The organism is Fibrobacter sp. UBA4297 (assembly GCF_002394865.1).
Taxonomy (GTDB): domain Bacteria; phylum Fibrobacterota; class Fibrobacteria; order Fibrobacterales; family Fibrobacteraceae; genus Fibrobacter.
This window is the reverse complement of sequence record NZ_DGUZ01000010.1, coordinates 1-53,793: the sequence shown is the minus strand read 5'-3', so window position 1 is coordinate 53,793 and position 53,793 is coordinate 1. Positions and strand designations below refer to the sequence as shown.

48 protein-coding genes and 1 tRNA gene are annotated in these 53,793 nt (G+C 46.2%); 22 read left to right on the top strand and 27 right to left on the bottom strand.

The window, feature by feature from the left end; all coding sequences use genetic code 11:
• The coding region (locus tag B3A20_RS05075; protein ID WP_290762565.1) for a GTP-binding protein at positions 1-305 on the bottom strand (305 nt) is incomplete at its 3' end.
• Positions 306-992: 687 nt separating this feature from the next.
• Between B3A20_RS05075 and B3A20_RS05070 the strand changes: the two genes are divergently transcribed.
• The 3 genes from B3A20_RS05070 (at position 993) to B3A20_RS05060 (ending at position 4,848) form a co-directional block, all read left to right on the top strand.
• On the top strand, positions 993-2,462 hold the full coding sequence (locus B3A20_RS05070; RefSeq protein ID WP_290762563.1) for a glycosyl hydrolase family 5: 1,470 nt from the start codon (positions 993-995) through the stop codon (positions 2,460-2,462).
• Between the two features lie 214 nt (positions 2,463-2,676).
• Entirely contained in the window at positions 2,677-4,335 is a 1,659-nt protein-coding gene (locus B3A20_RS05065) for a glycosyl hydrolase family 5 (RefSeq protein ID WP_290762561.1), read from the top strand.
• Positions 4,336-4,500: 165 nt separating this feature from the next.
• Positions 4,501-4,848, top strand: a complete 348-nt coding sequence (locus B3A20_RS05060; protein ID WP_290762559.1) for a helix-turn-helix domain-containing protein — start codon at positions 4,501-4,503, stop codon at positions 4,846-4,848.
• Between the two features lie 12 nt (positions 4,849-4,860).
• Here the strand turns inward: B3A20_RS05060 and B3A20_RS05055 are convergent, their stop codons facing one another.
• From B3A20_RS05055 to B3A20_RS05035, 5 genes are all read right to left on the bottom strand, one after another.
• Complete coding sequence (locus B3A20_RS05055) at positions 4,861-5,913, bottom strand: M48 family metallopeptidase (protein WP_290762557.1); 1,053 nt, start codon at positions 5,911-5,913, stop codon at positions 4,861-4,863.
• A 105-nt stretch (positions 5,914-6,018) separates the two neighbouring features.
• Entirely contained in the window at positions 6,019-6,576 is a 558-nt protein-coding gene (locus B3A20_RS05050) for a LemA family protein (protein ID WP_290762555.1), read from the bottom strand.
• 353 nt (positions 6,577-6,929) lie between these two features.
• The gene (locus tag B3A20_RS05045; RefSeq protein ID WP_290762553.1) at positions 6,930-7,898 is read right to left on the bottom strand and encodes a hypothetical protein; all 969 of its coding nucleotides are present in this window, start codon (positions 7,896-7,898) and stop codon (positions 6,930-6,932) included.
• Between the two features lie 127 nt (positions 7,899-8,025).
• Positions 8,026-8,589 carry a M48 family metalloprotease gene (locus B3A20_RS05040; protein WP_290762551.1) on the bottom strand — a complete coding sequence of 188 codons (564 nt, stop codon included), beginning with the start codon at positions 8,587-8,589 and terminating at the stop codon, positions 8,026-8,028.
• 30 nt (positions 8,590-8,619) lie between these two features.
• Positions 8,620-10,443, bottom strand: a complete 1,824-nt coding sequence (locus tag B3A20_RS05035; protein ID WP_290762549.1) for a DUF4954 family protein — start codon at positions 10,441-10,443, stop codon at positions 8,620-8,622.
• Between the two features lie 73 nt (positions 10,444-10,516).
• Between B3A20_RS05035 and B3A20_RS05030 the strand changes: the two genes are divergently transcribed.
• Both B3A20_RS05030 and B3A20_RS05025 read left to right on the top strand, forming a co-directional pair.
• The gene (locus tag B3A20_RS05030) at positions 10,517-10,981 is read left to right on the top strand and encodes a hypothetical protein (RefSeq protein WP_290762547.1); all 465 of its coding nucleotides are present in this window, start codon (positions 10,517-10,519) and stop codon (positions 10,979-10,981) included.
• Positions 10,978-12,354 (top strand): glycosyltransferase, encoded by a 1,377-nt coding sequence (locus tag B3A20_RS05025; protein ID WP_290762544.1) that lies wholly within the window; start codon positions 10,978-10,980, stop codon positions 12,352-12,354. The genes B3A20_RS05030 and B3A20_RS05025 overlap by 4 nt, the downstream gene beginning before the upstream one ends.
• A gap of 104 nt (positions 12,355-12,458) precedes the next feature.
• Here the strand turns inward: B3A20_RS05025 and B3A20_RS05020 are convergent, their stop codons facing one another.
• The 11 genes from B3A20_RS05020 to B3A20_RS04970 form a co-directional block, all read right to left on the bottom strand.
• Positions 12,459-12,884, bottom strand: coding sequence for a hypothetical protein (locus B3A20_RS05020; protein ID WP_290762542.1), 426 nt, complete (start codon positions 12,882-12,884; stop codon positions 12,459-12,461).
• 21 nt (positions 12,885-12,905) lie between these two features.
• A tRNA-Met gene (locus tag B3A20_RS05015) sits at positions 12,906-12,977 on the bottom strand.
• A gap of 35 nt (positions 12,978-13,012) precedes the next feature.
• On the bottom strand, positions 13,013-13,762 hold the full coding sequence (locus tag B3A20_RS05010) for a metallophosphoesterase family protein (RefSeq protein WP_290762539.1): 750 nt from the start codon (positions 13,760-13,762) through the stop codon (positions 13,013-13,015).
• A 352-nt stretch (positions 13,763-14,114) separates the two neighbouring features.
• On the bottom strand, positions 14,115-14,471 hold the full coding sequence (locus B3A20_RS05005) for a bactofilin family protein (protein ID WP_290762537.1): 357 nt from the start codon (positions 14,469-14,471) through the stop codon (positions 14,115-14,117).
• Positions 14,472-14,493: 22 nt separating this feature from the next.
• Positions 14,494-15,294, bottom strand: a complete 801-nt coding sequence (locus B3A20_RS05000) for a M23 family metallopeptidase (RefSeq protein WP_290762536.1) — start codon at positions 15,292-15,294, stop codon at positions 14,494-14,496.
• Positions 15,295-15,306: 12 nt separating this feature from the next.
• The gene (locus B3A20_RS04995) at positions 15,307-16,308 is read right to left on the bottom strand and encodes a ParB/RepB/Spo0J family partition protein (protein WP_290762534.1); all 1,002 of its coding nucleotides are present in this window, start codon (positions 16,306-16,308) and stop codon (positions 15,307-15,309) included.
• A gap of 94 nt (positions 16,309-16,402) precedes the next feature.
• Positions 16,403-17,188: a ParA family protein gene (locus B3A20_RS04990; RefSeq protein ID WP_290762533.1), complete on the bottom strand. Its 786-nt coding sequence runs from the start codon at positions 17,186-17,188 to the stop codon at positions 16,403-16,405.
• A complete protein-coding gene (locus tag B3A20_RS04985; protein ID WP_290762532.1) occupies positions 17,181-17,834 on the bottom strand; it encodes a 16S rRNA (guanine(527)-N(7))-methyltransferase RsmG in 654 nt (217 codons plus the stop codon). Before B3A20_RS04985 ends, B3A20_RS04990 begins: the two co-directional genes overlap by 8 nt.
• A gap of 549 nt (positions 17,835-18,383) precedes the next feature.
• Positions 18,384-19,037, bottom strand: coding sequence for a hypothetical protein (locus B3A20_RS04980; protein ID WP_290762531.1), 654 nt, complete (start codon positions 19,035-19,037; stop codon positions 18,384-18,386).
• Between the two features lie 230 nt (positions 19,038-19,267).
• Positions 19,268-19,993 (bottom strand): hypothetical protein, encoded by a 726-nt coding sequence (locus tag B3A20_RS04975; RefSeq protein ID WP_290762530.1) that lies wholly within the window; start codon positions 19,991-19,993, stop codon positions 19,268-19,270.
• A complete protein-coding gene (locus B3A20_RS04970) occupies positions 19,990-20,400 on the bottom strand; it encodes a VOC family protein (RefSeq protein ID WP_290762529.1) in 411 nt (136 codons plus the stop codon). Before B3A20_RS04970 ends, B3A20_RS04975 begins: the two co-directional genes overlap by 4 nt.
• Positions 20,401-20,657: 257 nt before the next feature.
• On the opposite strand from B3A20_RS04970, the gene B3A20_RS04965 reads away from it, so the two are divergent.
• The 4 genes from B3A20_RS04965 (at position 20,658) to B3A20_RS04950 (ending at position 23,410) form a co-directional block, all read left to right on the top strand.
• A complete protein-coding gene (locus B3A20_RS04965; protein WP_290762528.1) occupies positions 20,658-21,149 on the top strand; it encodes a hypothetical protein in 492 nt (163 codons plus the stop codon).
• A gap of 14 nt (positions 21,150-21,163) precedes the next feature.
• Positions 21,164-21,667, top strand: coding sequence for an O-acetyl-ADP-ribose deacetylase (locus tag B3A20_RS04960; RefSeq protein WP_290762527.1), 504 nt, complete (start codon positions 21,164-21,166; stop codon positions 21,665-21,667).
• Positions 21,668-21,772: 105 nt separating this feature from the next.
• Positions 21,773-22,171 (top strand): pyridoxamine 5'-phosphate oxidase family protein, encoded by a 399-nt coding sequence (locus tag B3A20_RS04955; RefSeq protein ID WP_290762526.1) that lies wholly within the window; start codon positions 21,773-21,775, stop codon positions 22,169-22,171.
• A gap of 555 nt (positions 22,172-22,726) precedes the next feature.
• The gene (locus B3A20_RS04950; RefSeq protein WP_290762525.1) at positions 22,727-23,410 is read left to right on the top strand and encodes a hypothetical protein; all 684 of its coding nucleotides are present in this window, start codon (positions 22,727-22,729) and stop codon (positions 23,408-23,410) included.
• Between the two features lie 64 nt (positions 23,411-23,474).
• Here the strand turns inward: B3A20_RS04950 and B3A20_RS04945 are convergent, their stop codons facing one another.
• The gene (locus B3A20_RS04945) at positions 23,475-24,530 is read right to left on the bottom strand and encodes a hypothetical protein (RefSeq protein ID WP_290762524.1); all 1,056 of its coding nucleotides are present in this window, start codon (positions 24,528-24,530) and stop codon (positions 23,475-23,477) included.
• Between the two features lie 437 nt (positions 24,531-24,967).
• Between B3A20_RS04945 and B3A20_RS04940 the strand changes: the two genes are divergently transcribed.
• Positions 24,968-26,440, top strand: a complete 1,473-nt coding sequence (locus tag B3A20_RS04940; protein ID WP_290762523.1) for an AAA family ATPase — start codon at positions 24,968-24,970, stop codon at positions 26,438-26,440.
• A gap of 125 nt (positions 26,441-26,565) precedes the next feature.
• Here the strand turns inward: B3A20_RS04940 and B3A20_RS04935 are convergent, their stop codons facing one another.
• The 7 genes from B3A20_RS04935 to B3A20_RS04905 all read right to left on the bottom strand — a co-directional run bounded on the left by B3A20_RS04935 (position 26,566) and on the right by B3A20_RS04905 (position 37,308).
• Entirely contained in the window at positions 26,566-29,313 is a 2,748-nt protein-coding gene (locus B3A20_RS04935; RefSeq protein ID WP_290762522.1) for a hypothetical protein, read from the bottom strand.
• Positions 29,306-31,816, bottom strand: coding sequence for a reverse transcriptase domain-containing protein (locus B3A20_RS04930; protein WP_290762521.1), 2,511 nt, complete (start codon positions 31,814-31,816; stop codon positions 29,306-29,308). The genes B3A20_RS04935 and B3A20_RS04930 overlap by 8 nt, the downstream gene beginning before the upstream one ends.
• 82 nt (positions 31,817-31,898) lie before the next feature.
• On the bottom strand, positions 31,899-32,693 hold the full coding sequence (locus B3A20_RS04925; RefSeq protein ID WP_290762520.1) for a nuclease-related domain-containing protein: 795 nt from the start codon (positions 32,691-32,693) through the stop codon (positions 31,899-31,901).
• 228 nt (positions 32,694-32,921) lie between these two features.
• Positions 32,922-33,527: a LemA family protein gene (locus tag B3A20_RS04920; RefSeq protein ID WP_290762519.1), complete on the bottom strand. Its 606-nt coding sequence runs from the start codon at positions 33,525-33,527 to the stop codon at positions 32,922-32,924.
• 139 nt (positions 33,528-33,666) lie between these two features.
• Positions 33,667-34,818, bottom strand: coding sequence for an iron-containing alcohol dehydrogenase family protein (locus B3A20_RS04915; protein WP_290762518.1), 1,152 nt, complete (start codon positions 34,816-34,818; stop codon positions 33,667-33,669).
• Positions 34,819-34,827: 9 nt separating this feature from the next.
• Positions 34,828-35,904, bottom strand: a complete 1,077-nt coding sequence (locus B3A20_RS04910; RefSeq protein ID WP_290762517.1) for a tetratricopeptide repeat protein — start codon at positions 35,902-35,904, stop codon at positions 34,828-34,830.
• Between the two features lie 6 nt (positions 35,905-35,910).
• Positions 35,911-37,308, bottom strand: a complete 1,398-nt coding sequence (locus B3A20_RS04905) for a histidine-type phosphatase (protein ID WP_290762516.1) — start codon at positions 37,306-37,308, stop codon at positions 35,911-35,913.
• Positions 37,309-37,475: 167 nt separating this feature from the next.
• Between B3A20_RS04905 and secA the strand changes: the two genes are divergently transcribed.
• The 5 genes from secA to B3A20_RS04880 all read left to right on the top strand — a co-directional run bounded on the left by secA (position 37,476) and on the right by B3A20_RS04880 (position 44,791).
• A complete protein-coding gene (secA, locus tag B3A20_RS04900) occupies positions 37,476-40,454 on the top strand; it encodes a preprotein translocase subunit SecA (RefSeq protein WP_290762515.1) in 2,979 nt (992 codons plus the stop codon).
• 383 nt (positions 40,455-40,837) lie between these two features.
• Positions 40,838-41,470 (top strand): dTMP kinase, encoded by a 633-nt coding sequence (gene tmk, locus B3A20_RS04895; protein ID WP_085491853.1) that lies wholly within the window; start codon positions 40,838-40,840, stop codon positions 41,468-41,470.
• A complete protein-coding gene (locus B3A20_RS04890; RefSeq protein WP_290762513.1) occupies positions 41,467-42,567 on the top strand; it encodes a metallophosphoesterase in 1,101 nt (366 codons plus the stop codon). The genes tmk and B3A20_RS04890 overlap by 4 nt, the downstream gene beginning before the upstream one ends.
• A 43-nt stretch (positions 42,568-42,610) precedes the next feature.
• Entirely contained in the window at positions 42,611-42,931 is a 321-nt protein-coding gene (locus tag B3A20_RS04885) for a nucleotidyltransferase domain-containing protein (protein WP_290762512.1), read from the top strand.
• Between the two features lie 18 nt (positions 42,932-42,949).
• Positions 42,950-44,791, top strand: a complete 1,842-nt coding sequence (locus tag B3A20_RS04880; RefSeq protein WP_290762510.1) for an ABC transporter substrate-binding protein — start codon at positions 42,950-42,952, stop codon at positions 44,789-44,791.
• 151 nt (positions 44,792-44,942) lie between these two features.
• On the opposite strand, the gene B3A20_RS04875 is transcribed toward B3A20_RS04880, so the two are convergent.
• Positions 44,943-45,152, bottom strand: a complete 210-nt coding sequence (locus tag B3A20_RS04875; RefSeq protein ID WP_290762509.1) for a hypothetical protein — start codon at positions 45,150-45,152, stop codon at positions 44,943-44,945.
• Between the two features lie 216 nt (positions 45,153-45,368).
• On the opposite strand from B3A20_RS04875, the gene B3A20_RS04870 reads away from it, so the two are divergent.
• A complete protein-coding gene (locus B3A20_RS04870) occupies positions 45,369-46,304 on the top strand; it encodes a tetratricopeptide repeat protein (RefSeq protein ID WP_290762507.1) in 936 nt (311 codons plus the stop codon).
• Positions 46,305-46,434: 130 nt separating this feature from the next.
• Positions 46,435-47,214, top strand: a complete 780-nt coding sequence (locus tag B3A20_RS04865; RefSeq protein ID WP_290762505.1) for an NYN domain-containing protein — start codon at positions 46,435-46,437, stop codon at positions 47,212-47,214.
• A gap of 14 nt (positions 47,215-47,228) precedes the next feature.
• On the opposite strand, the gene B3A20_RS04860 is transcribed toward B3A20_RS04865, so the two are convergent.
• On the bottom strand, positions 47,229-48,101 hold the full coding sequence (locus B3A20_RS04860) for a hypothetical protein (RefSeq protein WP_290762503.1): 873 nt from the start codon (positions 48,099-48,101) through the stop codon (positions 47,229-47,231).
• 78 nt (positions 48,102-48,179) lie between these two features.
• Here B3A20_RS04860 and B3A20_RS04855 point away from each other — a divergent pair, with 78 nt between their 5' ends.
• The 5 genes from B3A20_RS04855 to B3A20_RS04835 form a co-directional block, all read left to right on the top strand.
• The gene (locus tag B3A20_RS04855; RefSeq protein WP_290762502.1) at positions 48,180-49,634 is read left to right on the top strand and encodes an ABC transporter substrate-binding protein; all 1,455 of its coding nucleotides are present in this window, start codon (positions 48,180-48,182) and stop codon (positions 49,632-49,634) included.
• 3 nt (positions 49,635-49,637) lie between these two features.
• Positions 49,638-50,438 (top strand): cyclic nucleotide-binding domain-containing protein, encoded by an 801-nt coding sequence (locus tag B3A20_RS04850; protein WP_290762501.1) that lies wholly within the window; start codon positions 49,638-49,640, stop codon positions 50,436-50,438.
• 39 nt (positions 50,439-50,477) lie between these two features.
• Positions 50,478-51,503, top strand: a complete 1,026-nt coding sequence (purM, locus tag B3A20_RS04845; protein WP_088660298.1) for a phosphoribosylformylglycinamidine cyclo-ligase — start codon at positions 50,478-50,480, stop codon at positions 51,501-51,503.
• Between the two features lie 210 nt (positions 51,504-51,713).
• Positions 51,714-53,294, top strand: a complete 1,581-nt coding sequence (locus B3A20_RS04840) for a glycosyl hydrolase family 5 (RefSeq protein ID WP_290762500.1) — start codon at positions 51,714-51,716, stop codon at positions 53,292-53,294.
• A gap of 251 nt (positions 53,295-53,545) precedes the next feature.
• Positions 53,546-53,793: hypothetical protein (locus B3A20_RS04835; protein WP_290762499.1), on the top strand; the 248-nt coding region annotated here is incomplete at its 3' end.

Genomic DNA, 53,793 nt, shown 5'->3' with positions numbered 1-53,793 from the left:
GCACCGTCCATCTGGGCAGCACCAGTCACCATGTTCTTCACATAGTCAGCATGCCCCGGGCAGTCGACGTGTGCGTAGTGACGATTTGCAGTGGTGTATTCCACGTGGGAGGTGTTGATCGTGATACCACGAGCCTTTTCTTCCGGAGCGTTGTCGATTTCATCGAAACGCTTTGCAGCGGCAAGACCCTTAGCAGCAAGGGTGGTGCAGATTGCAGCGGTCAAAGTGGTTTTACCGTGGTCAACGTGGCCGATGGTGCCGATGTTGCAGTGCGGCTTGCTTCTGTCAAAATGTTCTTTTGCCATTTTTTCCTCTTCTTCAGCAGAAGGTTTATCGCTTCAAGTTCAAGAGAACTACACGAGTTCCCTGTATTTTCGCAAAGCATAGGAAGCGGTACTCTGCGAAATTGGAACACAAATTTAATAATTTCTAGATTATTTGCAAGATTTTTTCTTTTGAAATTTCGCCAAAAATGCGGATTTTTGGACTTATCCACAGTTTTTTCGGCGTTTTCAGGGTGTTGAAAACCTGCCTTTTTCGGTGGACAGAAATGCCCTTTTTTACTCAAATTTTAAAGGTTCAATATTTTATTTCAACCATAAAACCAAGATTCTAACATTTTATCAACACCTTCAATAAGGTACAGTTTTCAGCAATCCACATTCCGCGTCTCAGTTTGTAAAAAGATTTTTACATTTTCAAATTTTACAAAGTTTTACCTTTTTTCCGGCTTCCCAACCCATTGTCTTTCAATATTTTGAGTTTTTTCTGCTTCCCCAAAATAATACAAAGTACAACCCAAATTCGCATCCGCAGACTTCGGACAAACTACCAATAATCTCCAATTGGCAATTATTTACAAATGGCCATCACCCCTTTTCCAAAATTGCTTTAATCCCCCACTACAACATGAAAAGTTTTTTTACAAGACATTATATACAGAATTGCTATCTTTAACAAAAGGTGTTTGGGGATAATTTCGAGGAGCTTCTATGAAATACCCCCTTTTAAAGTCCCTGCTATCGCTTGGGACCATTGTGTTAGCGTGTTCTTGTTCTGACGACAAGTCTTCTCCTGTTGGAGATGACGCTTCCCTCCCCTGCAGCGGATGCAACGCCAGCTTGGCGCTGAACCCATCGATGCCGTCCTGCGAAACAGCATGGGTCCTGTCCGCAGACAAAATTTACGTCATCTATAAAGACTTGACCGTAACCAACGAGGCCGGCGTCCAGATCGGCACCGTTACCCCTGTTCCAAATTCTCCGAACATTAATATCGTAGACTTGTCCGGCATTCCGCTCGTCAACAACATCGACCTTTTCAAAGCGGATTCCATCGTCGGCGACGGCATCCGCTACAAGATTACCGAAAACGCCTACCACCTGAAAGACGCTACCGGCAACTACCTCATCTATTCCAACGCAATTGTCACAGACCCAAGCGGTAACCCCGTCGGAGCAATCGACTTTACGACAGGCGCTGTCATTTCGCTCGGCGGATCCTTGCTGACCGTCGCCAACGTCTTATCGCTCCCGATCCTGACTCCAGGTGCAAAATGCGTGGACTACGTTTCACCAATCGCATCGTCATCGAGCGTATATAACCCGCCTGTTTTCAGCAGTTCCTCGATGTATGTCCCGCCGACTCCGAACAGCAGCTCCGCAAAGCCGCCAAAGAGCAGTTCCTCTACGCCGAAGAGCAGCAGTTCCGTTCCACCCAAGAGCAGCAGCTCGGCCGTTGTAGCAAACAAGTGCCCGACCATCAAGAAGACTGGCGGCAAGAGCGGATCCGGCTGGGCAACCCGTTACTGGGATTGCTGTAAACCTCACTGCTCCTGGCCAGAACATGCCCACGGCAATTATTCCAAGCAGTGCACCAACAAGGGACAGAACGAAAGCACCGACTGGAGTGGCGGAAGCATCTGCTCCGGCGGTGGCCTCATGACCTGCACAAGCCAGATTCCGTTCACCATCGACGGCTGTACCGAAATGGGCTTTGCATTTGCAGCCGTGCCTGCAAGCGATGGCGGTTCCTGTGGCAAGTGCTACCAGCTCACATTCACGGGCAAGGGCAAGTACTCGACCGATGCAAACCACAAGGCCATCCAAGGCAAAAAGCTCATCATCATGACGACTAATATTGGCGGCGACGTTCAGCAGGGCCAGTTCGACATCATGATCCCGGGCGGTGGCGTCGGCATGTTCAACGGCTGCTCGTCCATGGGCTGGGGCGGACAGGGCCAGCAGTACGGCGGTCTCCTCTCCGACTGCGAAGTGGAATCGAAGTACAATGCCAAGAAGACTCTTACCTGCCTCGAAAACAAGTGCAACAGCGTGTTCAGCAACGATGCGAAGGCAAAGCAGGGATGCCTCTTCCTCGCCGGTTTCATGCACGCCGCAGGCAACCCGCTCCACGACTATGTTGAAGTGGAATGCCCGCAAGTTCTCAAGGATAGATATTAATATAAATGTCTAAAACGGAACTTAACGCCCCGCGCAGGGGCGTTTTTCTTTTTTGTAAGTCTTTGATAATAAATAAGTTGTGCATAATCTCACAAAAACCATTGTATAGTTCTTTTTACTCTTATTTACGAGCATTTTGGAGAAGAAGATTTTATCTTTTACCGCGGATGATTGGAATACAGGGTGTGAATTAATTACAAGGGCTTACTGTATCATGAAGACAAAATTATTCAAAACCCTCGCCATTTTTGGTCTTTCGTTCATTGCATGGAACTGCTCCGAAGACCCTGCCTCCACAGCAGCAAATAACGCTGAACTTCCGCCGGTATTGGCTAAGCCGGCTCTTGAAGTCGATCAGAACTGCTGGATGATTACTACTGGCTCACAGATTTTCCTTATCGTACCTAACGGTACTGGCGCCTATCTCGTCACTAACGAAGCCAGCATCCCTGTTGGCACCTACAATGTGGCAAGCGGCGCGATTACTGATTTAAGCGGAGCCACAATCATTACGAATGTAAAACTCGAGACTCTCCCTGTCGTAAATCCGGACAAGACCATCAGCTATCCTGATGGCTCCAAGGCAACTATCGACGGAAAGACGCTCCTCCTTCCGGGCGGAATCGATCCGAACGCCATCACCCCGGGCACAAATCCAGGCACAGTCGCAAGCAGCTCTTCTGCTTTTGTCCCTGGCATCCCCGCAGTGAGTTCGAGCTCTGCAAAGAACGTTACCCCGAACCCGGCCGTATCTTCCTCTTCGCAAAAAACTCAACAGCCTGTTGCAAGTTCCTCTTCGAAGCAGCAGGAACAGCCGAAGTCTTCTTCGGCCACATCGAACAACAAGCAGTGTAACGGTCAGTGCTATGACAGCGCCTCGGGCAAGTGCGTTAACTATTACGACCAGATGACCGGTTCCAAGGGCGAAAAATACGCCTACGACAATGATTGCAAGGTAAACTGCTACTACGATCCTGAAAATAAGAATTGCCAGAACATGACCGGCTCTACACCTTCTCAGCAGCCGAAGTCCAGCTCTAGCGTGAAGTCTTCTTCTTCACAGCAACAGCAGCAGCCAAAGTCCTCCTCTTCCAAGCAGCAGGAACAGCCAAAGTCTTCTTCTAGCCAGCAGCAACAGCAGAACAACCCCAACGCTTCCGCCGAAGAAGCCAAGTACCTCAATGCAGGCGCCGGTGGACAGCAGGGCTTTGCCACCCGTTACTGGGACTGCTGCATGCCTCACTGCTCCTGGCCGGAACACGGCGGCGCTGCCAAAACCTGCGATGCCAAGGGCAAGACCCCGATCGGCAACACGAACGGCAGTATCTGCTCCGGCGGTCAAGGCACCACTTGCACAAGCCAGATTCCTATAATCGTGAGTGACAAGCTTGCTTACGCATTCGCAGCAACTCCGGGTAACGACGCCACATGCGGCAAGTGCTTCGCCCTCACCTTTACTGGTACCGGCAAGTACGAAACCAAGGCAAACCACCAGGCTCTCAAGGGCAAGACTCTCGTCGTGATGGCATCCAACATCGGTTATGACGTGCAAGGCGGTCAGTTCGACATCATGATCCCGGGTGGCGGATTCGGTGCATTTAATGGTTGCAGCCAGATGGGCTGGAACATCCCGAGCAACTCCACGACTTACGGCGGCCTCCTCTCCGACTGTGAAAAGGAAGTCGGATACAGCGGCGACCTCTTGACCAAGCGTAAGCAGTGCCTCACCGAAAAATGCAACAAGTCCTTCGGAAGTGACACCCAGGCCAAGGAAGGCTGTCTCTTCCTCGCTACATGGATGGAAGCAGCAGGCAACCCGAACCACACTTATAAAGAAGTTGAATGCCCGGCTGCTTTGAAGGCCCAATTCTAATCAAAAACAGCCAGAAGCGCCATTAGCTATAGTTAAAACTTATAGAAGCACCCTGCCAAAGGGTGCTTTTTTGATTATGATTACACCGCTAAAATCCAAAAATTTCTCGAAATTATGGAAACAATTGTTTGCACGATATTTTGGGGTAATTCATAACATTGGAGAATGCGATATGACATCGATGTCATCCGAAAAGCTGAAATAGAACTTTTAGCACAGATGCAAGGGGCTACTTCGATTACGAAGAAAAAACTCGCTCTCGATAGCGGGATTAGCTGTCAGCACCTCGGTCTCGTCGCAAAAGGCAAACGCAACCTCTCCGTCAAATCATTTTGCGACCTTGCCGATGCTTTCGGCTGTACAGCCACCGAACTGATGTCCAAGCTCGAAGCTTTAATGTTGGAACAAATACAGCTCCAGACGCCTGCCGCAGCAGACAAGGCTAAGGGCATAAACTATATCAATAAAGCTATTCTGGACAAAAACAATCCGAAAAAACCGCCTAAGCCATAATTATAGGCATTTTTAAAATTGCTCAAGCAGCTGAATGCGCTCAGGTGTATCCGGGTGCGTGCAGAACAAGATGTTCGCCTTCGCAACCCAACCCTTTAATCCCATATTGTTATCGAATTCCTCATCCGGGTGGATCACATAAAGCTGTGCAATATCGTTACGCTGCACCGACATAAGACCAGGATCATTGGAAATCTTCCGCAGCGCAGAAGCAAGCGCCAAGGGGTCGCCACAAAGCTCGGCACCGCCGGCATCGGCAACGTACTCGCGCTTACGGGAAATGGCAAGGCGAGTGAACCAAGTGAAGACATAGCCGATAGAACTCCAAATAAACACAAGCAATAAAATCAGGAATAGATATATATCCGCACGACCGCTGTTACGGTTGCGTCTAGAAGAACGACGCGGAGAACTAATAATCGCACTCATCAATTTCAAGGAAACCGTCTGTATCGTCGCAAAAATTCCAACGAACACAATGCACACCACCATGAGGCGCGTATCGCGATTCTTGATATGCGTAAGCTCGTGACCCACAACCGCTGAGAGTTCCCTGTCGTCCAATTTTTCGATAAGGCCAGTCGTAAGCGTAATCGTAAACGAAGGAATGTCGACACCGCTTGCAAAGGCATTCATTCCCGAATCCTCGACAATGTTGATTTGCGGCATCTCGATGCCGCCAGCAATGCAGAGATTCTCGACAATATTATAGACGCGCAAGTTTTCCTTGCGTTCAACCGGTTTTGCATGAGTGGCATGACGAATAATTGCGGTATTGGCACAATAGGCAATAATGAACCATACACCCACAATCATTAACGTATACGGAACCACCGCTTTAAAACAAAGCCAAATTTCGGGCCAGTGCATAGCTCCATACCTCGTTTGCGAAGCATGGCTCGGCGGGCAGCCTCCCCCGACAAAATCGCAGAGAATTCCGAAAAAATCAAGACCCAAAATAACAAGGAGCACCATCCCCAGCAAAATCACCGGGAACATGAAAAGCAGAATCACCGTGTTGCGGTTATTCCGCCAAATCTGCGTCTGGAGTCCAACGTATTTCATTTAGATCCGCTTCACTTGAGACGAAAGACGAAAGACGAAAGACGAGAGACGAGAGAAAAAATTCTTTAGCCTCTCGTCTGTAGGACCAAAGGTCCGTTCTCTCGTCTAGAATCGCACCTCAGGGGCCTTGTTGAGCGTTTCACGGTTTTCGGTCGCCTCGTACATGGCAGCGCGCTTAAAGTTGAACATACCTGCAATGATATTGCTCGGGAACACTTCGCAAGCGTTGTTAAATTCGCGCGTCGAGGAGTTGAAGAAGCGGCGGGCAGCGGCAAGCTTGTTCTCGATATCCGCAAGTTCCGTCTGCAACTGCAAGAAGTTCTGGTTCGCCTTGAGTTCCGGATAAGCTTCCAGCGAAACGCGAAGCCCCGCAAGCGCACCGGACAGAGCCTTGTCAGCAGCAACCTTTTCATCAATCGTCGTTGCACTCATGGCGGCAGCACGTGCGGCAGTCACCCTCTCAAGCACGTCCTTTTCGTGTGTGGCATAGCCCTTCACCGTCGAGACAAGCTGTGGCACAAGGTCATAACGCTGCTTGAGCTGCACGTCAATGTTCGCAAACGCATTCTCGCGATTGTTGCGAAGCTTCACAAGCCCGTTGTACATGGAAATGAACACGGCGATGACGATGAAAATGACTGCGACTACGATAACTACGGTCATAAAATCTCCTTTCTTCTTGTGGAAATAATATACATAAAAACAAGGAGAAAAAGAAAGCTGAGTGAGTTTACAATGAATTTTAAAGTTCAAAAATATTGCAAACCATTATGTCTGCGATACCTTACAAAATCAGCTTCAAGATCTTGAGGATTTTATTTCTCACTTCAACACCAATGCTATTGTAGTTTATAGACAGTGCTGAAGAGACAACGATTAACAGCCTTATGCTACTTTACTACGCCATGCAAATGAAACAGCGGCTCATTTTCATCCTCACCGAGTATTTTTAGACTTTCCCTGGTCGCGAGAATGAGCGCTACATACATCGTGCTCGTGACAGTTTACTGCACACACTACTTTTTCGCAGTAGCCTTTGCGGCCTCTTTCTTCTCTTTTTCTTCTTCAGGCATCGGCTTCGTATCTTCGAGCAGGCGGTCCGCCCATTCCATCCAGAACGTGCAGCGTTCGCCTTCGAGCTTCATCTTCGCAAACTTCACCGGTTCCGTTTCGACGGCAAGCGTCACGACGGATTCCTTGTAGGCCTGCGGAAGCCCTGCGACATGTGCCATGCGCTTCTTGAGTTCCGCGACAGTCGCATCGAGAATATCGACTTCAAAACGGCGCTCAATGTAGCGGCGGGTAATGAACCCAAGCGACATGAAGTAATCACCCTGATTACCTTCGGCAAGGTAATTCTTGTTGCGCAAATTCTTGAGAGCAAGTACAGCTTCTTCGTACGGCGGGAGCTGTGGAGCTTCGCCTCGCTTTGCAAATTTCTTGTGCAGGAACCAGCCAAGAAATACGAGCAATGCAACGCCAAGCACTGCAAAAAGAATATAGAGCCACTGCGGGAGTCTCGGGTCGCTCAGCGGGTCTTCCACTTCGAGGATGTCCGTTTCTTCGCCAGTCGTGCGGTTAGAAACCTTGACCGCGACCGGGTCCGTGTGCGTCTTGACCGTATCCGTACCGACAACGGCGTTCACTTCTTGCGGAGCAATCAAAAAGTCGCCACTCACAAATGTATTGAGCGTTGCAAGCCATGTAAACTTCGCCGTACCTTTGGGCATGCCTTCGGTAATTTTTTCATTCTTCATTTCCTTGACTTCAAAGCTGCCAAGGTTACCAACAAAACTCGGTAAATCGACAATCGCATTTTCAGGCGCCGTGACCTGGATTTCGTAATTAAACTTGTCGCCGATAAAAACCTGTGCGTTATCAACATTTGCCTTGACCGTCAAGTCAAAAGCATTAGCAGAAACAACTAAAAGTAACGCAAGCGAAAAGAAAAATTGGAAACTTTTCAATGAAGTAAAACGAGACATCTTAAACCTCAAAAAGAATATACAAAAAAATGATACTGCAAAGTAATAGGAGATACCCGATCATCCCCGTCATCCCCGTCAAGCGAGGACAGGCGCGAGGACAGGCGTCGGCATGACTAAAAACCGTCTACCGTCCGCCAATCACTTTTTTCAGGATTCTCTGGCTACGCAGCGCAACAGTCGGGTGCTCCCTGTAAACCGAGGCAAATAGCTTCGTGTACGGGATTTCGCATTCGGCAAGTTCCTGCATGGCAGCTTTCGCCTTCTGCTTCCCTACTTCCTTAAACGCATACGCATCCGCTTCAAATTCCTGATTCCAGCAATACCAATTGAAAAACCACTTGAACGGAATCGCGGCCAGGTGTAGCCATAGCACCGCTTCGATAAAACTCGCATTCCAACGAACAACCATCGCCGAAAAGAACCACACGGCAACCATCAGGAATGCAACTTTCATCAGGTTACGCAAAACAGAATGTCGCAACACGCGATGACCTTCTTCATGCTTTTCCACGAACTGGCTTTTCTGCGGTTCCTTGCGGTTTTCAGGTAGCGGTACAATATCGTTCACCAGCGGAATCAATCGCAACACAGCAAACACACCACCGCGCATTTGCGTAATTCTACGTTCACGAATTTCAAGAACCGTTCGTAAAGCAATTTCTAGACAAAGTAATATATATAACAACATAACAGAAAATTCACGCCGCTCAACACACATCTAAGCAATAATTTTTGCAATAGCGTTCAAGCGTTTCACCGATTCTTCAAAGCGGTTTTTCTCCCACTCCACGAATCCCTTGTCCACCGGATGGGCACTGTCGTAATCGTCAAAAATCTTGCGGCCGCGTTCGTTATCGCGATCCAAGCCATGACTCACATTGTCAAACCATTCCTTGTCGAGCTGCCTGTAACGCTTGACCAAATCATCCATCGTCTCAGGGAGCGTTACGACACGTGCAATTTCCTTGTTCGTATCGCCAAGCAGTTTACGCAATTCGCGCGGAGACTGCTTTGAAAGCGATTCGTCGCCTTCCACAAGCGTAAGCATCAGGTCGAGCACATAACGTTCCAGATATTCACCATACGTCTTGATAGCATTCTGTCTCACGCGTTCGCGCAAGAAGTTTTCACCAAGACCGTCAATATCAGATTTCGTATAAACGTCTTTGACCTTGCTCACCTGCAAGCGGTTGTACGCATCAAACACCAAGCGAGCCGTTTCAGGATTGTAAATTGAGTAGAACGTAGACGGCACAATGCCTTTACCGCGGATAGCGTACTTGTACGCATTGCGATCGAGCGCATACGTGTTCTTTGCATAGTTCCAGCCCGGCACAATTTCGTTGAGGCGCGGAGCCACACCCACCAGCTGCGGGTCGCCCGCATGGATCAGCGAGAACGGGAACTTGAGTCGTTGCGGCAAAGTCGTGAGTCCACTTGCAATCAAAGTAAACGGAGACTCGCGAAAATTCGACGGGAACTTGATATTCACGCCAAGCCCAAAGAACATGCCCTGGCCAGGCATCACTTCCTGATCCGGCATGCGGCCCGTGTGATTGCTACCGACGTTTGCGCCATAGCCCAAGTTGCCACAGCCTTCCGGCCAAAGCGCCGCAATCAAAAGCGAGTGGTGGTGCATCTGTGTCATTGGTCCCATGTAAGAACTGTTGACTTCGCCTTCCTCGATATGGCAGCACGGCGCAATGATAGACGACTTCACAATTGCCTTGCAACCGACCTTGCAGCGGCTCATCAGCACAGAGCTCTGGACCTCGGCGCCCGTATGCACCTTGACGCCCATCTGCACATTCGAATTTTCAAGAATCACGGAATCGTAGACATGGCTCGATTCTTCGAGCGAACTCATGATGATGGAATTGCGAATCTTCGCAGCACCCTCGATGCGGGCATGCGGCCCAATCCAGCTATTGCGGACAATGTTCGTATTAGAAACAATTGCACCCTTCCCTACGACACCGAACGGAAGTGCAAGCTCGGCCCTGTAGGCGTTGAGCATTTCAACAAAGGAATCCTGTACGCTCGGCTCCGCCATGTGGAAAAGCTGCAAGTCGACAAGCTCCGTCGTGAGTTCCGGGAACACCAGCACCTCGCGACCGCCCATTTCGTTACCCACGTTAATAGGTGAACCGACCATGTAATTGATCTTGCCGCTGCTGACGAGCGTTCCCACGTTCTGCACAACAGCACTGCTGCGCACAAGCACATTGCTCAGCATAGAAACCCTGTAAATCAAGGCATTTTCAACAATGCAGTTGTGGACCATGCAGTCGTAAATACCTGTAGCGACCGAAACATCGCCCGGCAAGAGGAGCGTGCCAAAAAACTTCGGGAGGCGCACATCGCCCATAAAACAAGAACGGAAAATTCGGTTCGGATCAAAGTCCGGTTCGACAAGTACCTTCGACCAGTCGTCGCAACTGTTCCCGTTTTTCTCCAAAATCTGGATTTCGAAAGCCGTCATCGGACGGTACTTGCCAGTCGCTGATTTGATGGCCTTAAAATTTTCGACCGAAGTAGCCAAAACACTGCTCTTCAGTGCTTTTTTCAATTTCAACAATCGCTGCATGGTTAAAAAATAGACTAAATTAGGGGCAATGATGAAGGAATACCTCTTCAACTTGATTAAAAAACATCAATACAACATCTCCATCTACACCGAAGAGATTTTTGAGAGACGTTGTCAAGAAGAAATTATCCGCAGCGACGAGGATAATAGTTCCTTCGCGTACATAGAATTTGATTTCGAATCCATAGAGAGCACTCTCGGGAATAAGTCCAACTCCCTGCAGTTCTGGAATATTTTCCTTGAAACGCTTTCCCAGAACAAACGCGGAAACGACATTCTCGGATTCCTCGAGCACGAAAGCGGCATCGGACTTTTGCTCCTGGATTCTAAACTTGACGGCTGGACCCGCCTCGTAGGCCGTTTCCAGCGCACAGCAAGTAAGAACAATTTCGACATCATAGACCTTGTGTTCAAAAAGAACATCAAGCCCATCGTCTATCCGAGCTGCATCCAGGACATCCAGGCACAGCAGGCCACAAAGCAGGAACAATGAAAGTCCTTGTCATAGGCTCTGTCTACCCAAGATTTCAAGAAGATGCCGAAGTCCCGTGGCTGCGCACATCCATTGCGCACCTGAAAAAAGCAGGTGTCGAAATCCAGGTACTTGCCCCCGCTTACAAAGGACTCAAAAGCCACGACATCGACGGAACACGCGTAAACCGATTCCGTTACGCCCCCGCAAGCTGTGAAATCCTCACGCATGAGGAAGGCGCCCCAAGCAAAATGGCATCCAAGCCGTGGCTACAGCTGCTCGCCATCCCCTACATCATCAACGGATTTTTTCAGTGCATTAGAATTTGTCGTAAATGGCGCCCCGACGTGATACACGCGCACTGGCCGTTCCCGCATGCCTACATTGCACTTGGCGCATCAAAGCTTTTCCATATCCCGCTCGTACTAAACTTCCACGGCGCAGAGCTTCTGCTCATCCGCAAAAAGAAATGGATCAAGCCGCTTTTAAAATTTGCCATCGGGCAAGCGCAAGCCATCTTTGCAAACTCGAGTTTCACTGCCGGAAAAATCAAGGCGCTCCACAACGTAAATGTTGAATGGAGCCCGTACGGAACGACTCTCGAAGGGGCAAGTCTTCCCCTCGCTTCTGCTGCAAATGCAGCATCCGCTACCTCTTCTAGCGGGCGGACAGCACTTAGCGATCCATCGCTTAGTGCGCGTGGCCACCAGGGTGGGGACACACCACCTAAAGGTGGCCATGCCCACATAAGTGCTGAAGCACTAAGTGGTCAAAGGCCGCAACTCCCCGTTCCGCATCCGGTAAATGCCAAGTTCAAAATTCTCTTTGTCGGGCGACACATCGAACGCAAGGGAATCTGCTACCTCATCGAAGCTGCAAAGTACCTGCCAAAGGACAAGTTCGAAATCCGCATTGTCGGTGTCGGCGACCTGACCGAACAGCTGAAACAGCAAGCGGAAGCAGTACGAAATAGGAAGCTAGAAGTAGGAAGTGAAAGTCCTGCAGATATCATTTTCACAGGCAAACTCTCACCCGAAGATCTCGCAAACGAATACAAGACGGCAAACGTCTTTGTGCTCCCAGCAATCGTCGACCATAAGGGCGACACCGAAGGACTCGGAGTCGTGCTCATCGAAGCGATGGAACTTGGACTGCCGATTGTCGCAAGCAATGTCGGCGGCATTCCGGATGTCGTTGTTGATGGAGAGTCCGGGATTCTCGTTCCCGAAAAAGACCCCGTCGCGCTCGCCGATGCATTCAAGCGCCTTGAAGCTGACCCGACTTTAATTCAGAAACTTCTTGCCGGTGCACACAAACGCATTGACGAATGCTTCACCTGGGACAGAATCATTCAACGCCAAATCGCTGTTTATAATAAAGCGATTAAAAAGTAAAATTCAAAATTTCAACGCCGTCATTCCACACTTGTCGCGAAATCTACAAACAAAAAAAACCGCGAGTCTTCGCGGCGTTTTTTAGCGCATCTAATACCTAAAAACTACTTAACCTTGAATCCGGCTTTTTCAAAAGCGAGCTTATTTTCCGGATTCTTCATGGCCACATTCGTAATCCAGTCAAATTCCGCGATACCGCCCTGCAAGCCTACACGAGCGCAAAGCTGGTCACGGGCAACGTTGTAAGCATTGAGAATCTGGATTTTTTCAAAATCCTTGGCCTTGTCGATTTTTTCGGACCACTTTACGCCAAGCTCAATGAGACCATTGCTTGCCTTTGCGTAAGTCATTGCCTTTTCAACAGTGATAACGGATTTTGCAGGAGCCGTAAACGGAAGCACAGGCACAATCGGCTGCGACTGCGGCAACACGACCTGGCTCTCGGCCTTTGATTCCGGCTGCTTTTCAGAGCAGGAAACAAAAAAAGAGGCGATTGCCAAAAGTGAAATTACTAGAATTTTTTTTGACATACTCGCCTCTTTTTTTTGTAATAGCGGTTCAGGGATTTGAACCCCGGACCAATGGATTATGATTCCAGTGCTCTACCACTGAGCTAAACCGCCATTGATTGCAAATTTAGTAAATAATTTTAGGAATTTCAAGGGGTATTTGAAAAATAAACCTTTGTTTCCATAAAATTTTCGCCCCACTCAACTACGCGCCAGCCCGGTGCAGCAGAACTCAGACAAAATACCGAACTATTCGGATCAATCTGCATCTGCGTCGATGGTGTCACAAAGACCGTCTTGTCTCCAATCTTCTCGACCATCTCGCTATGGTAGTGCCCGACAAAAATGTACTTGAGATTATTTATCTTCGAAAGCGTCGCCTGGACTTCGTCGATGTTCTTCATCGCATAGCGCAAGTCCATGAACTTGTGGTTGCAATGGCATGGCGGATGGTGCAAGAACAAAAGGACCTCGCCTTCTACCTTCGCCGTCTCTTCTTCTAACCAACGCAGCTGGTCGCTCGAAACCGTTCCGTCCGCACTGTCCAAAAAGAAAATAGAACGCCCGGCAATATCGTAACGGTAATAGCACCTGCCATTGTGAACCTTCCCATTCAAGTCGAAGAACTTTTCCATAATCTCCAACTTGTCGTGATTTCCGGGAATGATGCACACCGGGACTTTGCAATCCTCTAGGATGCCGGCGATATAGGCATAGGCTTCCGGACTCTCCTCATCGGCCAGGTCGCCCGATATCACAAGAAGGTCCAGGTTTTTCATCGAATCGGCATTGTAAGCAGTCAAAAAATTCTTGCGAACATCAATATCCTGGACACAACTCGCATCAGCACCGATGTGGGTATCAGAGATTTGACCAATCTTAAGAACCTTTTTTTCCATACAACTTCGTAGAATATAGCTTTTGGCAATAGAAATTGAAAACTTTGTACTTTTTTTCGTTCATTTTGTGAAAAAACACACCTAATTGTGAACTTTGTCACAGAATCTTCAACATACTTTCGTGCACATTTGGTGAATTAACATTGAAAACTCAGGTTCAACATCTATCAACGTTGAAGAAAGTGAATAAATTTTAAATTTTCAACATAAATCCACAATATGTTTATTTCTGTAAGTTGTTGATTTTCATAGAGTTACGTTTCTTTCTCAAAATTTTTATCCACTATTCACAACATTAAATATTAAATATCATATATAAATATATCTAGTATTATTTAATATAGGTGGTGAATTATTCTTTTTTCTTTCTTGCCTGCGATTCGTTCATGTCGCAGTTGCCCTGAAGGATGGCTCCCTCGTTGATGATGAGCTGCTCTGCTTTTACGTTTCCGATAATTTTGGCATTATCCTGCAATAGGAGTTTGCTTTTGCAATCTACATTCCCTTTGATGACACCAGCAAGAATAGCGGCGCCACATTTGACGTCGCCCTCTATAATAGCAAGCTTTTCGAGAATTAACTCTCCATCGATAGAGACGTTTCCGTAAACTTTTCCGGCGATGCGCAAATCCGTTTTTCCGGCTATGTCGCCATTAACCTGAACACTTCTCCCAATTTGAGTGAATTCCTGTTCGTTCTTGCTTGCCATAATTTTCCCCTAATTTATTATGCTAGTAAGTAAATATCGTTTCTGGATCTTGCGGAACGTTGTTCTTGGTAATGGAGTAATGCAAGTGCGGACCGCTCGTGTTGCCGGTATCGCCAACATAGCCAATGACATCTCCTTTTGTAACGTTCGCTCCCCTTCGAGTTCTTATACTTTTGAGATGTGAATAGGATGACTTGTAACCGTTCTGGTGGTCGATGACAACTGTGTTTCCGAGATCGCCACTGTTACCTGCGAATGTGACCTTTCCGCTACCCGATGCAAAGACCGGGTTTCCCTTGCGGGCCGAGATGTCGATTCCCAGGTGCTTATTTTCGTATGAAAACTTTTTACTGATAATGCCGACCGCCGGAATCACGTTCGGGATGCGTTCCAGGCGGATTTTTTCGTCGGTCGTTAGCCAGTTGTGGATTCCTTCGAAGTCGATGTGGTTCTTTTCGGACGGTACGTGCGCAAAACGGTTGCGCTCGATGATGCTGTTGATTTTGTTGGAGTCGTTTTCGAGGAATGTCTCGAAGATATTCTGGATTCTATTTTCCATGATCCATAGCGAATCAAGTCTCGAGAAGAGCTCTTCATAGTTTGCGTTTTGCTTGATCAGCTGGGCGTTATGCACGCGCATCTTTTCATAGTTCGCAAGAGTCTTGTTGATTTTTGCGATATGGACAATGAACAAAATAAGAATGATAGCGACTAGGACAAGCCCGATATGGAACAACCAAAACTGCTTGCTCGATATGCGGTACTTCCTTGCACCGGTCGTGTTTTCCGGAATAATCTGGATAGTGTAATACTTACGACTCACGATTTTTTACCGTTAGCGGTTGTCCATTATTTCCTGAATTCTTGTCAGGTCATCCATGGAATAATAGTTGATGACGATGGTGCCCTTGGTCTGGTCCTTGGCGTTCGGGTTGAGTGCAACCTTTGTACCGAAGAATGTTTCGAGCCTGTTTTCGAAGTTCTTAAGGTCGGCGCTGAGTTCCGGCTTCGGCCTCGGTTCGCTGCCGTGGACTTCCGGCATTTCATCTTCTTCGGAAGCGGCTGCGACATTTTCAGGTTCCGCTTCTCTCGTCTCTCCACTCTCGTCTCTCGTCTGAGCAAACGGATCTTCGCCACGGGCAATAGCTTCGATCTGGCGGACGTTCAATCCTTCTTCGATGACGCGCTTTGCGAGAGCTTCCGAGTCTGCAATTTTTTCACTGCAGAGAGCACGGGCGGCACCGCCTGCAAGTTTGCCTTCCTGAATCCAGGCCTGGACCTGGTTTGGGAGCTTCAAAAGACGAAGTGCGTTTGTGATGGCGGAACGGGACTTGCCGACTGTTTTGGCCAAGTCGTCGTGCGTGTAGTTGTGGTTGTCAATCAACTGCTGGTAAGACTGTGCCACTTCAATCGGGTTCAAGTCCACACGCTGGATGTTCTCGATGAGAGCCCATTCGCTCATGGTCTTGTCGTCGAGATTTTCGTAAACCTGAGCCTTGATGGTTCTGCAGTTGGCAAGTTTCGATGCACGAGTACGGCGTTCACCGCTGATAATCTGATAACGGTCGCCCACCTTGCGGACAGCAATCGGCTGGATGAGTCCGTGCTTTTCGATGGTTTCAGCAAGTTCGACAAGTTCGTCGTCGTCGAAGAACTTACGCGGCTGGAACGGGTTCGGGTCAATCAAGTCGATGTTGATTTCGACGATTTTCTGGTTGTCCTGCTGTGCGTTTTCAGGAGCAGCGGTATTGTTGATAGCGTTATCGACAGAGTTGCCGAGAACATCGTGTGCCTTAAAAATTGCAGAGAGACCGCGACCAAGTGCTTGTTTACCCATTTTTTAGTTCTCAATTAGTAGTTAATAGTTGCTAGAATATTTAGTTGGCAGAACTTAGAAAAAATACTAAGCTCTAAGTTCTAAGCTCTAAGTTCTATTTTTCCTTATTCAATATTTCTTCGGCGAGTTTCATGTACGACTGCGAACCTGTGCTCTGCACATCGTAAAGGATGACCGGCTTGCCGTGGGACGGAGCTTCGGAGAGTTTCACGTTGCGCGGAATCATCGTCTGGAAAACAGTGTCGCTCAAGTTTTCGCGAACTTCTTCGGCAACCTGCTTCGAAAGACTCAGACGGGAATCGTACATCGTGAGGAGGGCGCCTTCGATTTTCAAGTTGGAGTTCAGATTCTTCTGGACTTCACGGATGGTCTTGAAAAGTTCAGTCATACCCTGCAATGCATAATATTCACACTGCACCGGAATGAGCACGCTCGTTGCGGCCGTCAGTGTATTAATTGTGAGTAAGTTCAGGCTCGGAGGAGCGTCGATGATGATAAAATCGAACTCCTGCTTGAGAACGTTCATCACGCGTTCAAGTCTGCGTTCACGGCTCATGGCGTTGACAAGTTCAATTTCCATGACGGCGAGGTCCGGTCCAGAAGTGATGACCTTGAGGTATTCAAGTGACGTATCCAAGATGGCGGGCTTGATGTTTTCGAGCGTGAGGTTGTCCGGATTACCAGCCATGTCCAGAATTTCGTGGATATCCATGTCCTGGGATTCCATGAAACCGAGACCTTGAGAGGCATTACCCTGCGGGTCCATGTCTAAAAGAAGTGTCTTTTTTTCAAGGGCTGCAAAACTCGCGGCCAAGTTCACGGCCGTAGTAGTTTTACCGACGCCACCTTTTTGGTTGCATATGGCGATAATTTTAGTCATTATTACCTCGGGTGACTAGAGCGTACACCTGTTCTTCTTCTGGAAGTTCATACTTCTGGATATGCACTTTCGGATCATTTTCCAAATGGGCAATGTTGTTGAAACTCTTGAGAGTGACGAATGTGCCATCTTTCTTGAGTCCAACTTTAGCGCGTTCCCAGTCGTTTTCGAAAGTCGAGAGGGCACGGCAGCTGATAAAGTCAAGGTCGGTCAGGCCGGAAGTTTCAAAGCGCTTGCCGACGACAGTCAAGTTGTCCAAGTGGAGTTTTTCCTTGACCATCTGCATAAAGTTCACGCGCATGTGGCGTGGTTCAACCGCATAGAATTGCACGTTTGGCATGGCAATCGCAAGCGGGAAAACTGGGCAACCTGCACCAGCACCCATATCGGCCCAACGGAGTTTGCCACCCTGAGCGGAAATTTCCTTCCCCATAAACACAAACGGGACGAGCGAGTCGGCGATGTGCCTGCTCAAAAACTTCTCGGAATCCTTTGCCGAAATCAAGTTGCCATATTCCTTGGTGTCCACCACCAAGTCTGCAAACTGATAAAGCTTGTCGAGGGTCTCTTCGGACAGCTGTACACCATGTTCCGAAAGGAACTGGTTCAAGAGATTTTGCTGCGCTTTGTTAGTTCTGTAACTCAAGTTTTCTCACATTGCCATCCCGAGTTTAGTATAGGGATAGGCTTTTTTCAGATGCCACTGTCATCCTGAGCGAAGCAATGAAGTTGCGAAGTCGAAGGATCCAGTGATATTTAAACAGAAAATGTTTCACGTGAAACCTTATGAGCCGAGAGTCGCAGAACATACTTGTATGTTCTATGACCGAGGCGATTAAGGTAGGACACGAAGTGTCCAAACATTTTCGATCCGAATTGAAATTTAGTATAACTTTTTTAGAAAACAATTCACAAACTCCCCCGCTCCCTAAAATTCATAAAATAGTTGTTGATAACATTTTGATAAATGTTGAGAACTTGTTAAGGTTTGAATGCGAAGACGTGCTTGCACAGTCTTCATATTCAAACCGCCATAGTTCGGACGAAGTCCAAAAACTGTTAAGCCGAATGCTGCGAAATGTATGCTTGCATACATTTCATAGCTGAGGCGCCAGTTTCGGGCTATGCCCAAAACTTGTTAAGGTGAGAGTTGCGGAAAGCATGCTTGCACAAAAATTGTTAAGGTGAATTTTTTTTAATCAAAGAAAACAGGCCAGGTGAATATTCTGACAAACCACGAAAAATTGCTCCTCTTGTTTGTCTTTTCTATGGATATACCTGAGGTCAAAAATATCCGGCTCAGATTGAATTGGACTCCGATTTCTTCCACGAATCCAACTTCATTGAAAGCGTAGCTTTTATCTCCGTCTTCATCTTCTGTGGATTTTAAGAACCATTCAAAAACATGACTTTCGGCAAGTGCTATACCTAAAGAATTGTCACCCAGCAAAATAAATTTGGATGATCCTGAAGATAACCAAAAAGCTATTGGTACGGCAGTTTCCCATATTTTGCTATCTAGGTTAAAAAGATAATAACCCAAAATACACATGTTTGTTATTGTACTTCCGTATGATACTTCGGCGGTTTTTCTCCTATCCTTGGTTTTGTAATAAAAGTCGAGCCGTAGAAGCGTTATATCAAATAGTAATCGATCTGTATTGAAGTATTTGTTGCCGGTAAAAGAAATTGTGCTTATGTCAATTTTGTTGGAAGATGTGTAGCCGATACCGACCATATTAACGAAAAATGGATCATGATTTTGTTTAGACGTATCCTTGATGATTTCGCTGTTGGCAAAAGCGAAGCTCATTGATAAAAGCAGTATGGTAAGGACTTTTAATATCATTCAATGCACAATATACATATTTAAAATGTTCCACGTGAAACGTACGCAGGGTGAGTGCAGCGACCACACTTGTGTGGTCATTGCCGAACCCAAGTACGTAGGACTACGATATAATCGTAGTCCCAACATGAGGCGAGTGTCGCAAAAATGTGCTTGCACATTTTTATTTGGAAACCGAAGGGTGTAGGACTATGGCTTTGCCATAGTCCCAACATAGATTATTTCTTGGTTTATTCTTGTCGCGAAAAGCTTTCCACGAAGAAAGGAATTGCGATTATCTTAAAGAACCACCCGATGTTGCGTTGCTTGTTGGTTATTTCAAAAGATGCGCCTGCCGTTACTTGAGCAAAGAAAATTCCGAATTGTATACCCGCTTCTTCGATGAATCCAAATTCCTTGGCGGAATAATGAGATTCGTTTTCTTTCCCCTCATTTCTGAGAAACCATTCTATAGCATGACTTTCGGCTAGTGCAATTCCAGAAAGATTGTTCCCGTATAATATGTACTTTGTTGTACCGGATGCAAGCCACGCTCCTCCCAATGCTATTTTCTGTAAAGTGCTTTCTTCTGGAGCTGCCATTCCGAGAAAAGCAAACCCTATTAAAGATACTGCACTTCCGATTGAAAACTCATTGATTTTCTTTTCTCCTTCAGTCCTTTCGAACCTGCGATCGAATCGTAAAAATGTGTAGTCTGCAAGTAGTCTGTCAATGCCGAAAAGTTTGCTCCCCAAGTTTTGTGCGCTCATGCAAAGTATATCCACTTCAATTCTTTTGGTAGATGTATATCCTATTCCGCCTAGAAATAGAATCGGGAAAGGGTTGTATTTGTTTTCGTAGATGTTGCTTAGGTCTATAGAAAAAGTGGAATCCTGCACTGGATCTTCCAATGCAGATATATTTGCAAAGGCGAAAGATATAGATATAAGGAATATGGTAAAGGTCTTTTTAATCATATAGTAATTTCTATTCTGTTCCCTTTGGGATCGAGTACCACACTTTCATAATATCCATCGCCGGTAGTTCTCGGTTGACCTACAACGGAAATTCCATCGGAAGACATTTGCTGGGTCATATGGTCTACATCTTCTTTTGAACCAACGGAAAAGGAAAGATGGGTGAAACCAAGATGTTGAGTATCTGGCAGTGTTTCACGTGGAACAATTTCTTCTATCCCTACAATGATGTCAGGGCGATGCATGACTTCCAGGCGGGCACCATCATCGAAGGTGATGAACCGGCTGGTAAATTGTTTTGCTGGGTTATGGTAAATCGAGTGAACTACCCCGCCGAAATATTTCCGGTAGAACTCGCATACCTTGTCGATATCTTTAACCCAGATGGCAACATGTTCAATCTTCATAAAACCTCTATAAACAATATACCTAATTCGAATAGAAAAAAATTCCATAAACATATCATGTTTCACGTGAAACACAATCAAGAATACCAAGCAAAAACATACTCGTATGTTTTTATTTGGTATTCGCAGAGTGTAGGACTACGATGTAATCGTAGTCCCAACACATGAGCCGAGAGTCGCAGATTTCTATTATAATTAGTATATTTAATTCCATGAAACTATATCGATTTATACTCCCCTATCTAATAGTCCTTTTCATGGCGAACGCATCCTTTGCCGATGATGCCCCAAAAATGGAAAATGCCGCAGTTAACTCGAACGGATCCGGCCTTGCACTGATTCCTTGGGATCTATTTATTGGCGGAATGAATAGTTTTACTGTGGGTGCCGACTGGATATTTGGCGATTACAATATTCTTTATGCTTCGACCTCCCGAGTAAAAGAGATTCCGAAACATTCGTGGGTGTGGACTCTCAGAACACAGGCTCTTTGGGCACCGAAATTTGGTGTTTACTTGCAGCCCACAATACAGTATATGTTTTTTGATGGGTTCTTGGCAATGTGCAAGATTTCGGTCGGGCCAGAAATCGGTTATAAAAGGAAAACCGGATTTGAATATGGTGGGTCTGTCCGCGTAGGTGCATTCATTGATTTATTGAATTTCGAAATGGGATATTTGGTAAATTCAAAACGAACATATATGAACATCATTCTTAACCTGCCTTCGGGTCTCGGAATCTGGGTTTAAATACGGAGGTTTTTATGATCGATATTGAAATTATCCAGGGCGATATTACCAAGCTTAAAGTCGATGCCATCGTGAATGCTGCCAACTGTTCGCTGTTGGGTGGCGGCGGTGTCGATGGTGCAATTCATCGTGCAGCAGGTCCGGAACTTTTGCAGGCATGTATTCCCCTAAAAGGTTGTGAGACGGGTCAGGCCAAAATCACTCCTGGGTTTAAGCTCCCGGCAAAGTTTGTGATCCATACTCCGGGACCGATTTATAATGATGGCCAGCATGGCGAACCCGAGCTTTTGAGGTCGTGCTATGAAAACTGCCTTGCACTTGCCGAAGAAAACAATTGCGAGACGGTTGCCTTCCCTGCTATATCTTGTGGGGTCTATGGCTACCCTTGGGAGGCTGCTACCGAGATTGCCGTGAAAACTGTCCGAAACTTCCCTGCAAAAAATGTCAAGAAAGTCATCTTCTGTTGTTTCGGTGAACGGATGGAAGCGGTTTATAAATCAGCTGTCGGCACGCACTAGGTGCATTCATCTACAATTGATGGCGCTTTGTCGCATATATCGCTTACACCCCTAGCAATACCCTACATTTTTTGTATATTGAAATAAAACAAATGGAGAATTAAAATGGAAGAAGTTGAAAAATTCATCAAGGAAGCTGGTACTTATTTCCTCGCAACAGTCGATGGCGACCAGCCGAAAGTCCGTCCGTTCGGAACTATCAACATTTTCGAAGGCAAACTCTACATCCAGACAGGAAAGTCTAAGAATGTCTCGAAGCAAATCCAGGCAAACGGCAAGGTACAGCTTTGTGCCGTGGATAAGTTTGGCAGCAAGTGGTTACGTTTGAGCGGAACGCTTGTCCGCGATGACCGCCGTGAACCGAAAGTCGACATGCTCGAACATTACCCGTCACTCAAGGCGATGTATTCCCCGGATGACGAAAACACCGAAGTCCTCTATTTCAAGGATGCGACCGCCACGTTCTGCAGTTTCACTGAAGCTCCGCGCACTGTGAAGTTCTAAATTTTACTTTTGCTCGCCTCACCTGTGAGCTTTTTTAACACCGAGTTCCCTGCGAGCTCGGCATTTTTTTTAAACTTAATTGCCACTATTATTCGAAAAAAAAACACATCCAAAATACTTTAAAGAGCTGGCTACTTTCTTGTGTTTATAATCGATGAAAAAAAATCCACAATAATCCTGTTTCACGTGGAACAATTCTAATTTCGGATTATATAAATTTATGAAAATTGCTATTTCGTTTGAAAATGAATAGCCTAGATATACTTGTAATGTTTATAAATGGACTTAAAAATATTCACTAACATAAATAAATAATTGCAAATTTCCATTACGACTTAATTTTTTGTTAATAGATAATTCATAAATTTTCCCACAGTTTTATGGTTTCACGTGAAACATGGACTAGAAAAGTGAATAAATTGTAAAATAGGTCGCTAGAATGTTTATATTTGTAATTTTATAATCACAAAATATAAACAACTGTAAATTTAGTTATTTACTAAAATAATAGGATATATTGGCCCTATATATATTATATTTCGGTATGGAGGCCTTATGCAGGACAATACAAAACGTGGCGAACGAGCTCTTTTTTGGATGAAATCAATTTTCATGATTTTTGTCCTGTATTTCTTTTGGAGTTCGCCAATCAATGCCGCTTTCCCGGCGTCGAACGATAACCTGGTGACGCCTTCGGTTCTAGTTCGCATCGCTTTTGGCGCCGTGATCAGTTTTGGAATGCTTTTTTCACTGTTTGCTTTTTTGGTTTACTTTTTTTCGTGGCTGCATCGCACAATTGAAAATTTGCGCGTTTTGACCGTGACGGATTTTTCTCCCATGGGTGCTGTTCTGTTGAGCTGCATTCCGTTTGTCGGTTTCCTTTTGCACTTTTGGATTTTTAATGACATCGTGGATCGCCAGCACGACTGCATGCATGAACGTGGTATTCTGAAAGAAAATTTTCCTAAGAAATTTTTGGTAGCGTGGATTCTTGTGTCGGTCGGGTGCTTTGCCGTGATGTTTGTAGATGGCAAAGGTTCGTTCATTAAGGATTTAATTGAAAATATCTTGACGGTCGTAAGCCTTGGCCTGTACATCAAGTGCTTCTCAATTTATATCGCGCGCGAACGGGAACTTTTCCAGTTCCATACCGAGACGCTTTTCCGCAAGCGAGTGGACGAAGCCATCCGCGAACGCGATATTGCACGTGCCGCCGACCAGCTTAGGGATAAACAATAATTTTTCTTGCTGTCATTCCCGCCACCTTTGTCATCCCGGACCCCGTTCCGGGAGGGAATCTCCCTTAACCGAAATATGTCGCGACGTACTTTTTCTGGAATTCCGGATCTTCGTGCGCCCAGTGCTTTTCGTCCATCGCCTGGTACTGCCAGTTGAGCGCCTGCATAAATTTTTCCGGATTGCAGAAATTTGCGAAAATTGCGTCGAGTTCTTCGACCGTCGCGCTTGGGCCAATGAGCTGTTCCTTCGGAGCGTAGCTGTACGGGGAACTTGCGAAATCGCTCCCGATAAAGACTGCTCCGAGTGCGGCCGCTTCTTTGAGCTTGAGGTCGCTCTTTGCGCGGTTGAAATTGTTGGTGGCGAGCGGTGCCAGGAAAAAGTCGGGCTTGTAACTCGCTGCCGTCGCTGCAAACTGCATGAAGTTCGTGTACGGAATCTTCGTGTATTTTCCGTCGAGGTCCTTCAGAAAATCCGGCTCGCCAAAAATCTGGAAGTCGATGCTCTCGTCTTCGATGTGCTTGCGGATCCATGGAATCCACGCGCCTTCGAGGTCACCCGGAATTTCGGCCGTGAAGTGCCCGAGACTGCCGGCATACATCACCTTCGGTTTTCCCGTGAAGGCGGATGTTCTCTGCGACATCCCGAACAGCGATTTTGAAATACCATTCGGCATCACCACCGCGTTTACGCCCAGGTCGGATTTGATGCGGCTCGCGAGGTAGCGCGTCGAGCAGACCACCACGTCGAACAACGGCAACACCTGCTTGAGACTCGCAAGCATCATCTGGTCGTGATTCGGAATGTTCTTTGCGTACGATGCGATGACCGGCGAAAGATCCCATTGCAAGTCGTCCAGGTCGGTCACGAGCTTGAACCCGCATTCCTTCTTGAGCTTCGCATAGTAAAGCGCAATTTGTGCACGCCCCGGCGCCGTCGGCTTCTGCAAAATGACAGCCCGCGTCTGCTTCAGCGCCTCCTTGTTGTTGCAGATAATCTGCGTCACCGAAGGCACGACCTGAAAATCGTTTGGCCCCATGAACTGGGTGCAAGGCAAAATGCAGCGAACCCAGTCGGATTGCGCCATGTCATAAGGATGCACGATAACTTGCGATTTGATCATGGAAGGAAAAGTAGTAAAAAGTTTGACGGGAGTCGTGCGGGATGAGGAAGGGAAAGTGTCTGAAGAGTCATGCCGGACTTCGTTCCGGCATCGGTTGTGATAATAAATGTTTTGAGAAGTGCGAAAATGAGCTGCGCGGGAAATGCGCGCGAGATGTTGGATGAAGGCGCGCCAGACATTGCCCCGCCCCACCCTCCCCTATGCACCGTCATTCTGACGCCAAAGGCGGAAAAATCCAGTGACATTTTCTTTATGCTGTCATTCCGCACTTGTCGCGGAATCGCCAATATTGATGTCATTTTCGCATAGACGAGGGTTATTGCAAATAAACATTGTCCATAACAGATAAAAGTAAGAAGATTAAAAAAAACTTACTTTGATAACTATTGTTGACAAAGTGTTGATGAAAGTATAAATTAGGCGAAAAGAGGTGATAAATGATAAATAAACTTATTTCGATAAAAAATTATGGTAAATTTAAACATTTTAACCGTGGTATGACGGATTGGGATGAAAATTTAAAAAAAATAAATGTTATATATGCTCCAAATGGTTCAGGAAAAACAAGTCTTGCGGTTATTTTCCAATCTTTAAGTGGAAATAATGATTTAATATTAAAGAAAAAAAGCTTTGATGCAATTGAACCTGTTGAAATAAAGTTTATAAGAAATGGAAAGGAGTTGAAGTATGAAAAAAATGGATGGAATTCTTTTTTACCTTGTATTGAGGTTTTTAATAGTTTTTACATAGATGAAAATATTTATAGCATAACAATTGAAGATAAATTAAATAAGTTAAATATTTTTGAACTTTCAAATGCTGAAGAAATGAAAGAGTTGAAAAAACGTCTAAAAAAAGAAATAGATGTAAAACAAGATTTATCAACAAAAATAAAAAATTTAAGAAAACTTTTAAAAAAAAATTCTAGTGAAAAAAAAGAGAAAAGAGAGCAATTGTTAGATCAATCAGAAATAGAGCGAGAACAACATGAAAAAGCTATTAAAGAATTAGAAAAAAAAAGGTATGAAATAACAGAAAAAAATCGTAGAAAATATATTGGGTTTGTTAATAAATATCTTGCGATGTTTTGTGATAATATGCGTATTATAAATATAAAAACTGCTCCAGGAGGACAAAAACAGAATATAATTTATAGTCTACAAATAGATAATCATGAAATTACACTTAAAGAACGAGGTGAAATTTCTTTAAAGTATTGTTTAAGTGATGGTGATAAAAATGCTTTGTCTTTATCGTTTTTTTTAGCGCGCTTTGACATGATTCCTAATGTAAATGATTATATAATGATTGTGGATGATCCGTTCACTAGTTTTGATTATCAGCGAAAAACAACAACAATAACGCAATTGACTAGATTAGCATCTAAGGTAAAACAGTTCATTCTTTTGACACATGATTTACATTTTGCAAATGATTTTAATAACTCTTGTAATGATCAAATTTTGAATCTAAAAATTACTCCTTGTATAAAAGAAGGTATTAGTAGTAATGTATTATGTTTACATGATATAAAATTTGAAATGTTAAATGGTTTTAATAAAGATATAATGACTCTTAGACGATTTAAAACTTTACCTAGAGAGGATTCCTTTTATTTAAGAGAAGTTATAAGATGCATTAGGCCTTCAATAGAAGGCATATTTAGAATAAAATATTACTCCTATGTTGAAGATAAAGAATGGCTTGGGGATTTTATTAATAAAATTCGTACGTGTAATGAAGCATCACCATTTTATAGGCTTAAAGAATACCTAAATGAAATTGAGGAAATTAATGATTATTGTAAACAATATCATCATAGTAACCCTAATTATATGGAGGTAGGTATTTCTTCTTGTGAGTTAAAAAATTATGTTAATCGAACACTAAAACTGATAGAATTGATTTAAAATACCGGTCATCGTTTAATGCGATGACCGGTATAAATTAAATCTTAACTTCCGAAATCTTTGTTTATTGACTGAATTTCCTAAAATTAAGATTACATTTTTTGGGGGAGGGGAAGATAAACTTTTTATTCTTCGTCTTTTCGTTGTAATATTCCACCAATCATTTCTACATTCATAATTATTTTAGAAAGTATTATGTCGGCAGGCATATTATGAGCTCGTAAAATACAATTGCGTTTTTTTGCTTTTTCAGATATAGAAATTCCATATAGTTCATCTAGTAAATTTTTTAGTCGCTCATCATCAGCTCGATAAGGGGTGCGATCAACAAATTGCAATGCATCAACTTTTAAACCGATTTTGTCAAACTTTTTTTCCACTGATGTTTTTCCGTATATTTCGTTTTTATCTGTAAGCGCAAATACACAAATTACCCAAATTTCTACGTTTTTTCCTAAAATAGCATAATTAGTTTCATAGATGTCTTTTATTTTAAAGTTTAATTTTAAATATGACCGAATATCTTCTTCATTGTTTTTTGTATAACAACTATTGTCATAATAAAATTCTAACATCATATTTGTCGAGGATCCAGATAAGATATTATCAGTTAAAAAAACAATTCTGGTAATTGTATTCCAAGTAGTGCTTTTTTTTCCATCTCCAAGTTTAGGGCTAGGACGGCTCAAACAAAAGCCTTTTCCGTTTATTTTACATATCCTACTATTTAATTTATCTGAATCAAAGGCCCATAGTAATGGTCCTCGGTCACCGCAGTAATTAGCTTTTATTATTTGGGATAACGTGGCTCCCTCTCCAAAGCTTTCTTTTGCAATAAAAAGAGTTTCACCATTATCTAATGCAGATATTTTTTCAACATATTTTTTATCCATTTCTTTTGCATTTAGTGCATAGTAACAATAATATTTTTCAAGAAATAGTGATTTCATTAAATTGTACCATTTGCAAGAATTTGCTTCATCTGCATAAATTTGAATATGCCATAACAATTTGAAAATGGCAAGAATCTTGCTTTCATCATTATACGGGCAACCATATTCATTACGAAGTTTTTTAGGGAAACCGACATTGTTAATTATTGTTACTAAATCTTTAAATCTGTGGTCTTTCAACAGCATTTCTTCAGTTATTTTACATCTATCATTGATTGATTGTATAACTTTAAGAGTACGTTCTATCTTTATCAATTCATCTGATGCATAGATTTCATTATTAGACTTTTTAATAACCCAAAATTTAGTACCTTCTTCGGGTATTTTAAAGGAATCTTCTGATTGGATTTTTTTGAGATCATATGTGACTCCATTCACATATACGACATTTTTGGCATTTTTTCGTATAACAGAGGCTAAAACAGCTTCTCCATCGGTCCAACTAAAGTAAGATCCTTCAAGCAAAAATTTTACTAATAAATTTATTTTATTTTCAAAAGGGATTAAAGTTTTATATGGCATCACTAAATATCTTAAATTACTAATTGGGGTCTCATCACTCCAACTGCCAAAATCTTTTGAAAAAATATAATGCAATAAAAAATTTAAATATTTTGTCAAACATTCACTTGCTCCATGAAGAAGATTCTTTCTAATGAATAAATCAAAAAATTGATTTTGAAAAAAAGATTCTTCACTTAGGTCATTAATGAAATCTATATAATCGGGTTCTTCAATAGACAAACCTTTATGAAAAGATGCTAAAAAATCCATTGATAATACATTTGATAAGTTCCTATTACTCTTTAAACAGACGCTTCTTATTCCATCTTTATTTTCAAGTATTCGATCCCAAAATGATTCGTGTTTGCCGGAATAAAAAATATTATTTGGGAAAACAATGTGTTCCATTGAGGAAAATGAGTTGGTAAATTTAATAAAACTTTGATCTCGGTCATCTACAATAATCGCGTCTTTGAAAAAAACATTGAAACATTTTTTTTCACATATATCGTGTAGCATTTTTATTTTCGCATTTGTATTGTTTCCTAAGAGGACATCTTTCAATGATGTAAATTTATAATGTGGCGGGATTTCTTCAACAACATACCATGCGATAATATTGTCTTTATCATTTTTTTCCACAAAAGAATTTGTACCTGAAAATTGTAACGATACTGTACTTCGAATTAAAAGTTCGTTATTAAGTTTTGCTATTAAAATATGGTTTTTTTCGCTATTTCCGCATATGCAGTCGCCACCTATTAATTCCCCCCTATTGCATAGCATCTCTAGTATTTTAATATGGTATTTTTGGCTGATTTCTAAAATTTTTCTACGAATATCTTCATCGTCTTCTAAATTTATTTTATTGCAAATCTGAAGTGAATAAATTAGTTGGAGTAAATTATCTTTTGTTGGATTTTCTGCATCAACAATTACACAATCCATTAATTTTTGAATTGGGAAAACGTATTCGGAGTTAATCTTTATTTCGAATAGCCATGAAAATTCAGAAGCCAATACACCAACGGTTGAACAAAAAGCTTTAAATTCGTCTTTGACTTTGCTGAACAAGGCTTCTTTTTCGGATGCCAATACGTCAAGAAACCGGATAAGAGCATACCCTTTTGATGGATATATATTTTCTGGAGTAGATTTTTGTGTGTAAACTGCTAATTTATGAATGAAATTTAGAATTCGCTTTGTTTCTGCCTCTAAAGAAAGTTCTGATCGATTTTCAATTTTTTGAGCAACTGACCAAAATAAATCACAAAAAGGCTCTACACAATTGCTTTTATCTTTTTCAGTATAAGATGTAGATTCTAGTAGTGATAATACATTCTTTAAGCATTTTATTGCATTAAAATTATTTTGTTCGGAGGCTAATTTCATTTGAAAAATAGTTTTTTTAAGCATTGGCAATCTCCAAATTTTGTTTTATAACACAGAGCATGTTGTAATCATCGCAATCAATGTTATCTTTTTTCAATATTGTGTTAACACTTTCCAAAATTTTATTGTTTAAAAGGGTTATCTCACATCCTTTAGATGTGTAATGATAAAGCTGATATACAAAGTTTTTAAAATTAATGGATTGTATTGGTATTTGCTTATAATATGTTTTATTGAGAAAAATATTAAGTAATCCATAATCAGAAAAAATATTTTTATAGAATTTACGAAAAACGCTTCCTCTTCCAATTTCCGATTGAACTATTTTTTCAAAATAATGAGAAATGTATTGAATTCTTTGAAATTTGTCAACACAATCACTCAAAATGAAATTAGCGTCATTGATATCCCAAACATTGTTACGTAAGACATATTTATCTAAGGAAATGCTCATTTCATCACCAGATAAAAGGGCCCCGTCTTGTTGAACATCATACATCATTTGATTTATTCCACCAAATGAATCCTTTTTTTCTCGGGGTATATTAGCAATTTTTCCATACACCATTGTTTTATCTTTATTGAAGAACAATCTAAAGCGTTCAAAAACAGATGATAATCGCTTTAGGACTTCTATTCCATCTAAAGAGTCCTCATGAAAAATATACATGTCATCTACATATCGGAATATTTTAACTTTATCCTTAAGTGACTCATTTTCATTCCAAAAAATATTTAGCATAGAATCAAGAGTTAACTCAACAAGTACTCTTGCGTAGGCAGGACCTTGAGGAACACCTTTTCCTGTTTTAGAATAATCTGATTGAAGTTTTTCATTAAATGAAATTAAGTAATCGCAAATTCGACGTATTTCTGTATTTTTAGGATTACCTGATTCATATTTTTTTAAGAAAGTCTTTTGCAAAGACGCTAAGTATATACTATCATAACAGGCGGTTAAATCAGCTTTGATAAAATGATAATCCTCTAATAATTTAAGGCTAAAAAAAATGCTAATATCATTAATAAAATTTTTCCAAGAACTTATCCATGGGTAAAATACATCTCCGCCCTCTGCGATATTTAAATGATAACTATATGATTTATGGTTCTCTTGAATCCTGCGGATGAGTTCAAAAATAAGTGCTGTAGTTATAACACGTTCTTTTGCTCCTAAAGAAATCATGTTGCGTGTTTTTGAAACTTCTTTTCGATGATACAAATAGTATTCAATTTTTTCAGGAGGCGTGAATGATCCTTCAATCACTTCATGAACTATTCGGTTACATTCAAAACGATCGTAAAAGGAAAATGAATCTAAATCTTGTCGAATTTTTGTATTAATCACCTCATCGTTATACATGAAATATTGTTTTTCTTTATTGACAACATCATCTATAAGAGACGTTCTTAATTTTTTTCTAAAAATTGCTTTATCAAAAGGAATTCCCAATTTGTTAAATAAGTACTCTGATACAGATTGTTCATCTTTACAGGGTGAAACTCCATATATCGAATGTAAAAGATACATTCCAATTGGAAAATAATAATTTTTATTCTTTTGTATTTCTTTTGCTGTTATTGAAGCATTGTAATTATCTTGTTTTTCAAAAATTTCATATAAAATTTTTTCACCTTCGCTAACATGAGCAAAGGCTCCAAGAATTATTTTCCGATCTCTTATAGTCATGCATCCATTAACTATATGGTCCCAAATAATAGCCAATGCTTCATCAGATTTAAAGGCGGTTTCGAGGTCTTTGAATGAATAACTCCCATTTACATACAATATCTGTTTTTCTATGTGCTTATACTCATCTGTTTCAATTTCACCAAAATCTATTTTTTTAACTAGTTCTTTTGCATCGTTGACTTTACATTTTTTTAAATAGTTTAATTGTTGTTTAAGAAATTCTGTTTCAAGTGAAACTATTGTTTTTCCTGAAAATGCGGAAATATTTTCCACAAAATATGAATATGTTCCCTTTTGGTGTCGTGATAATGGAATTTTTACCATTGATCCGTATTTGTTTTTTTTCTTTCCGCTTCCAGATTTTGGAAATAGATCTATTCCATATTTGTCGTCGTTTGCAAGGGCTTCTTCAATTTCTCCTATTAATGCTTTAACTAATTTAAAGCCCAAATCTTTCGTAATGGAACAGTTTAGTAAAATCCAAATATGAAAGCCTCGCCTACCAGAAAATTCGGATATATACGATATATTAAGAGTATCCAATTTTTTTAAAAAAGGTATTACATATTTGTCCTTAAGTTCTAAAGGATTACCTCCAGCATCCTTTGTACAGTCAAAATCAAAACAAATCCATCTTAATCGTTCTTTGAAGGTCAGTTGCTGATATACGCCAAATGCCGAGCCTGATGTCAACATTTTTTTTATGAGAAATGGAGAAACAAAAGCTTTTGTAGCTAAATAAATACCATTAGGTTGTTGTACTCCAAGAACAGATTTGTTTACAACAAATTTAGAGTACAATTCTTCTGCAATCTTATCAAAAAGTTGTTCCATAAAAATTCCTGCAAATTTATAAGATTTTTTAATTATAATAAATTATACGATTTACGTGTATTTTTTTGCCTAGAATTGTTTTTTAATACCGCCAAAATCCAATATTGTCATTTTTGTTTGAAGATGGCGTTTGTCCCATATTCACATGCTTTAGCAGTTTACTGTACATTTCATCAACCTGTTCAATCGTAATACTTTTTTCTCGGCGATTGATTTCATGGACGAGTCTGCGTTCCAAGCGATTTCGCTGTATAATAATCAGATTTGCAGTTTCGTTTGGAACATTTTTAAGTTCGCATCTTTCGCTGAAAACGATAATTGAAATGTAGGGCAAATCATTGCCAAGTACCGACTTTAGCGCTGTGATATGCCCTTTATTTTGCCATATTGGATTGTAGAAATGATTTTGAGTATGTTGTAATTTCTGAGTCCATTCTTTTTGCTTGTATCCGCCATAAATCCAACCACTAAAATTTTTACTTTCAAAAACATAAATTCCGGTTTCATGAATCATAATTACATCAATTTCTGTGGAACCGTTTTTTGTATTCAAATAAATATTGTTGAGAATTTTAAAATAGGTTGTTGTCTCTTTGCATGCAGAGATCGCTTTTTTAGTTGTTAAAAATTCTCCGTATGGGCCGAGATTTTCATCTCCTGGGTGTAGGCTTAACCAGTCATTAAAATTGAATGGATTCTTAAGAATTTTTTGATCGTATTCTTCTTGATTTTCCTTTATTTTTCGCTGTATAGGGAAAGGCAAGTTACCGCTGATTTTGGGTGGAACATAAGCGGCAGAATCATCCTCTTTGGTGCTCATGAAATTAAAAAGAGCAATAAGAACTATGACGATGACAACTATAATAAAGAAGAACATGGAGATAATATAAGTTAATCAATAAAAAAACAGGTCACCATGTTTCACGATGACCTTTTTAAATGCTTTTAGCAAGTCAAGATTTTACTGGATTCATCCGCCTTTGGCGTCAGAATGACCTATTGCTCTGGATTCTATCGGGCGTTGCCTTCCAGGATGACAGTCAGCGTCACTTCGGCAGTCTCAGTGACCTGACTGTTTACTGCCTACTAACCACCAATCACTATTCTACTTTATATCAAACTGCACTTTCGGTGCTGTACTTGCGCCGGCGTCAGCGGAGAAGAGGGCTTTCGGGGAGGCGCCTGCGAATCCGGCGACGATGTTGGTCGGGAACTGGCGAATAGTGGTGTTGAATGCCTGAACGGCTTCGTTGTAGCGTTTGCGTTCTACGGCGATGCGGTTTTCGGCGCCTTCGAGCTGTACGCGGAGTTCTTGGAAGCTCTTGTTGCTCTTGAGATCTGGGTAGTTTTCGGAGACGGCCATGAGGCGCTGGAGGGCTCCGCTGAGGGTGCCTTGCATTTCCTGGAAGCGCTTGAGGGCGGCTTCGTCGTTCATGAGGCTTTCGTCGAGTTTGACGGTTCCGCCCATGCGGCTGCGCATTTCCATGACTTCGGTGAGGGTGCTCTTTTCGAAGTTGGCTTCGCCTTGCACGGTGCTCACAAGATTCGGGATGAGGTCAAAGCGGCGCTGGTAGGTGTTTTCGACTTGTGCCCACTGTGTTTTTACGCCTTCTTCGAGGGCGATGATATTGTTGTAGGTGCCGATGCCCTTCCCGACGATGATGAGCAGGATGACGACGACAACGATGACGGCGATTAAAGCTTTTTTCATAAATTCTCCAGTTTTACTGCGTTAATATACAAATTTCGGGATGTGTAAGGAGGTTCCCGCTCGTCCCCGTCATCCCCGTCAAGCGAGGACAGGCGCGAGGACAGGTAGGCGGGAATGACAGTGCAAATTGGCGCCTCCCCTACTTCACCATTAGCGATTTTTCGTAGATGAATTCGACTTCTTCGGGGGTGATGCCGCCGGGGACGAGGTCTAGCTTGGAGCGGTTCACTTTCATGGCGGCGGCGAACTGGTCGCGCAAATCGCAGGTGACGGTGCATGTGCCGATGAGCTTGCGGAGCATTTCTGCGAACTTGTCGACATTTTCAATGCCTAAAAGCGAGAGGATTTTTTCGACATCGGCGGGGACTTTCTTTTGGCAGACTTCGACGTAGGCGGCGAGGAAGTAGCCGACGGCGGGGCCGTGCGGAACGCCTGCGTGGAGCGTGAGGTCGTAGCTCATGCCGTGCGGTACGGCGGTGCTTGTCATGGCGATGGACATGCCTGCAATTGTCGAGGTGAACATGAGTTTTTCGTATAAACTTGCATCAACTGGTGCGGCATCTTGTGTCGCTTTTTGCGCAGCGGAATTGTTCGCAGCGACCGAGGCAATAAGCGCTTCTTTGCATTCTCCCCAGAGCTTGAGGCCGTATTCGGGGCACATGCGGTTGAGCGTGTTCGAGTGAACGTTCAGGATGCTTTCGACCATGTGCGCGAGCGCATCGACGGCGGTGTTTACGATCAGTTGTTTTTTGGCGGAGGCGAGATATTTTCCGTCAACGAGCGCGAGCACGGGGAAAATGCGGTGCGGGATGCTCTTCTTTAAATTGATTTTATGATTTGTGATGATGGCGACCGGCGTTGCTTCGGAGCCTGTTCCGCAAGTGGTCGGGACGGCGACAACGGGTGCATGGTCGAGCGGATGGCTCGGCGTTTTGTGCAAATCGTCTGCGTTTAGGCCCGGGTTCACAATTAACAATGCCACGGCTTTTGCGGCATCGATGGCGGAACCTCCCCCAATGCCGATGATAAAATCAGCGTTGAAGTTGCGGGCAGCGAGTGCGCCCTTCCCCACTGTATCGGTGGACGGGTTTTCTTCGACTTCGTCAAAAATCTGGTAGGCGACTCCCCCACTGTTCAAAACTTCGGTCACGTCGTTTAGGGAGCCGTTTGCTTTGGCGGAGCTGTGTCCGGTCACGATGAGCGCGCGTTTTCCGACGGCGAGTAAATCTTTCGCGTGGTTCTTCACGCAGTCCTTTTCAACGTAAATATCTGTAGGTACATAAAATCGCATGGAGTCTCCTTACAGCATCAGCCATTCTTTGTTGAACCACTGGTAAAGTCGCGCCTGTTCGCTCCGGTTCTTGATGAGCCACTGTGCAAATGTCGGGCGGTCAATCGGTTCGCAAATCGAATAAATAAAGGCTTCCACGAGTCCTTCGCGGATAAGTCCTTGATAAAATCTCTGGATCGGGTCGTTGATTTCGTCGGTGAAGGCGATGAGCTTGATTGTCTTTTCGAGAATGTGAATCAAGAATTCCATTTGCTGTGAAGAAGTGGAATCTTGATCGTAGAGCTTGCGGCTGCTGAGCGTGTCTGTGACGAGCATGGTCTGGATGGCAAGCAAGAATTCGTTGTTGACGGTGGAATCGCTGTTGGCCTGCTTGATTTTGGGCGTGTTCATCTCGACTTTTTTGTCTTTCACGAGAACGAATGATTTTGTGCGTCCGTAAAGTCTCGAAAGGTTGTCGCGGATGATTTCGGCTTTTTTGCTGATGAACGTGGTGTACATGGTGTACGCGTAGAATTGTGGCCACTTGCCCATTTGACTTGCCAGGAATCCCATGTAATAGTGGCTGCCTTCGTGAACGCGCGAATTGTTGATGCTCCGCTTGATCCAGGCGTAGGCGCTGTCTGCGTTGTTTTGGCGCATGTATGTGATGCTTGCGTTATACGGGATGTTGAATGAATTCGGAATTTTGGCGAAAGCTTCGCGGTAGATGGCGAGCGCGGAATCCGGCATGCCCTTGTCGTCGTAAACGGTGCCGAGCAGGCTGTAGAGATTTTCTTCGATGCCCTCGGTTTTGAGCTTTGTAGCGGCTTTGGCGTAATGGAGCGACTTGTCTAAATCGCGCTTGGCGTGGTAGGTAAAAGCCATCTCGTATTTGACGAGCGCGTTTTTCGGATCCTTCTTTTCGGCTTCCTTGTACTTTGCGATGGCTTCGTCATATTGGCCTTGTTCGTGGAATTGCACGCCTTGGTCAACGAGCTTTTTGACGGCTTCGGCTTTTGAGGTCTTGGTCGCTGCTTTAGAAGTTGCGTTTGGCGCAGCAAAAAGCGTGGCGGCGAGAGCGAAAATGAGGGCAATGGATTTTTTCATGATAAATTAGTTCTTGAGAAGGGCGCTATAGAAGTTACGGACATCATCCCAGCGGTAATATGGGGCGGCGGGGCATTGTGTTTTGTCCGCGGCCTTGCATTCGATGGGCAGAGTCTGTTCAATTTCATTGTACAAAATTTTGACGAGGATGGGCTTGTTTTTTGATTTGTAGAATACCATTTGCAGGTTTGCTGCCATCGGGATGATTCTAAAGTCGTTCCACTGTTCGTGCAATTTGGAGAGGTCCGAAACTTTTGCGTTCGCGACGGGCAGCTGCATGAGGGCGGATAGCGGGAGGAGTGTGGCGTCGTGGCCAAAGCGGAGCGTGGCGGCAATTGGCGCTTGGGTGGCGCGGGCGTTTATCGTGGTATCCACGGCAATCGCTTCGTCGGCTTCTTCCAAAATGTTCTGGAGCGTGGGCTTTGCAAAGTTGAGGCCATCGGGGCGGTTGATGAGCGGGCTTGTACCTTCGAGGCTATACCACCAGGCGTTTTGCGCTTTCCAGCGTGCAATTTTTTCTTCAGTTGTGAACAAGTTTACAAAAGTATCGGCGGGCACTTTGGCGGCTTGGGCGATTTCGTCGAGGAGCGGTTTATCCATCCCCTGGAGCGATGTCGCAATTTCAAAGAAGTGATTGTAGAAGCCGTTGGTGTCCACGTTATTTGCAACGTATTTGTAGTCATTGAACAGCTTTTCTAGAAACGATTGCGGATTCACGTTTTTCCAGAGCTTATCGCTTTCGTCCGTGTAGGCCTTGACTTTGGAATAGTCGAGTTTGCCCCAGTCAAAGGCGCTGATGAACTTCATGTAGCTTTTGCCGGAGATGAGTTCGGAATGGATTTTCGGATTCAGCGAACGGAGTTCCCCGATGAAGGCGGCCATGCTCACGATGCAGCGGCCGCTTGTGCTCGCATATGACCTGACATACGGCGTGACTTTTTTTCCGCCGACGTTCCAGTCCTTAAAAACTTCCCCAAAATTCTTGGACATGCGGTTTGCAATCCCTTCGTGCTGCTTGACGCCCACTTGCGTGAGGTCTCCTTTGCGGGGGGCTGCCTTGTCTACGAGGACTTTTGTGTAGGCGAGTGTCTGTTTGCCGAGCTCGGTGAGTTTTTGGGCGGAATCTGCCTTGGCGAGCGTTTCAAAAAGGTAGGTGTACTCTTCGGCGCTGTGGTGGTAGCGGCTGCCGTGACGCCCGTAATGGCTGATATAGAACGGCTTATAGCCGGCAGGTGCCTTGGTATATTTAATATTTACGGGTTCCGGGTACACTAAATAGCCACTAGAAGTATATTCGGGGTGCTTTGCAAGTTCCTCATCGCTAACTTGCGCGTTCACGGGTGCAGTGAGGAAAAATCCTGCAGCGAGTACAAAAATCCCTTTTGCAAAATCCAATTTTTTCATGTCTCCAATATAATATATTGGTGTTGCGGTGTGAGTAAACTAAATCGTTAAAGCATGTAATCCCCGTAAAAACGCACTTTAAAGGGGCTTTTCAACTTGAAACGAAAATATATTTGGCACATCTTTTGCTACTTTTAACCACGTTTAATTTTTAATCAAGGACAACCATGAGCATTGTAGATACAGTACTCCATAAGATTTTTGGTACACCTCATGAACGTAAGGTGAAACAGCTCCGCCCGGTGATTGCAAAGATTCACGAAGCCTGCAAGGCTCTCGCAACGCTTGATGACGCGGAACTTGCTGCAAAGAGCGCCGAATTCCGTGAAAAGCTGAATAATGGAGCCACCCTCGACGATATCAAGGTTGATGCCTTTGCCGTTTGCCGCGAAGCTTGCGACCGCCGTCTCGGTATCTTCAACATCTTCAAGCCGGAATTTGGCTTTGACTTTAGCCGCCTCGGCCCGGAACTCCAGGAAGCCGTGAACAAGGCGAAGGCAGAACTCGAAAGCGGAAAGAATGAATGGGAAGTCTACCTCCCGGCAGCTCTCTACGCCAAGGTTCGTGAACTCTATCCGGAATCCGTGAAGCCGTTCCGCATGTTGCCTTTCGATGTGCAGATGATCGGTGGTCTCGTGCTCCACGAAGGTGCTATTGCTGAAATGGCTACCGGTGAAGGTAAGACGCTTGCCGCTGCTCTCCCGGTTTACTTGAACGGTCTTTCTGGTCATGGCGTCCATGTGGTGACGGTGAACGATTACCTCGCTGGCCGTGACGCCAAGCAGATGGGCTTGGTCTATAAGTTCCTCGGTCTTACGGTCGGTCTCATTGTGAACGGCCTTAATCCGGAACAGCGCCGCGAAAGCTACAACTCCGACGTGACTTACGGTACCAACAACGAATTCGGTTTTGACTACCTCCGCGACAACATGGCGGTGGAACCGAACCAGCTCGTGCAGCGCGAACTCAACTTCTGTATTGTTGACGAAGTCGACTCCATCTTGATCGACGAAGCCCGTACACCGCTCATCATCAGTGGTCCGGCCGAAGACGCTACCGAAAAGTACGCCAAGGCAAACGAAATCGCGAAGCAGCTCGTCAAGAACAAGGACTTCTCTGTCGATGAAAAGGACAAGAACATCCAGTTTACCGAAAAGGGCGTGCTCCACATCCAGGACTTGATGCACATTACGAACCTCTATGGCGAACATGCTGACTGGGTTCACTTCCTCGATAACGCACTCCGCGCCTGGTACCTCTTTGAAAAGGATGTCGACTACATCGTTCGTGACGGCGAAATCATCATCGTCGACGAAAACACGGGCCGCTTGATGGAAGGCCGCCGCTATTCCAATGGTATCCATCAGGCTATCGAAGCGAAGGAAAACGTGCAGATCCGTCGCGAAAACCAGACGCTTGCAACGATTACCTTCCAGAACTACTTCCGTATGTACAAGAAGCTCTCCGGTATGACCGGTACGGCTGAAACCGAAGCAACGGAATTCATCAAGATTTACAACATGAACACGTGGGTCATTCCGACGAACAAGCCGTGCATCCGAAAGGACTTGCAGGACCTCGTTTATAAGTCCGAAGATGCCAAGTGGCGCGCCATTGTTGCTGAAATCAAGGAACGCCATGCGAAGGGCCAGCCGATCCTCGTGGGTACGGCATCCATCGAAAAGTCCGAAATTCTCCACGGCATGCTCGAGAAGGAAGGCATCCCGCACGAAGTCTTGAACGCCAAGAACCATGGCCGCGAAGCTGAAATCATCCAGTACGCAGGCCACAAGGACAAGGTGACGATTGCAACGAACATGGCTGGTCGTGGTACTGACATTGCTCTTGGACCGGGAGTGACTGAGCTCGGCGGTTTGCATGTGCTCGGTACGGAACGCCATGAATCTCGCCGTATCGACAACCAGTTGCGCGGTCGTTCCGGCCGTCAGGGTGACCCGGGTTCTAGCCAGTACTTCCTCTCCCTCGATGATAACCTGATGCGTATCTTCGGTGGTGACAACGTCAAGAACCTCATGAACCGTTTTGGCGTGGGCGAAGACGAAGTGATTACCCACCCGATCGTTTCCCGTTCCATCCGTGGTGCACAGCGCCGCGTCGAAAGCCAGAGCTTCGATATCCGTAAGCACTTGCTCGACTACGATAACGTGATGAATGAACAGCGCAAGGTGATTTACGGGCTCCGCCGTCGTATCTTGAACGGTGAAGATATCCGTGACGAAATCATGAACCGCATCGAAGACGCTTGCGATATCAAGGTTTCCAACTACATCCCGGCAAAGAGCTATGCGGAACAGTGGAACCTCGAAGGTTTGCACGAAGACTTGCAGCGCACGCTCGGCATGGAATACAGCCTCACGCTTGATGAAGCTGTTTCGAAGACGCCGGAACAGGTGCTCGAAGAAATCATCAACCTCTGCAAGGTGCGTTACGACAAGCTCACGAAGATTATTCCGGATGCCGACTTCCGCAATATCGAACGCCGCTTCCTCCTCATGACGATTGACCAGGTGTGGAAGGAACACTTGTATGCTATGGACCAGCTGAAGGATGCTATCCGCTTCCACGGATACGCTCAGAAGGATCCGCTGATGGTCTACAAGAATGACGGCTTCAAGATGTTCGAAAGCTGCATGGAAAAGATTGCAACGCTTACGGCTCTCCGCATTTTGAACATTCGCATCACGCTCCCGAACGGTGTGACGGTCTCTCCGGACCAGCTCCAGCTCAAGAGCCAGGAACAGATTGATGCCGAACGCAAGGCCGCAGAACAGACGAGAGACGAAAGACGAGAGACGAGAGAAGGTGTAGACCAGTCTGTGGAATCCGCTGATGCACAGCCGTCCCAAGGAACTTCAGAACAGTTGAGTGCCGAAGGCGCAAAGGCCGCAGGTCTTGCCGGTCAGGCAGCTTCGTCCGAGACGAACGCCCTTTCCGAAGATCAGCAGGCTCAGCCGATGCCGCAGAGCGCACTCCCGGGCACTCGCCCGAACCGCGTGAATCCGGCTCTCGCTGCCGCTGTGAAGCGTGCCCAGCAGCAGGCTGGCGCAAAGCTCGGTCGCAATGACCTCTGCTGGTGCGGTTCTGGTCTCAAGTACAAGAAGTGCCACGGCAAGGACGTTGAATAAGAGTTACTAGTTATTAGTTAGTAGTTACTAGATAATTCTGAAATGTCATTGCGAGGGCAAATGCCCGAAGCAACTTAGTGATTGAAAAATCCTCGGCTTCCCCGCCGAGGATTTTTTTACATCCATAAAAAAAGCGAGATATTCAGTTTGTTTTGAATAAATAAAAATTCGTCGAGAGAATAAAGCGTCGGCCAAGGTATATTCTTCGCAGTAGCGTGCAAAACGAGTGTTGCGACGGGCTGCTTGCAGACCGGCATAACCGAGTGAAGCCGCTGACGCCGTAGGCGTCAACTCCGAGCTGGGGCCCCGCCCGCATGATGTACTTTTATGAAATAAGAAAAAGCCATTGGCGCTCACCCAAAAATTTTTGCATATTTGTTCTTATGAAAACTGCGAAGAAATTTTTCAGCCTCGAAGGCATTGACGGTTCCGGAAAGTCTACACAAATCGACATGCTCGTCCGCGTGCTAGAATCCGAAGGCCACAAGGTTGTGAGGCTGCGTGAACCCGGCGGCGCCAAAATTTCCGAACGCATTCGCGAACTCTTGCTCGACCCCGCTTTCAAGGGCATCATGGCAGATGATACCGAACTTTTGCTGTACAATGCTGCCCGCGCCCAGGTGATTCACGAAATCATCCAACCTGCACTCGATGCCGGCAACATCGTCATCGCCGATCGTTTTGCGTGGAGCACGTTTGCCTACCAAGGTTATGCCCGCGGGCTCGGTGCTGATAAAGTCCAGCGTCTCACGGAACTCACTTGTGGCGGTTGCTTCCCAGAACTCACAGTAGTTCTCGACTTGACCGTCGAATCAAGCCGCAAGCGCATGGCTATTCGCGGTGGCGCCCCTGACCGCCTCGAAAGCGAAAAGGCTGAATTCTTCGAGCGTGTTCGCGAAGGCTATCTCGCCGCAGGTCGCGATTATAGCGATTGCGTGAGTGTCGTCAATGCAGACCGCACTCCCGATGAAGTCCACCAAGATGTCCTTTCACTTATTAAAGCGAAACTGAAATGATCTTTTTTTGCATACTCATCTTTGGCGTACTCTTCCTGTTCTTTAATGTCAGGATGGTGGCGCCTGGAATCAAGGGAAGCGTCATTGCCGGAATTTCGGTAATCCTCCTCCCCATCTGCTTCTTGTTTAGAACAAGTTATTTTGCATCGCTTGGCATGTCCTTCTTTGCCGTCTGGCTTGCCGAAGCGCTCTTCCTTTATATCCTCTGGTGGATTGTCCGCGGCATCCGCCGCGCTATTGTCAAGAAACCGCTTGACCGCCGCATTGAAATTTTAGTGGCGAGACTTTTGCTTTTCGTTACTGTACTTTTGACGCTCATCTTCCGCATTGCAGGCGCAAGCGCAAATGACAATTTCCACATTCGCGAGTTCAAGATTGCCGTCCCGACCGAAAAGGGATTTACGGCAGTCTTCTTTAGCGACCTCCATATCGACCCGCTTTTCAAGCGCGAAAAGATGGAACGCATCGTTCATGTGAGCGATAGCCTCCACCCGGACCTGGTGCTGTTTGGCGGTGACTTTTCGGATGTCGTGGATTCGACACTCTCTGCTTGGGAATACGACTTCCTAGTGCAAAAGCTTGCTGCAACCGCGAAGATGGCAGCCATTGCCATCGACGGGAATCACGAAGGGTTCCTTGAACGCGAAGGCAGTGACTTTAAAAAGTGGATGCAGAATAACGGTTTCGTCGTGCTGGAAGACTCTACCGTCTGCACGCCTTTTGCCTGCATTACCGGCCGCGTAGATCACAGCGTTGCCAAGATGCGTGATGTCGAACGTAAGCCGCTTTTCGACTTGCGCCCGATGGCAGAAGAATCTAAACTCCCCTGGCTTCTCCTCGATCACCAGCCGCATGGCATCGAAGAAGACCACCCTGGCCGCCGTCCTGACTTTGCCATGTCCGGTCACACGCACAATGGCCAGTTTTTCCCGGGAACGCTCATTATCGACTGGGTGTGGCGCCTTGCCTACGGTCTTGGCGAACTTGATCAGGTCAAATGGCTCGTTTCTAGCGGTGTCGATTCCTGGGGCCCTCCGGTCCGAATCGGCAGCGATACCGAACTTCTGTTCCTCCGTTTTGTACCCGACCGGCTGTAATGACAGTCAGTGTCAAAATACATTAACTATATTTTAGTGAACTATGACTCTTTGCTTAGAAACGGATCAGTTGGAAACCGTACAGAGAATTCTTGGCCTCCATTTTGAAGGCTTTCAGGTTTGGGCATACGGTACGCGTGTCACGGGTGTCGATTTGACTCCGGATACGGATTTGGAATTGGTTGTCATCTCGGATTCTCCTATATCTCTTGATGACATGACTTCGGTGGAAAAGGCTTTTGTCGAAAGCGGCCTTCCGTTCCGTGTTGATATTGTCGACTGGTCCAAGCTCCCCGAATCTCTTCAAAAGCAAATCAAGAAAGAACATTTTGTCATTCAGGAGGCTGCCGACAGCTTCCAGTAAGACCGGCGAGGTTTGAATATGAATCGCTTGTTTCCCCTATTTTTAGCAGCAGTCCTCTCTACCTCTGTTTTTGCACAGGACGATGTCGAACGAGTGAAGTCTGTGGTCAAGAGCGGTCGCTGCTCGGATGCGATTGCTCCGCTTCAGAAAATCTATAGTTCCTCGTTCCGCAAGCTCGAAGGTGAAAAGGCTTCCGTGATGCTTGCAGAATGCTACCTCCGCACAGGCAAGAAGGACGATGCTTACGATGTGGCATCCCGTTTCCTGGAATACCATGTGAAATCTGCTTACCGCGAACGCATGGAACTTGCCCGCGCTGTTGTCGATGTCGAAAAGGGCTCCGTGTTTGACGGTGTCGAGGCGATGCTCCGTGTGCTTTCTTACTCGACCAACCCGGCTGCAAGGTCTCGTGCTAAAGATGTCGCCATTCAGACTTTGGCCGCATCCCTCCTCACCGCAGACCAGCTTCAGGCTTTGCTTGAAAAGTATCCCGTTGATCGCGAAGTGATGGGCTGGATGCAGTTGCAGCTTGGCCGTGAATGCCAGAACGCCAAGCGCTACCGCGCCGCAAGGTACTGGTACAAGAAGGTCCTCAAGACGACTTCTTCCGAGAATTTGCAGAAGACCGCCAAGAAAGGTATCAGCGCTCTTGAAGGTCTCGGCGCCGGTCTTCCGACCGTGCTCGTGCTCGCTCCGCTTTCTGGTGACTTCGCTGAATTTGGTACCGCCGCTGTGCAGGGTTCTCTCCTCGCTTACGAACAGGCAAACCTCAAGGGCAAGGTGAACATCATCTTCCAGGACACGCACGCCGATGCCGCTATCGCTCTTATGCGTACGCAACGCGCGGTGAACCAGGATAGCATTATCGCTATTATTGGTCCTATCATGAGTGCTCCGGCAACGTCTGTTGCTGCATGGCTTGGTGCAAACTTCCAGCATGTGCCGATGCTTACTCCGACTGCAACAGACGCAGGCATCGCAAAGCTTGGACCGAACATCTTCCAGGTGAACCTCACCATGGACATCCTCGCGCAGACGATTGCGGACTTCGCTATCAAGTGCCTTGACATTCGCGAATTTGGTGTGATGAGCCCGCTTGGCGATTTCGGTACGGCCATGTCCGAAAGCTTTACCCGTGCTGTTGAACGTCGTGGTGGTGATGTTGTCGGCTTCCGCAATTACGAAGAAGGCCGCCCGGACTACAAGACGGAATTCAACCTCATGCGCGATGTTCGCTTCAATCAGGAAAACCGCCGTCGCAATATTGCCAAGGGCTTGAACGATTTGAACACGGTAAACCCGCGCGACCGCAAGCTTTACCTCGCCGACTCCACTGTTGAATTCCCGGGCCTCTTTATCCCGGCGACAAATCCGGCAGATGCAGGTGCCATGGTGAGCCAGGCTGCTTTTAACAAAGTATCTGGCACCTATCTTGGAACATCTGGCTGGTACGGTCGTGAACTCTTGATCCAGGGCAAGCGCCTTGTCGAAGGTTCTTACTTCAGCGTTCCTGGTATCGACATGAACAAGAGCAATTCGACCTATACGAACTTTGTGAAGGACTTTACCGCTCGCTGGGGCGTTGAACCGGGTGAAGACAAGGTAAGCGGTCTCAGCTACGATGCCGCAAACATTATCTTTACAGCGCTTGCCGCAGTGACTGGCCAGGACGACGACATGACGCATTATATCAATGCGACCAAGGACTTCAAGGGCATTTACGGTGATATCAAGTTCCGTCGCGGTGCAAACGCCAACACGAAGATTATTACGGTGAACAAGGGCAAGTTCGAAGTCGTGACGACCTGCGAACGTCAGGACAAGGCAAAAGAATCCGCCAAGTCCAAGAAAAAGAAGTAACTAAGCATGTCACCCCGGACTCCGTTCCGGGGCCGCCATACACACTCGCCATTACATTTTGATGGCATTTAAAAAAGGGAACCCTGCGGCTTTAGCCACAGGGTCCTTTTTCTAGGAGGAAAACCGGTTAAGTCCGGAATAGAGAGAGAAGCTAGCTGTTTGCCGCGATGCATGCCGCCACGAAGTCCGCCGATTCGCCTTGCTGGTAGTAAGCATAAAGGTTCGAATCGTCCATGATGTCTTCGAGATTGATGCCGCTTGTGGAGGTCAGCTCATCCTTGATCCGCTCCTTGAAGGATTGGAACCCTGTGTGAAGCAGGTAGTAGAGAGCCGCGGTTTGTGTTTTGTGGAACATCTTCATGGTGGCCTCCATCGAGAAAGGGTATCGTGGTCTGTTTTTGTAAATTGCCTTCTGACAACCACTTAACTTGATTTTTCTTAACAGAGTGTTAATAAATTGTTTATTTCTTATTAACATCTATTGTATTTATACATTTTTTTACTTTGAGAGGCAAGCTTTTGCATATTCCAAAGTGGAAGATGGCTTGTAAACGTGAAAGTTTCTAAATTGCTTACAATGTTAAAGAGATTCATCGCATCGCTATTCATGGTCGTTGGCATTTCCGTTGCCGACGAACTTTCTTTTGCACTTTCTCCGGCGCAAAACGAACTTGCCGAGAAGATTACGCAAAAGACGATGGAACTCAACTACGTCGAAGCGTTCAACCTGGCCCGCAAGCTCCGCCTCGAAAACGATGGCGTAGGTTGCGTGTTCCAGAACATCATCCGCGTGAGCATGTACGACGATAAGGGCGATACCACATCGCTCAAGGTTGCCGCCAAGAATCTCGAAACCTGCAAGACCGAAGGCCTGTGGGATGCGCTCCGCAATTTTGAGATAGGCTATGTGCTTACCGAGACGGGCCATTCCGTCAAGGGCGCCATGCAGACGCGTTCGGCAGCAAGCCAGTTCGAGGATGCAAAGGATTACGAATCGAAGGCGTTCTATGCGATTTATGCGTATTACGTCGATAACAGCTTTGGCTGGCTCCCGTTCAAGTCGGACAATCGCGAAGCGTACCTCAAGATTCTCGATTCGGGTTCCCTGCGTTCGGCACGATTCTGGCCGCTGTTCTTGACACCGCTCATCTGGATGCACTACGACCGCAAGGATTACAAGACGGGGCTTTCGCTTGCTGAACGCGGACTCCGGAAGGCCCCGAACCATCCGGTGATGCTCCAGATCAAGGCCGACATGCTTTACAGGCTCGAACGCTACGATGAGGCCGCGACCATTTACGAAAAGAGTGCTGCCGACTACCTCGAACGCACGGGCAAGTCCATTCGCTACTGGTGCTCCGTCTTGAACCTCATTCGCATCTACCACGATGCCGGCGACGATACCAAGGCTTCCGAACAGCGCAAGAAGCTCGATGATCCCGAGTTCAAGAAACTCGAAAAATGGATGCCCGGTTCGTTGATGGATGACCTCAAGGACCGCAAATTGATCTAGTTTTTTGCAACTGCCAATAGCTGATAACCACCAAACATACTGTTAAAAAATATTATCAAAAAAAATTGGGACAAAATCGACAAAAAAGCGTGTTAATAAGTAAAAGCCATTAACATATCAGGAGGTTTTTATGTCGAGCAAGTTGTCCCTGTTGCGGGTCGGTTTCTTTTTGGACGGCTACACGCTAAAGAAGGTCAACGAGTATTATCTTAGGTATCACCGCTATCATGCGCGCCTGGATTTTAGGGAACTCAAGGGCTGGGTGCGGGATTACGCCATGCGTCTCTTGGGGCGTGAGGGCTGCCCGGTCGAAATTGAAGCGCACTACTATCATCCGTATGTAAGGCATCTCGATAGGGGAGACGGAACGATAAACGATGGTCAGGAGCGCCTTGAAAAACAGCTTGCTCTGGCAGGATTCGAGGTGCATTACAATGTGCCGTCGGATATCAATCGTATGGGTCCGAATATGCAGCTTGTCGAGGACGCCCACCTTTATGCGCATTACCATAAAATCGATGTCATTGTGCTATTGAGTACGCAGGGACAGTATTCGACATTGCCGGAGCGCCTCAAGCGCGAAGGTGTTCCCATGCTTTTGCTGGGCTGGAATTTTGAGTATCAGAAGGGCGACATCCCGATTTATTGGCGGACAGATACCTGTCTGCGTGAACAGAGCGGCTACTATGTGGCGATGGAAGAGGTTGCCGAAAAATATCCGCCATCCCGCTCAGCCGAAAGGAATTTGTTCATGCTGCCTTACAATCCACAGCCGGAAAATTCAAACATTTGGCAGGCGTATCTCAAGAAAATCATGGCGTCACTAGACGAGCCTTCTGGCTATAGGGAAAAGTGCGGCTTTGGTAAAAACGGTTACAAAAAAAGCCCCGCGTTGGCGAGGCTTGGTTAGCATTTCGATTTTGCTTAAATCTTGTCCTGCTGCTTCTTGGCCCACGGGCTCAAGAAGGTCCAGCCGATGCGGAGGCCCACAAACCAGGTATCGCCGCTGTTGTCGGTGTTGAAGACCGTGGTGTCGAGGTTTGCCCCTTCGACGTTGAGTTCGTTGTAGCGTATAGCGCGGTAGCCGCCGTAGAGGCCGATAGAGAACTGCTCGAACTGGAGGCGTGCTTCGAGTTCGGCATTGAACGTGGCTGCCATGGTGCTATAGTAGCGGTCGCGCATGATGGATTCTTCCTTGCTGGAATAGTTTGTGACAACGTAGTTAGACGTGAAGTGGATGTTCATCATGTTGAAGCCGATACCCACAGCCGGAATCAAGTTGAAGAACGCGTCTTCGCCAAGAGTCTTCCAGCCGAACATCCAGTCGACACCGTAGTTGAACCAGCGGGCGTCGTAAAGCGGGAACGCCGAGGTTTTGGTAAAGTCGGGGGTGCCCGTAGAGTCAAGGGCGTAAGCGGTCATGCTGGACTTTGGACGTTCCGAAATCTGCGTGATGGCGAAGTTGATGCTAAACCAGGTCAGAAACTGCTTGTACTGCGCGCCGATATTGAACTGGATACCGGGATAGTACCTGTTGAACTTGCTGTAGTTTGCCGCACCGTAGTAAACGGTTGTGTCCGGACCGCTTTTGTACTTAAGCGCACCGCTTGCGAAGGGAACCGTGTTGATGTAGTCGTAGAATCCGGGGAACATGCCGCGGAAATCTCCGCCAATGGAAACGAATCCACGGATGTGGTCTTTGTCGTAAAATCCTTCGTCGGCTGCAGATGAATTACTGGCAAATGCAAGAATGGTAAACACCGCGGCCATGCATAAAGAGGCTATTTTTGTCTTCATAAAGGCTCTCTCCTAATAGGAATCTCAAAAAGAGACATTAAATCAAACAATAAAATACATTATCTTCTGGTTTTGTGCATGAAAATTTACGATAGAATGTTGAAAATCAAGAAATTAAGGGCTTTTTGCCATTCGTTCCGAGGGGTGAGGTTTAGTTTTTCAGGGAATGCGTCACGCATTTTGCGCGGTGTTCCGCTGTTTTTGGGATTTTGGGGCGCCTTGGTCGTGCTTCCTTCATTGGCGGGCTGCCGTGACGAGTCGAGTGGCACGCAAGGGAATTTGCAATCCAAAGCGCCGGTGGTCAAGTGCAGTGAATCGGTGCAGTTCGAGACGATGGAGAGCGGTTATTTCTCGATTGGTAAACTGTGCGGGGTGGATGTCGCTGTTGTGCGTTCCGTGGTCGGCAAGGATACGCTCGTCCACAAGTACGTGATGATGGATTCTGCTGCGGCTGCTCTCGGGACGGATTTGCAACGTCGGGGGTTCCCAGAGGAGTGGCTTTCGGCGGTTGTGCTGCGTGTGCCGCTCAAGCGCGTGGCTGCGCTCTCGACATCGCAGGTGGGGTATATGCTTCGGCTCGGGCTCCGCGATAACATTGTTGGCGTTTCGGACGGGCAGTACATCGTGGATAGCATTCTGTATGAGCGTGCAAAGAATAAATCTGTAGCGAGTATCGGTTACGATGCGGGCGCCTTGGAAAAGCTGATGGCGCTTAATTTGGACTTGGTGTTTGACTTTACGACAGGCGGTGATTACGATAACTACGAACAAATTGCACGCACGAGCTTGCCGTTGATGCTCACTTCCGAATGGCAGGAAAATACCCCGCTTGCAAAACTGGAATGGATTAAGTTGTACGGAATTCTATTCAGCGTCCGTCCGCTTGCCGATTCAATTTATGAACAAGAGAAACAAAAGTACGAAACCTTAAGGAACTTGATTGCAAATTCTGCATCTCGCAATGGGGGCGTTGCGGGGGTGTCCCCCGCTAGAGGGGGTAGCGAGCTACAGGGTGCGAGCGAGGGGGAGGCTTCCCCCACAAATGACTCACTTTCTACTTCCTACTTCCTACCGCCTACTAAACAATGCCCTCGCGTCCTTGCCGGAATGTCCTACGGTGGCGTGTGGCATGCGTCCGGCGGCAACAGCTTTACCGCAAATCTCGTCCGCGATGCGGGGGGCTGTTACATTTGGGCTTCCGATACTTCACGTGAACTCACGTTCTCTTTTGAAGAAGTCTATGCGCTTGCCGATAGCGTGGACATGTGGGTGAATCCGTCTGCGTTTGGTACTGTCGATGAAATTCTCTCGCTGGAGCCCCGCGTAAAAAATATCAAGGCGTTCAGGGAAAAGAATGTGTTCCAGAATGACGGGCGCAAGGGGCCTGGCGGTGGCAACGATTTTTACGAAGGGGCGATTACGCGTCCGGCGGAACTCCTGTGGAATCTTACGAAATGCATAAAAGGGTCCGTTCCGAGTGTAAATTCTGTGGATACCACTTACAAATGGTACAGAAATATCTATAATTTTTAGCGTATGATGTCACACACAGGTATTGGAGACTGGATCGCTGCTCAGTATGATCTCGGGACCCCGTTCTTGCAACTGGTTCCGAGGGATTATGCGGATTATCTGCTATTGAATTCCCAGATTCGTGAATACGACGCTGGTGAAATCATCCTCCAGGGCGGAGTCGATGGCGATTCCTTCTGCGTCCTGCAGAGTGGGCGCGCCACGGTTTGCGGTCAGATTTTGCCGGACGGTCATTACAGTTCGCTTGCCGTTTTGGAAAGTGGCTCCTGTTTTGGCGAGATGTCCATCCTGTGTAACGAACCGACTAGCAACACGGTTGTCGCTGCCGAAGACGGCTGCACGGTGCTTCACATCCCGAAGGCGGAGTTCGTGAAGTTCCTTGACAAGAATCCAAGCGTCGTGGTCTACCTCTATAAGGTGATGGCAAACCGCCTCCGTGCAAAGAACGAGGCGATTGACGAGTTCGAACGCTTGTCGCTTTTGGCTTCGGCGAAGGTTCTTCCGTTTATTGATTTTGCGCAGACTATGGAAAAAAGCCGCATTACCGGGACGGTCATTTTCGAATGCTCCGGTGAATCGGGCTTTATCGCTTTCCAGGACGGCCGAATCTGCTGTGCCAAGTGCGGCAGGCTTGCAGGTCCGGATGCACTCGAAAAATTGCTTTCGTGGGGCGACGATACCTTGTTCAAGCTGGATACGCATGTGATGCCCGATGTTGTAAACATCAACCAGATGTCGGATACCACAAGCCTCATCCTTGATGCGCTCAGAAATATTGATGAAAAACAAAGTGCCCGTAAATAGGGCCAAATCGCTGCCCGCTCGTAGGGCAAAGGAAAAAAGATGAATTACGCAGACGCAGGAGTTTCCTTGGCACGTGCCGACGAGGCAATGGTCGGTGTCAAGAAGTCCGTACGTACCACATTCAACCAGGGCGTTCTCGGCGACGTGGGCAACTTCGGTGGCCTCTTTACGCTGAACCACCTCGGCATGAAGGACCCTGTCCTCGTGAGCTCCGTCGACGGCGTGGGCACCAAGCTCAAGGTCGATATCGAAATGGGCACGCACGAACTGCCGGGCCAGGACATTGTGAACCACTGCTGTGACGATATCCTCGTCCAGGGCGCTCGTCCGCTGTTCTTCCTTGACTACGTGGCTACGGGCCGCTTGGAACCGGGTGTCATGGACAAGCTCGTTGCCGGTATGGCCAAGGCTTGCCGCGAAAACGACCTCGTTTTGATCGGTGGCGAAACTGCTGAAATGCCGGGCTTCTATGGTCCGGGTGACTACGATATCTCCGGTACGATCGTGGGTGTCGTGGAACGCGAAAATATCATTGACGGTAAGAAGATCAAGCCGGGTACGATCATCCTCGGTCTCCCGTCCACGGGTCTCCATACAAACGGCTATTCTCTTGCTCGTAAGGTTCTCTTTGACGTGGCTGGCTACAAGGTCGACACGGTCGTGGACGGCATGGACAAGTCCATCGGCGAAGCTCTCGCTACTCCGCACCGCAGCTACTACCCGAGCCTCATCGACCTCTGCAACAAGAAGAAGATCCAGGGCCTTGCTCACATCACGGGTTCGGGCTACCAGGGCAACATCCCGCGTATCCTCCCGGACAACGTCGACGTGATTATCGACCGCACCACGTGGGATCCTCCGATGATCTTCAAGCTCATCCAGCAGGCTGGCTCTGTCGAAAAGGACGAAATGTACTCCACGTTCAACATGGGCATGGGCATGCTCATCTTCATCGACCCGGCTGACAAGGCTGAAGTCGTTGCTCACCTCGAAGCTAAGGGCGAAAAGTGGACGCAGATCGGTGAAGTTGTCGCCGGCACCAAGCAGGTGAAGTTCAGGGACTAGTCATTAGTAGTTGGTCATTGGTTTAAGTAATCGCGCCTTTGGCGCCTAACTAAGGCTGATGACTATTGACTAATAGCTAATAACCAAAAGGCTTGCACGCAAGTGCGGCCTTTTTTTGTCCCAACTCACATATCTGCTTTCAAAAAACTTTTTTTTGTGCCTTTTTTCACAATAAAATCTAATTTTAGAAGAGGTGTAAAAAGGAAAATTATGAAAAAACGTTTATTGAGTTCTTTGCTTGCGGTGGGCGCCTGTGCGATGTATAGCGCCTGCTCTGATTCCACTACAATTCCAAATGGACCAGCGTCTTCGAACGTTTGCTCTTATATGACACTTACTCATTCGGGTTGGCTTGTCGAAGTTGGCAATTCCTACTGGATTATCGGTGATGACAACAAAGTGACTGATGTTGTGGACAATCCTGTTGGCGTATTTGATGGTAGCAATATTTTGGATGCCACGGGCACTCCTGTTTTGTCTGGAATTAATTTAGCTGTGCTGCAGCGTTGCGAGGCGAATTTTGTCCCGGGTGGTGAAGGAAGCTCTAGCTCTGAAACCCTAAATCCAGGTTCTAGCTCGTCCGTTACGCCGGGTTTAGGTGGTGGTTCTGACCCGCAGTCCAGTTCGGCAGGCGGTGTTCCGCCGGTTTTGGGCTCTAGCTCCAGCATCAATCCGTTACAGTCTAGTTCGTCTGTAAATCCGACATCTAGCGCTGATCCTACATCTAGCGCAACTCCGGGTTCTTCTGCTGCGGAAAGCTCTAGCAGTGCTAACCCCCAGTTGGATGCAAGCGGTTTCCCGACTCTCGAATCTTACGGTCCGCCTCCTGCTGAATACACCAAGGACATCTTGAGCAATGGCAACAAGGGCTGGAACAGCCGCTATTGGGATGCCTGTAAGCCGCACTGCTCCTGGATTAGCAATGGTCAGGAAGGCAAGACCGATACGACCACTCAGGAATCTTACGTGAAGGGCATGACGACTGCTCGTAACTGCAATATCCACGACGTCGAAGTTCCGACATTTACGCTTGGCCACGCCGTGCAGCAGTATTGGTTTGGCTTCGAGGGTACGAACAATGCCTGTGGCAATGCCAAGGAAAAGGGCGTGTTCACTTGTACGGACATGGCGCCTATCGCCGTGAACGAAAACCTCTCTTACGCTTATGTGGCAGGTCCTGGTTCCCAGACGACTTGCGGTAAGTGCTTCCACTTGCAGTATGACGGTTCTTTCAAGGATGCTAGCGGAAACAACGCTCCGAAGGAAACTCACAAGGCTCTTAAGGGCAAGCACATTGTCGTGATGACGTCTAACATCGGTCATGACGTGGAAGTAGGCCAGTTTGACCTCATGGTGCCGGGTGGTGGCGTTGGCGCCTTTGACGCTCTCTCTACGCAGGTGAATGGTGCAAATATCAACTGGGGTGCAGGCTTTGGCGGCTTCCTCACGGAATGCCAGAGCAAGCATGGCTATGACAACAAGCTTGAAGTTTATCAGCAATGCGTGAAGGACATGTGCGATGCTGCATTCGGTAACGCAGGGCTTCCGAACTTGCTCCGTGGCTGCCACTGGTTTGCAGACTGGTACATGGCTGCTGACAATCCGACCTATCATTGGGAAGAAGTGGAATGCCCGCAGTACCTCATCGACCATTATCTGACGCGTATCAACAAGACTAAGGATAACCGTTACAAGTGGCACGATGACTGGTCCACCTTCAAGGAAGGCGATGTTCTTGAAGAACAGGAATGCCTCACGGACGAATATCCGAACGGTTGCAAGCCGAACTAAACGTTCGCCAAAACGCGCGCAAGACGCCTAATCGCAATTGAAAAACGTCCCGGAAGCTCCGCTCCCGGGCGTTTTTTTTTGCGTTAGCCGAGCCATTCTCTGCTTTTGTCATGCCCGCCTACCTGTCCTCGCGCCTGTCCTCGCTTGACGGGGACGAGCGGGCATCTCCTTTTCCTCGCAAAAGATTTCTGTTTACAGAATGTGAATAATCTGTAGCGCGGACGGCATACATCCCGTTTTTAGCGAAAAAAGTGAAAAAAAGTGAAATTTTTTCAGAATTACCCCTTGCAAATGTTCCTGAAAATTCTATAATTGGCGCCGTTCCTGAGAGACGAGGCCGAAACCGAGTCACGAAGGAAAAAGCGAAAGCCCGCGAGACTTTCGGGAAGATTGAAGGAATCGGAGATGTGCTTAGTGACGGCCCAAGAAAATTTCTTGGAAGTCTATTTACGGAAAACAGGACAGACAATTTAGAAATCAATGAAGAGTTTGATCCTGG

What these genes read in the sequence shown, in the direction of transcription:
- B3A20_RS05070 (WP_290762563.1), top strand. Translation starts at nt 993, where the DNA reads ATGAAATACCCCCTTTTAAAGTCCCTGCTATCGCTTGGGACCATTGTG.
- B3A20_RS05065 (WP_290762561.1), top strand. Translation starts at nt 2,677, where the DNA reads ATGAAGACAAAATTATTCAAAACCCTCGCCATTTTTGGTCTTTCGTTC.
- B3A20_RS05060 (WP_290762559.1), top strand. Translation starts at nt 4,501, where the DNA reads ATGCGATATGACATCGATGTCATCCGAAAAGCTGAAATAGAACTTTTA.
- B3A20_RS05055 (WP_290762557.1), bottom strand. Translation starts at nt 5,913, where the DNA reads ATGAAATACGTTGGACTCCAGACGCAGATTTGGCGGAATAACCGCAAC.
- B3A20_RS05050 (WP_290762555.1), bottom strand. Translation starts at nt 6,576, where the DNA reads ATGACCGTAGTTATCGTAGTCGCAGTCATTTTCATCGTCATCGCCGTG.
- B3A20_RS05045 (WP_290762553.1), bottom strand. Translation starts at nt 7,898, where the DNA reads ATGTCTCGTTTTACTTCATTGAAAAGTTTCCAATTTTTCTTTTCGCTT.
- B3A20_RS05040 (WP_290762551.1), bottom strand. Translation starts at nt 8,589, where the DNA reads ATGTTGTTATATATATTACTTTGTCTAGAAATTGCTTTACGAACGGTT.
- B3A20_RS05030 (WP_290762547.1), top strand. Translation starts at nt 10,517, where the DNA reads ATGATGAAGGAATACCTCTTCAACTTGATTAAAAAACATCAATACAAC.
- B3A20_RS05025 (WP_290762544.1), top strand. Translation starts at nt 10,978, where the DNA reads ATGAAAGTCCTTGTCATAGGCTCTGTCTACCCAAGATTTCAAGAAGAT.
- B3A20_RS05020 (WP_290762542.1), bottom strand. Translation starts at nt 12,884, where the DNA reads ATGTCAAAAAAAATTCTAGTAATTTCACTTTTGGCAATCGCCTCTTTT.
- B3A20_RS05010 (WP_290762539.1), bottom strand. Translation starts at nt 13,762, where the DNA reads ATGGAAAAAAAGGTTCTTAAGATTGGTCAAATCTCTGATACCCACATC.
- B3A20_RS05005 (WP_290762537.1), bottom strand. Translation starts at nt 14,471, where the DNA reads ATGGCAAGCAAGAACGAACAGGAATTCACTCAAATTGGGAGAAGTGTT.
- B3A20_RS04995 (WP_290762534.1), bottom strand. Translation starts at nt 16,308, where the DNA reads ATGGGTAAACAAGCACTTGGTCGCGGTCTCTCTGCAATTTTTAAGGCA.
- B3A20_RS04990 (WP_290762533.1), bottom strand. Translation starts at nt 17,188, where the DNA reads ATGACTAAAATTATCGCCATATGCAACCAAAAAGGTGGCGTCGGTAAA.
- B3A20_RS04980 (WP_290762531.1), bottom strand. Translation starts at nt 19,037, where the DNA reads ATGATATTAAAAGTCCTTACCATACTGCTTTTATCAATGAGCTTCGCT.
- B3A20_RS04975 (WP_290762530.1), bottom strand. Translation starts at nt 19,993, where the DNA reads ATGATTAAAAAGACCTTTACCATATTCCTTATATCTATATCTTTCGCC.
- B3A20_RS04970 (WP_290762529.1), bottom strand. Translation starts at nt 20,400, where the DNA reads ATGAAGATTGAACATGTTGCCATCTGGGTTAAAGATATCGACAAGGTA.
- B3A20_RS04965 (WP_290762528.1), top strand. Translation starts at nt 20,658, where the DNA reads ATGGCGAACGCATCCTTTGCCGATGATGCCCCAAAAATGGAAAATGCC.
- B3A20_RS04960 (WP_290762527.1), top strand. Translation starts at nt 21,164, where the DNA reads ATGATCGATATTGAAATTATCCAGGGCGATATTACCAAGCTTAAAGTC.
- B3A20_RS04955 (WP_290762526.1), top strand. Translation starts at nt 21,773, where the DNA reads ATGGAAGAAGTTGAAAAATTCATCAAGGAAGCTGGTACTTATTTCCTC.
- B3A20_RS04950 (WP_290762525.1), top strand. Translation starts at nt 22,727, where the DNA reads ATGCAGGACAATACAAAACGTGGCGAACGAGCTCTTTTTTGGATGAAA.
- B3A20_RS04945 (WP_290762524.1), bottom strand. Translation starts at nt 24,530, where the DNA reads ATGATCAAATCGCAAGTTATCGTGCATCCTTATGACATGGCGCAATCC.
- B3A20_RS04940 (WP_290762523.1), top strand. Translation starts at nt 24,968, where the DNA reads ATGATAAATAAACTTATTTCGATAAAAAATTATGGTAAATTTAAACAT.
- B3A20_RS04935 (WP_290762522.1), bottom strand. Translation starts at nt 29,313, where the DNA reads ATGCTTAAAAAAACTATTTTTCAAATGAAATTAGCCTCCGAACAAAAT.
- B3A20_RS04930 (WP_290762521.1), bottom strand. Translation starts at nt 31,816, where the DNA reads ATGGAACAACTTTTTGATAAGATTGCAGAAGAATTGTACTCTAAATTT.
- B3A20_RS04925 (WP_290762520.1), bottom strand. Translation starts at nt 32,693, where the DNA reads ATGTTCTTCTTTATTATAGTTGTCATCGTCATAGTTCTTATTGCTCTT.
- B3A20_RS04920 (WP_290762519.1), bottom strand. Translation starts at nt 33,527, where the DNA reads ATGAAAAAAGCTTTAATCGCCGTCATCGTTGTCGTCGTCATCCTGCTC.
- B3A20_RS04915 (WP_290762518.1), bottom strand. Translation starts at nt 34,818, where the DNA reads ATGCGATTTTATGTACCTACAGATATTTACGTTGAAAAGGACTGCGTG.
- B3A20_RS04910 (WP_290762517.1), bottom strand. Translation starts at nt 35,904, where the DNA reads ATGAAAAAATCCATTGCCCTCATTTTCGCTCTCGCCGCCACGCTTTTT.
- B3A20_RS04905 (WP_290762516.1), bottom strand. Translation starts at nt 37,308, where the DNA reads ATGAAAAAATTGGATTTTGCAAAAGGGATTTTTGTACTCGCTGCAGGA.
- secA (WP_290762515.1), top strand. Translation starts at nt 37,476, where the DNA reads ATGAGCATTGTAGATACAGTACTCCATAAGATTTTTGGTACACCTCAT.
- tmk (WP_085491853.1), top strand. Translation starts at nt 40,838, where the DNA reads ATGAAAACTGCGAAGAAATTTTTCAGCCTCGAAGGCATTGACGGTTCC.
- B3A20_RS04890 (WP_290762513.1), top strand. Translation starts at nt 41,467, where the DNA reads ATGATCTTTTTTTGCATACTCATCTTTGGCGTACTCTTCCTGTTCTTT.
- B3A20_RS04885 (WP_290762512.1), top strand. Translation starts at nt 42,611, where the DNA reads ATGACTCTTTGCTTAGAAACGGATCAGTTGGAAACCGTACAGAGAATT.
- B3A20_RS04880 (WP_290762510.1), top strand. Translation starts at nt 42,950, where the DNA reads ATGAATCGCTTGTTTCCCCTATTTTTAGCAGCAGTCCTCTCTACCTCT.
- B3A20_RS04875 (WP_290762509.1), bottom strand. Translation starts at nt 45,152, where the DNA reads ATGAAGATGTTCCACAAAACACAAACCGCGGCTCTCTACTACCTGCTT.
- B3A20_RS04870 (WP_290762507.1), top strand. Translation starts at nt 45,369, where the DNA reads ATGTTAAAGAGATTCATCGCATCGCTATTCATGGTCGTTGGCATTTCC.
- B3A20_RS04865 (WP_290762505.1), top strand. Translation starts at nt 46,435, where the DNA reads ATGTCGAGCAAGTTGTCCCTGTTGCGGGTCGGTTTCTTTTTGGACGGC.
- B3A20_RS04860 (WP_290762503.1), bottom strand. Translation starts at nt 48,101, where the DNA reads ATGAAGACAAAAATAGCCTCTTTATGCATGGCCGCGGTGTTTACCATT.
- B3A20_RS04855 (WP_290762502.1), top strand. Translation starts at nt 48,180, where the DNA reads ATGAAAATTTACGATAGAATGTTGAAAATCAAGAAATTAAGGGCTTTT.
- B3A20_RS04850 (WP_290762501.1), top strand. Translation starts at nt 49,638, where the DNA reads ATGATGTCACACACAGGTATTGGAGACTGGATCGCTGCTCAGTATGAT.
- purM (WP_088660298.1), top strand. Translation starts at nt 50,478, where the DNA reads ATGAATTACGCAGACGCAGGAGTTTCCTTGGCACGTGCCGACGAGGCA.
- B3A20_RS04840 (WP_290762500.1), top strand. Translation starts at nt 51,714, where the DNA reads ATGAAAAAACGTTTATTGAGTTCTTTGCTTGCGGTGGGCGCCTGTGCG.